Raw genomic sequence first — 55,846 nt, 5'->3', positions numbered from 1 at the left:
CGACGAACTCGCGCATCCAGCTCGATTCGCCCCAGAAGGGCAGGCTGGCGGCAAGGGCGACCAGCACCGCCGCCACCATCAGCGCGGCGCGGCTCGCGGCTGTACTGCGCACGACGTCGAACGCCGGGTTCGGGGTCAAGACCGGATTCCTGGTCATTGCATCAGCCTCGCGTTTTCGGAAAGAGCCCTTGCGGCCTGAGCACCAGCACCAGCAGGAAGACGATGTGTCCGACCCAGATGCCCCAGCCCGGGTCGAGTCGGAAGCCGATCTGCTGCGTGATGCCGAGGATCATTGCGCCCGCGAGCGTGCCCCAGAAGGAGCCCATGCCGCCGATGATCACGGCCTCGAAGGCGAACAGCAGCAACAGCGGCCCGTCCGAGGGTGACACCGTCGTGCGCATGCCCTGCAGCGCGCCGGCCACCGCGATCAGCACGAAGGCGATGGCGGTCGCGAAGGCGTAGACCTTCCTCGCGTTGAGGCCCATGAGTTCGGCGATCTCGCGGTCGTCCGACACCGCCCGGAACGAGCGGCCGAGCGCCGTGCGCGCGAAGAGCCATTGCAGCGCCGCCGTCGCGGCAACCGCGATGGCGAGCACCACCAGCGGCAGCACGCCCAGCGACAGCGACTCGCCGATGCGAAGCCCCAGCGTGTTGAGGCCGCCGGTCTCGATCGAGCGCGGATCGGCTGAGAACAGTTCCAAGAGCAGGTTCTGGATCACGATCGAGAGGCCGAAGGTCACGACCAGCGAGGGCAGCGGGTCCTTGCCCAGCGTGCCGTTGAGCACGTAGCGCTGCAGCGCATAGCCGAAGCCGAAGGCCAGCGGCAGCACCGCCAGCGCGACCAGGAAGGGCGCACCGCCCACGAGCGTGGTGCCGGCGATCACCGCGAAGGCGCCGAGGATGATGAAGTCGCCCTGCGCGGTGTTGGTGAGCCGCATGACACCGAACATCAGCGACTGGCCGAGCGCGAAGAGGGTGTAGAGACCGCCGAGCAGGATGCCTTGGAGCAGGGTTTCAAGCACGGCTCAGACTCCGAAGTACGCCGCCGAGATCTGGTCCCGCGTGAGCGCGTCCGATCGGCCCGCGAGCGACACGCGCCCCTCCTGCAGGCAATAGATGCGCTGCGACACGCGCTGCGCCATGCTCACGTCCTGCTCGACGATCACCACCGTCATGCCTTCGCGGGTGATGGCCGGCATGGCGGCGTAGATCTCGCGGATCACGATCGGCGCCAGGCCCAGCGAGAGCTCGTCGCACAAGAGCACCTCGGGGTTGCTCATCAGCGCACGGCCCAGCGCCACCATCTGCTGCTGGCCGCCCGAGAGCGAGGTGCCGGGTTCGTGCCGTTTCTCGGCGAGGATGGGGAACAGCGCGTAGAGGCGCTGCAGGTTCCACGGCCCTTTGCGGCCCGCGTGGCCGCCGATCAGCAGGTTCTCCTCCACGCTGAGGCTGGAGAACAGGCGCCGGCCCTCGGGCACCATCGCCAGCCCGCGCTTCACGATCTCGCCGGGCGCGAGGCCGCCGATGGCCTCGCCCTTGAAGTGCACCGCCTCGCGCGGCGCGCGCACCAGGCCCGTGAGGCACTTGAGCAGCGTGGACTTGCCCGCGCCGTTGGCACCGATGACCGCGACCAACTCGCCCTGCGCGAGCTCGAAGTCGATGCCGAAGAGCGCCTGGGCATCGCCATAGAAGGCCTTCAGGCCTCGGGCTTCGAGCAGCTTCGTCATGCCTCCATCCCCATATAAACCCGCCGCACCTCCGGATCGCCCATCACCACCCGCGGCTCGCCTTCCGCCAGCTTCTGACCGAAGTTGATGACGAACAACCGATCCGCCAGCGAGAGCAGTGCATGCACCACGTGCTCGATCCAGATCATGGTCACGCCGCGCGCCTTGATCTGCTTGAGCTCTTCCACCAGTTGCTTCGCCTCGGGCTCGGTCAGCCCGCCCGCGATCTCGTCGAGCAGAAGCAGCCTGGGCCGCGTCGCGAGCGCACGCGCAAGCTCGAGCCGCTTGCGGTCGAGCAGGGTCAGACCGCCGGCCGGCTTGTTGGCATGGGCCATGAGGCCGGTCTCGGCCAGCACCTCCTGCGCCGTCTGCCAGGCCTCGCGCTCGGTCTGGCCGGCGCCGAAGCAGGCGGCCGTGACCAGGTTCTCGAACACGCTCATGTGGCCGAAGGGCTGCGGCACCTGGTAGCTGCGGCCGATGCCGGCATGGCAGCGCTGGTGGGGCTTGAGCGTGGTGACGTCGCGCCCTTCGTACTCCACGCGCCCCGCGTCGACGCGCACGTCGCCCGAGATCAGGTTGAACAGCGTGGTCTTGCCCGCGCCGTTCGGCCCGAGGATGCCCAGCGTCTCGCCCTCGGCCACCGCGAGCGTGATGTCGTCGGTGACCTTGAGCGCGCCGTAGGACTTGCAGACGCCGTGCAGCGCGAGAAGCGTCATAGCGGCTTGAGGGTGCCGCCGGCCGGAATGCTCTTGGCCGCATCGTTGTTGACGATGGTCAGCTCGACCTTGTACTTCTGGCCCTTGTTCCACTGGCCCAGCACCAGCGGCGTCTTGCTCACGTTCTTGAACGGGCCCTGCCCGCCCCACTTCACCGGGCCGACCACCGTGTCGAGCGAGGTGGCGGCGACCGCGTCGCGCACGTCGGCCGCCTTGGGCGACTTGGCGCGCGAGAGCGCGTTGGACGCGACTTCGAACAGCGCGTGCGCGAAGCCGATGGGCTGCGTCCATTGCTTCTTCGCGCCCGCCTCGTAGGCCTCGGCCAGCGACTTGGCGCTCTGCTTCGTGAGGCTCGAGGTGAAGGGATGCCACGGGCTCCACCACACCTCGGTCGACAGGCCGTAGCCCAGATCGCCCAGCGCCTCGATCGCGCCCGGGAACAGGAGCGCCTTGCCCAGAGTGATGACCTTGGGCCTGAAGCCCTGCTGCCGCGCCTGCGTGAGGAAGGTCTTGGCATCGGGCGGGATCACCACGCCGGTCACGATCTCGACGTTGTCGCGCTTGAAGGCCGCGATCTGCGCGCTGAAGTCCTGCGTACCGTTCTGGAAGCGGCCCGGGTCGGTGAGCGTGAAGCCCATCTGCGCCAGCGGCTTCGGGAAGCCGAGTTCCTTGTCGCCCCAGGCATTGCCGTCGCCGTCGTTGGGGAACAGGCCGCCGACCTTCTTGTTGGTCTCGACGGTTTTCCAGCCGTTGGTGAAGTTGGCGATGACGTCCTCCAACCCCCAGAACAGGTGATAGGTCCAGTTGAAACCCTTGGCCGGATCGCCCTTGCGGCCGAAGAACCAGGGCTGCCACGGCACCACGCTGGAGACGCAGGGCACTTCGTTGAGCTCGCAGGCGTCGCTCACCGGATTCGCGGTCTCGGGCGTGCCGGCGGTCAGCACCAGCGCGACCTTGTCCTTGAGGATCAGATCGTTGGCGACCTCGCCCGCGCGGTTGGGATTGGACTGGCTGTCCTTCAGCACGATCTGCACCGCGTACTTCTTGCCGCCGACGCTGAGGCCGTCCTTGAAGGCCGTCTTCATCTGCTCGATGACCCACTTGTCGGCCTCGCCGAAGGGTGCGAGTGGCCCGGTCTGCGGCGACACGTAGCCGATCTTCAGCGTGTCGGCGGCGAACACCAGCGGCGCGGCGCCACTCGCGGCGAGCGCGGCCGCGGCCTGGGTGAACTGTCTGCGATTGAATGTCATGGTTGTCTCCTTCTTTTGCTTCTCTTCTTGCACAAGGGATTCAGGCCGGCTCGCCGTCGAAGGCGCGCTGCAGCAGCGCGCGGATCGCCTCGCGCTCGACCGGGCGCGGATTCCAGTACGGGTTGGCCGCCGCGATGTCCGCCGCGCGGTCGAGGTCGCTGTGCTTCATTCCGATGTCCTTGAGCGCGACCGGCGCGCCGTTGTCGCGCGCCAGCTCGAAGAGCCCTTGCGCCGCGTTCTCTCGGCCCAGGGCCCGCGCAATGCGCTCAATCGCGCGCGGCGCCGCGGCCGCGTTGTAGGCGATCGCATGCGGCAGCACCACCGTGTGCACCTCGGCATGCGGCAGGTTGAAGCTGCCGCCCAGCGTGTGGCACAGCTTGTGGTGCAGCGCCATGCCGACGTTGCCCAGCACGCTGCCGCACAGCCACGCGCCGTAGAGCGCATCGGAGCGTGCCTCGATGTCCTCGGGCTGGCGCCGGATCGCCGGCAGCGCACGCGCGATCGCGGCAATGCCTTCCTCGGCCATCAGGTCCATCACCGGGTTGCTGTCCTGCGCATAGAGCCCCTCGGCCGCATGCGCGATCGCATTGATGCCGCTGGTGACGCTCAAACCCACGGGCAGGCTGCGCGAGAGCTCGGGGTCGTAGATCACGGTGCGCGGCAGCACACGGGGATCCTTGCCGGTCTTCTTGAGGCCCGCTTCGGTCAGGCCGTAGATGGGCGTCATCTCGCTGCCCGCGTAGGTGGTGGGAATCGCCAGGATGGGCAGACCCGAATCCAATGCAATGGCCTTGCCCAGGCCGGTGGTGGAGCCGCCGCCGATGGCCACGGCGCAGTCGGCATCGAGCTCACGCGCGATCTCGCGAGCCTCGCGCGCGGTCTCGATCGGCACGTGCATCGCGGCGCGGTCGAAGATGCCGGCGGCCTGGGCGCCCAGCAACTCGGCCACGCGCTCGGCCTGGGCGCGCTGCTCGGGCGTGCACAGCACCAGCGCGCGGCGCGCGCCCAGCGCGTCGATCTCGCGCGCCAGGTGGGCGAGGCTGCCGGCGCCGAAGACCACGCGCTGCGGCTGGCTGGTGTAGACGATGTCGCGCATGGCCATGGCATCAGCGCTGGAAGTGCGGCGGGATCTGCGCATCGATGTTGACCCAGACGCTCTTGACCTGGGTGTACTCGCGCATCGCATCGAAGCCCATCTCGCGCCCATAGCCGCTCTGGCCGACGCCGCCGAAGGGCGAGCCCGGGTTGACGCGCTTGTAGCTGTTGATCCAGACCATGCCCGCATGCAGGTCGCGCGCGACCCGGTGCGCGCGCTGCAGGTTGCTGGTCCACAGGCCGCTGCCGAGGCCGTAGTCGGTGCCGTTGGCGATCTGCATCGCCTCGGCGTCGTCCTTGAAGGTGAGCACGGTGACGAAGGGGCCGAAAACCTCCTCCTGCGCCACGCGGTCGCGCCACGACTTTGCGCGCACCACCGTCGGCTCGACGTAGCAGCCTTTCGCGAGTTCGCCGCCGGGCGAGCTGCCGCCGGCGAGCAATTCTCCGCCCTCGCCTTTCGCCACTTCGACATAGCTCAGCACGCGTTCGCGGTGCTGCGCGCTCGTGAGCGGACCCATCTCGGTCGCATCGTCGAGCGGATTGCCGAGCCGGATGGACTTGGCGAGCGGAATGAACTGGTCGAGAAAGGCGTCGGCAATCTTCTCGTGCAGCATCAGGCGCGAGCCCGCGATGCAGGCCTGCCCCTGGTTGTGGAAGATGGCCCAGGCGCTGCCGTTGACGGCGGCGGGCAGGAAGGCGTCGTCGAACACGATGTTGGGCCCCTTGCCGCCGAGTTCCAACTGCACCTTCTTGAGGTTGCCGGCACTGGCCTGCACGATGCGCCGGCCGGTGGCGGTGCTGCCGGTGAACGCGATCTTCGCGATCTCGGGATGCTCGGCGATGTACTGGCCCGCGACGCTGCCCAGCCCCGGCAGCATGTTGACCACGCCGGCGGGCATGCCGGCCTCGGCCATGAGCTCGACGATCTTGAGCGAGCTGAGCGGCGTGATCTCGGCCGGCTTCATCACGATGCAGTTGCCGGCCGCGAGCGCGGGCGCCATCTTCCAGCTGGTGAACATGAGCGGGAAGTTCCACGGCACCACCTGGCCCACGATGCCGACCGGCTCGCGCAGCGTGTAGTTGAGGAAGCCCTCCTCCACCGGAATGGTCTCGCCCTGGAACTTGTCGGCCATGCCGCCGAAGTAGCGGAAGCAGGCCGCCGTGCGCGGCACGTCGAGCTTGCGCGAGTCGCGCACCGGATGGCCGGTGTCCAGCGATTCGAGGCGCGCGAGCTCTTCGGCGTTGGCCTCGATCAGGTCTGCAAGCTTGAGCAGAATGCGTCCTCGGTCGGCCGCGGCCATGCGGCTCCAGGCCGGGAAGGCGCGCTTCGCCGCGGCCACGGCACGGTCGACGTCGACCTTGCCGGCCAGCGCGACTTCCACGATGGTCGAGTTGTCGTGCGGATTGAGCGTGGCCAGCGTCTCGCCCGACTCGGCGTCGACGAATCGGCCGTCGATGAAGAGCTGGTGGCGGATGGGGGTCTTGAGGCCTGCGGCCTGCTGGATGTCTGCGAGCTTCATGTCTTCAACCAGGGGTAGCGGGCCGTGTCCTTGCCGGCGTAGTCGGGATCGAGGTAGATGAAGCAGCGCTGGATCAGCCAGTCGCGCACCTCGAACACGTCGCACCAGCGGCCCGCGCCCCACTCGGGCACGCCCGCGCGCCACGGCCCGTCGGCATGCTCGCCGTAGCTCGTGCCTTCGCAGGCGAACAGGTCGGTGCCCGAGAAGATCCAGTTGAAGCCGGCGTAGTCGTGGCGGATGGATTTGCCGCGGCTGCCGACTTCGCCGAAGAGCTTGCCGATCTCGTCCTTGCCGTTGGCCAGGCCCCATTTCGGAAAGTAGACCTGCGCGTCGCTCGCGAACAGGTCGAGGATCGAGCCGCCGGTGGAAGTGACGCCGCCGTTGTCGTAGGCCTTGAGGTATTCGAGCGCCACCGACTTGCGTTGCTCGTCGGTCATGGTTTGACGTGTGAGGGCCATGGTGTGTCTCCTTCTTTCACTTCTGCGATTGCATGTACTCGATGAGCGCGGCGCGCTTCTTCGGGTCGTCCTGGAAATAGACCATCGTGTTGCCCGGCGCGACCGCCTGGGTGTCGGTGAGCCACTTGTCGAGCAGCGCGCGATCCCAGGTCTTGCCCTTCATCGCGTCGACGTATTGCTTGGAGTAGGTGAAGCCGCCGTTGGCCGCCGCCGGCCTTCCGAGCAGGCCGAACAGGTTGGGCCCGACGCCGTGCGGCTCGCCCTTGCCGAAGCTGTGGCACTGGGTGCACGCGGTCTGCGCGAGGCGTTGGCCGGGCGATTGCGCGTGGGCCAGGTTCGCGGCGAGCGCCAGCACCGGGATGAGGAGCCAGGCCTTCATGCTGCGCTCCTGCCCTCGGCATGCGCCGCGTTCGCCGCGCGGTAGGCGAAGGCGATGATCGGCCCCAGCGTCGCGCCGCCGGCCCAGTAGGCACGGCCCGAGGCCGAGGCGACGCAATTGCCGACGCCGTAGAGGCCGGGGATCGGCCGGTCGCGGCCGTCGAGCACGCGGCCGTGCGTGTCGGTCTTCGGTCCGCCCTTGGTGTCGAGGGTGCCGGCGACGACCAGTGCCGCGTAGTACGGGCCGGCATCGGCCAGCGGCCACATCGTCGGGTTGGCGCGGCCCGGCTCGGCTTTCACGTCGCCGTTGAAGAGCTGCTCGACGATGCGCTCGCCGCGCTGGAAGTCGAGGTCCTTGCCGGTTTTCGCGAACTGGTTGAAGCGCGCGATGGCAGCCTGCAGGTTGGGCAGGAAGTCGGGCGCGAGCTTCGCGCCGCCGGTCGCGCCCGCGTACTTGGCCAGGCGCTCGTCGATGGCACGTGCCAGTTCCGCGAGCGTGGCGCCCTTGATCACATGGCGGTCGTCGGTGCCGGGCGGCACGATCAGCCGGCCGTATTCGGCGCTGGCCGAATGCTGCTGCGAGCGCTGGTCCCAGACCGCGATGCGCACCAGGTTCGGGTACTCGGCCTTGGCGCCGTCCCATTCGAAGAAGGTCTGGGCCAGCTCGTTGTACTGCAGCTTCTCGTTGACGTTGCGCCGGCCGTACTTGTTGACGAAGAGCATCGAGTCGCCGGCCACCGAGAACATGCCCGAGATCGAGCCGTCCTTGGCGATCGCCTTCTCCAGCGGGATCGGGCAGGTCCAGGCGTAGTTCATGTTGCGCAGCTGAGCGCCGAGCGGGCCGGCGATCTGCACGAAGTCGCCCTCGTTGCTGGGCGCCGCGCAGCCGCCGTAGATCGGGCCGTTCAAGAAGTTCTTGCGCAGCTCGACGTTGTGCGTGAAGCCGCCGGTGGCGAAGATCACCGCCTTCCTCGCGCGCAGCCGTACCGTGGCATCGAGCTCGTCCTTCGCTTCGACGCCGATCACGCGGCCGGACTTGTCCTGCAGCACCTTGGTCACGCGCATGCCGGTGCGGATCGGAATGCCCTCCTGCCGTGCCTTGGCCGACAGCGTGCGCACCGCCACCAGGCCGCCGTCGGACATGCTGGGGATCGCGTCCTTCGGCACCAGCACGCGGCCCTTGGGCGCCTTGTCTTCCGGCAGCTCGGCGAAGTAGTCGGGCACGTCGGCCACGTGGCGATAAGGCAGCGCGCCCTTGGCCGCCAGCAGCTCGGCCGCCGGCGAGGCGCTGTCGTAGAAAGCGGAGCACATGTCGTACTCCCATGGCGTGAGGCCCAGGCGGGGATGCGCCGGATCGTAGGTCTGCGGGCTCGACAGCCGCGCCACGTACTTCAGGAAGTCGGGCTTGGGGTCGGCGATGCCGGCCTTCTTCATCGCCTCGTTGTTCGGCACCCAGTACCAGAACGCGGCCTTGGCTGTGGTGCCGCCGATGCTGCCGGCTTTCTCGAGGATCACCGCGCTGTTGCCCTGCCAGCGCGCGAACAACGCCGAGGCCAGGCCGCCGCAGCCGCTGCCGCAGACCACGACGTCGTAGCTCGCGTCGAAAGTCGGTGCGGCTTCGGCTTCCTGCGTCGAAAGGCCCAGCGTCGCCGCAGCGACGGCCGCCGAGCCTGCGCCGGCCTGCTGGATGAATCGTCGGCGCGAAGCTGCGCCGGCATCGGACCGGATGCGGTCTGCCATCTCTTGTCTCCTAAACACAGAAGGACGCGCCGCTCCGCGGCGCGTTTTCCTCTAGAACGTTACGGGGATCTCGGGGCTCTCGCCCTTCTGGATCTCATAGACCAGGCTCGGCGAGCCGTTCTCCCACACCAGCAGCATCGAGCGCTTCGGGCTGAAGCCCTGGTGGCGGCAGTAGGCGGGCATGGCGGCCATGTCGCCGGCCTTCATGATCACGCGGGCCATGGGCTTGCCGGTGTTCTTGTCGCCGCAGTCCCAGTGGATCTCGTCGGTCATCTGGAAGAACCACTCGACCCGGTCGTTGCCGTGGATGATCGGCAGGATGTGCTCCTCGGTGGTCGGGCACATGAAGCTGTGCTTCACCACCGAGGTGAAGCTCGGGTTCCAGGTGACCTGCGAGCGGCTCAGGAAGCCGAAGAGATTGAAGGCATGCACCTCGTTCTCGAAGCCGGGTTCCGGATGCAGCTCGGGCTCCCCCTGCGGCACGTCGGCGAAGGCGCGGTTGACCGGCGCGCCGGTGTCGTCGCTGCGCAGTCGGAGGTCGTCCTTCAAGCCGACGCAGCGCTTGGCGAGCTCGCGCGCCCGGGTGATCTTGGCGGTGTTGTTGCCTTTCTTGCGACCGTAGGGCGAGCCGGTTTCCTGCGGTGCGCTGAAGGGGTCGAAGCTCTCGTTGGTCCAGTCGTCGAGCATGGCTTCGAAGGTGGCGCGGATCTGCGCGGTCGGGAAGTTCTCCAGCAAGTCGATGCCGGCTTCCTTCATCGTGCCGTTGAAGCTGCCGGCGTAGAGATCCACCGACTGGTAGTGGTTGACGGTGCCGACCACGTCGTCGAAATTGACCCAGCCGTAGAAGAAGCCCCAGGCCACGTCGCGCATCAACGCGCGCAGGTAGTTGCCGGCGTCCATGGTGTGGCTCATGGGCCGGCCGTCCTTGGTCTTCCAGGTGATGTGGACGAAATACTCGTCGCGCCGGAAGCCGAAGCTGCCGAGCGAGAAATCCTTGTAGCCAAGCGCGGCGTCGGGCTGCGACGCGATGACCTTGGCGAGTTCTGCGGGTGCGTTCATGTTGTATGACTCCTTTGTTTCGATGCTGGCTGCTGTCCCCTTCGGGGAACACCGCGGAGCCGGCTTGGCCGGGCCGCTGGTGTTGCCCCCGGTGAGGGGGTTGGCGTAGCGACACGAAGTGCGCGCAGCCTGGGGGTGGTCAATGTGTCTGGCAGATCTCGGCCCACTTCTCGACCGAGAGTTCGCCCTTGCAGGTCTGCAGCACGATCACGCCGGGCTCGCCGGGCGCGCGAAACTGGTAGGCCGTGTTCTTGGGCAACAGGCCCTGGTGGCCGCGCGTGAGCTTCATCCAGCCCATCTTCTGGCCCTTGGGTTCGCCCTTCACGAGCACGGCGCCGTTCTTCTCTTCGTCGGCGACGGTTTGGGAAGCGTCGAGCTTGGCCAGGTGGATCTCGACCTCGCCATCCATCACCAGCGCGAACTCGTCGTGCGCGCAGGTGTACCAGGATGAGGCGCCTTCGGCGCGCAGGGTCTCAAGCACGTAGATCTGGTTCTGGCCGAACACGACCTTCTCGTAGGGCTTGCTCTTGCTCGCGATCTCGAAACAATTCGAGAAGGCGTAGTGGCGCACGTCGTCGGCGATCGGCTCGACATGGCCTTTGTCGAAATGCTTGAGGGACCCGAAGCGGGTCTGGTAGCCGGTAGTGGTCATGAGGCTTGTCTCCTGGGTCGTCGAAGCAGCGGTGTGCTGCGATGGCTGAACTCTAGGAAACGAAAGCCCCCTCGGGTAGGGCCAAAATGCGGGCCGCATTGTTCGGCAGATCCGGTCAATCCGCAGGGTTAACCCGGGAGCGGAACGAACGGATAGCGTCCTACTCGCTGGGATGAGGAGGCGGCAGGCCGCTCATGGAAGCCTGATGAAGCGCTGAGCGGTCAAGGGCTCGAGCACGGGAATGTTGACGAAGGTGCTGACCGCGAACGCCAGTCCGAGCAGCAGCACCAGCAACACGAGGCCGCGCTCCTTGAAGAGCTTCTCCGGCTTCTGGGCCGCCGAGCCGGGCTGCATGGAGAGCGCGAGGTACTGCCCGAAAAGCGCCACCACGAGCGGCATCAGGATGAGGTATTCGATGCGGTACTTCAGCAGGAAGACCGCCAGGAAGAAGGCCGACAGCATCGCGTAGACGAAACACGAGACCGTGAGCGAGGTGTCCGTGTAGCCCGCGAAGCTGACGCGATAGCGCACGAGCAGTCCGCGGCCGTGCGAGGCCACGATCTCCCTGTACTCCGACAGTCGCTTCGCCGCCATGAGGAACGCGCCGCCCAGCCAGTAGGAGAGGATGACGGACCCGGGCGGCACGGTCGTCGGATCGATCATGGCCCAGCCGATCGTCAAGCGAAGGGGGTTGTTGACCGATTCCGAGATCACGTCGAGGTAGGCCTTGTCCTTGCTCCGCAGAGGCGGCACGTTGTAGACCAAGCCCTGCAGCGCGAACAGCACGGCGACCAGCAGCATCGTCCCGCTCGCCAGGTATGCACTGCCGATGCCCGGGGCCAGCCAGCAGAACCACTCCAGCAGCACCCAGCGGCCGAGCAACTGGCGCTGGACGGCCGAGCGCTGCGACTTGGTCGGGTGGTGCCTGTCGGATTCACGGTCCAGCCATTCGTTGATGACGTAGTTGGCGGACGCGATGCCGACGGCCGAGAGCAGGCCGAGCACGACCTGCTGCGCGACGTCGTCGGCATGAACCCCGCGCAGCAGGTACGCCAGGACCATGCCGGGAACGATGAGGATGTGCTTGGTGCTGTGGTCCAGGCGTGCGATGGCGAGGTAGTCGGCGGGCCGTCCGGCTTGCCGGGCGGCGGGGCGCGAATGCGAGGCGGGTGCGGAAGACATGGGCGTTGCTGTGTTCCATTGTTCGATGGGGCCGGGTATCAGCGATCGAGCACGTAGACATCGAAGCTCTCGTCGCTGCAGCAGGCGGGCGCAAAGCGCTCGATGCGACGCGTGGCCGCAAGGAACCGCTCCACCTGTTCGGGGCTGGTGGACAGCGTCCAGCTGTAGCCCTCGGTGATCGTCCGCGCGGGTGCCGAACGATCCAGCCGCTCCGCGAGAAGGATGACGACCGGCTGGCCGGTCGAGTCGCGCACGCGATGCGCATCGGCCAGGATGTCGTCCAGGGTGAGGGACTGGCGGGCGCGCCGCGTGAACACGACAACCTTTCCGAATCGCTGCTCGCGCATCAGGTAGGTGCGATTCGCAACGTAGTACGCGAGCGGCTCGACCAGGTAGTCGGGATCGCCCAGGATCGTCGCGTCGCGCAATTCAGGATGCCGCGCCATCAGCCGCCCGAAGTCACGGCTGCGGCTTTCCGGCGCATCGGCCTGGGCGAGTTGGGCCAGCTTGAAGAGTCCGCCCGGGACCTGGAGCAGAACGATGGCCACGAACAGCGCCGCGCCCATCTCGCCCACGCGCCGCCGCAGGGCGGAGCCGCCAGGCGACGGCGCGGCCTCGCGCCACACGATCCAGTACAGCGAAACGAGGAACATCAGCCAAAGCGCCTGATGCCGATAGCTTCCGGGATAAACAAACGCAAAGAAGACGCAGAAGCCGAAAAGCGCCACCCAGACGGCGACCAGCGCAGCGGGCCGGCGCACCAGCCCGAGCGCGCTTCCGACCATCAGCACCGAGGTCAGGAAGTAGAGCGCAAGGGTCCGGGGCTGATCCTCGCCGGACAGAGGCTCGAGCAGATCGCTGAAGAGCCGGTATCCGGACACTTCGCCGAACGAGGACGAGGGCAACAGCAAGGCCTTTGCCATCGCCGCAGCGGTGCCGCCTTCCGGCCGCGCGATCTGTGCAGCGTCGTTGAATGGCGGATAGATGGTCGCGACGCACAGCGCCGCGCCCAAGGCCGCGAGGGCCGCGTTCAGCGCGAAGTTGCGCCACGCGCGCGCTGGCGCGGGAGGCCGTTGCCAGGCCAGGTCGAGCATCCAGAAAAGCGCGAATGCGCCCGCCAGCAGCACGGCATGCGCGCTGGAGTTCGCGAGCACCAGCAGGAGCAAACCCAGCGCGATGCCGCGGTCCCGATATCGTCTATAGAGGGTGGCGAACGCGAACATCGCCAGCATGCCGATGCCGTAGTTGCGCGCCACCACCGCGTATTCGTACAGCCCGGCCTGGCCGAGCAGCACGCCGGCGATCAGCACCCATCCGAACGGCGAGTGCCGTGTCAGCAGGCAGGCGGACGCGAGTGCCACCAGGAAGGACACGGCAGGCAGGACCACCGGCGACGCCACGACGGTGTGCGCTGCGCGCAGCAGCAGGTACCAGATCACTGGATGGCCTTCGCCCTGCAGGCCGCGCAGCATCGCCAGCACGCCCTCGCCTTGCAAGGCCAGCGACAGCGCGCGCACCTCATCGCGCCAGAACACGTGGCGCGACATGAGCGCGAGCACGAGCAAGGTCCAGACCGCCACCGTGGCGACAGCGAAGCCCTTGCCTGCTCCCGAGCGTGCCGGCGAGAAGACCCAGCCGGAAGTGTTCATTGATGGTCCCTTTGAACAGCCTGCGCCGCTCTCCAGCGGCAAGGCGCGCGGTCAATGCGACGCGGCCTGCGAGTTGCCCGTTTCTGTGAAACGCCGGTGTGAGTTTGTGAAGAGATGTGGCGCGCTTTTCATACCATGCGCTCGTGCCCAGAGCACGGCTCGTCGGCACCACATCGAAACACCAGAGTGCGCCATTGAAGACCCGCCTTCTGTCAGCGAGATGTCAATGCTCTGTAGGAATTGCGCCAACGGCGGCGTTCAGGCGGCTCCGTATCTAAGCGTCTGCAATCAAATCGGCCGGCAGCAAGCCGCGCTCGATCATCGCGGCATCCCACGGCGGCACGCGCGAGAAGGCCGCGGTGATGTGCTCGATGAAGAGGCGCAGCTTGAAGGCGTTGCGCGAAGTGCCCGCATAGACCGCGCTGAGCGAGAACGAGGACAGCTGGTGTTCGGGCAGCACCACCTGCAGATCGCCGCCCAGGATCGCATCGCCCGCCACCAGCGTCGGCAGGCAGACGATGCCGGCATGTTCGAGCGCGTATTCGCGCAGCAGGTGCACGCTGTTGGTCAAGAGCGCGGCGCTCATGTAGATCGTCACCTGCTCGCCTTCGTGATGGAAGGTCCAGCGGTCGCGGGTCGGATAGCCGGAATAGAGGCCGAGCGTGTGCTTGTGCAGGTCGCGCGGACTCTGCGGCGCGCCGTGCGTGCGCAGGTACTCGGGCGTGGCGCAGAACACGCGGCGCACCGGGAAGAGCGGCCGCGAGACGAGTTCGGTGGAAGCGGCCGGAAAGATCTGCAGCGCACAGTCCACGCCGGTCTTGACCGGATCCACCACCGCGTCGCTCACGATCAGTTCGAGGTGGATGTCGGGGTAGCTGACCTGGAAGGCGCGCAGCAGCGATGCAAAGTGGCCGAGCACGAAGCCGGTCAGCGCGTGGATGCGCAGCGTGCCGGTCGGCCCGGCACGCGCGCCGCGCATCTGGTCCATGATGTCATTGGCCCGCCCGACCAGTTCGGTGCAGTCGCGCAGGAAGGCCTGCCCGACGTCGCTGAGCCGCACGACCCGCGTGCTGCGGTGGAAGAGCGGCGCGCCGACGTGGTCTTCGAGCTGCTTCACGCGGCTGGTGACCACCGACTTGGCCACCCGCATCTGCCTGGCGGCCTCGGCGAAGCTCTGGGTCTGCGCGACGCGGACGAATGTCTCTATGTTTTCGAGGCGGTCCATCGATTCAGCGCGACACCCATGCCGCCGGCGCGCCCGGCCTCTCTTCGCTCATTGCAGGGCGCGGGCAGCGCCGAGGATCACGTCTTCGGACGGGAGCTTGCCGATGCCGGCCATGCCCTCGGCGGCGCACTCGATGTCCATCCAGCGCACGATGCCGTCGCGATCGATCATGAACATCGCCTTCAGCTGCGGCCATTGCCGATCGATATCGGCCAGGTCGGCCGGCGTGTTGACGTAGCCGTCGAGTTCCTGCAGCACCCTGCCGGCCTCGGGGATCGGCAGCGGCTCGGGCAGTTCGCCGGTGGGGTTGATCCGGGTGGTCTCCATCTCCTGCATCATCGCCGGCGTCGGCTCGGGCTTCGGCACCCTGAACGCGCGGTGCGTCGTCAAATCGGGGTCGGACGCCAGCCGCAGCCGCGTCGGCCTGAACTTGAAATACAGCCGCGCGTTCTCCGGCGCCGTCGCCACCACGGCCAGGCTCTCGACGCCCAGCGCCTTGAGCTTGCCCTCGAGCGCGCCGAGCTGGACGATCTGTCGTCGGCAGAACGGACACCACAGGCCGAGCATCAGCGAGAGGAACAAGGGGCTGCGCCCGCGGTAATCGGCGAGCGAAACGGTCTCGGGCCCGGCCACTGCCGGCAGCGCGAAATCGGGGGCGGGTTCGCCCGGCATCACGGGTTGACTCATCGCGGATGTCATGTCGAGGCTCCTTCCGGCAGGTTCAACAAAGGAACGGAAGCACCATCAGGGCGTCGGGCTCGAGGCCGGCGCGTTCGCAAACCGCCTGCGCCTTCGCGAGATAGGCCTCGGCCTCGGCCGGGCGCCCAGTGTCGAGATACAACGTTGCCAAACCATCGTAGCAGGGAAAGAGCAGTTGAGGCTCGTCGACCTGCTCGGCCAATTGCAACGCCTCCCGGTACCACGCGAAGGCGCGCGCATGATCGCCATGGCACTGGTGGATCTGGGCCAGCACGATCAGCGGCACCGCGAGGTGATCGAGCAGTCCGAGCCGGCGGTCCAGGCTGGCCGCGGCGTGCGCCGCCGCGATGCCCTCGGCCTCGCACCGATTGGTCAGTGCGCAGTAGGCCACCGCCAGGTTGGCATACAGCCGCGACTGGAAGCCGAGGTCACCGACCTTCTTGGCGGTTTCGAGTCCGCGCAGGCAGGTCTCGATGCTGCGCTGCGGATCGAGCGACGCGTACAGCACGCCCAGGTTGGTGTAGCCGCGGCAGGCCGCCTGCAGAAGGTTGTTGGCTTCGGCCTCGGCGACGCTGCTTTCGATATGCCCCACCGCCTCGACCGGCCGCCCCAGGCGCGCCAGCGCGATGCCGAGCGTGTTGCATGCCTCGGCGCGCACGACGTTGGCCTCACGCGTGCGCCCGGCGGCATCGGCGGGCACCTCGGCCAGCGCGCGCTGCGCCAGCGTCAGGGCGGTGGCGTTGTCGCCGGCACGAAAGGCGAGCCGGCCCATCTCCTGGAACAAGTGCGCGCGTTCGATCGCATCGCCGTCTTCGCCCAGGCGAGCCAGGCCGGCGTTGAAGCAGGCACCCGCGCGCTCGCGCTCGCCGGCCTCCCAGTGCAGGCCGCCGATCTTGCGCAGCAGGCGCGCAGCCCGCACCGGATCGCGCTGCCCTTCGACCGCCCGCTGCACGAGCTCGTAGTGCGCCAGCGCCTCGGCGCGCCGGCCCTGCAGGCCGAACAGGTCGCCGAGCCGCTCGCGCGCGTCGAGCTCCGCGGCCTCGACCTCGGCCGCTGCGGCAGCCGTGTCCACCGATGCCTCGGCCAGAGTGCGCAGCGCGCGCTCGTAGTGGCGGATCGCGTCGTCGTTCGCATAGACCGCGCGCGCCCAGTCGCCGGCGGCCAGCAGGTAGTGCGCGCCACGCGCCTTGTCCGGCGACAGGCTCCAGTGGTGGCCCAGCGCCTCCAGCTCGGCCAGGCGGCGCGGGCCGCGGCCTTCGCCATCGGCCGGGGCCTGCGCATCCGCGCCGAGCTCGGCTTCCAGCGCGCGGCCCGCGCGCTGGTGCAGCTCGGTGCGACGCGCCAGCAGCAGGTTTTGATAGGCCACCTCGTGCAGCAAGGCGTGCGTGAAGCGCCAGCGTTGTTCGCTGGACCCGTCGGCGCGAATCAGGTCGGCCACGGCCAGCCGGTGCAGCGCCGCCTCGGTCGACCTCGGCTCGCTCGCGATGCGCTGCAACAGCGCGCGGTCGAACTCGGCCCCCAGCACGGCCGCTTCCTGCAGCGCCCGGCGGTCCTCGGCGGCCAGCCGGTCGATGCGCGACAGCAGCAGGCCATACAGCGTGGGCGGAACATCCGGCGCGTCGCAATCTGCCGCGCACACCCAGCGCCCTTGCTTGCGCACCAGCAGGCCACGGCCGGCCAGGCTGCGCACGACTTCCTCGACGAACAGCGGGTTGCCGCCGGCGCGGGCCGCGACGAAATCGCGCATCGGCGCCAGGCCGTCGTCGGCAGCAGGGGCTCCGAGCAGATGGTTCACCAGCGAGCGGGCGTCCTCGTCGCCGAGCGGGCCGAGCTCGACCGTCGAGTGCTCGGCGAGCAGGGTGCGCAGCGCGCGCCCATCGGGGCGCTGCGAGACCAGCAGCATCAGGGGCCGGTCCGCCAGCTGGTCGACGACCTCGCGCAGCAGGTCCACCGAGGCCGCGTCGGCCCATTGCAGGTCGTCGATGACGACCATGACCGGCTGCCGCGCCAACCGCCGCTCGAGCAGAGCGCGCGCCGCCAGCGTGATCTGGCGCTGCAGCTGTTCGGGTTCGATGTCGCGGGGGCGGGCCTCTTGAATGCCGAGCAGGTAGTTCAGCACCTGCGCCACCGCATCGGCCTCGTCCGCATCGGCACCCAGGGCCTGCAAACCCTGTTGCAGCTTGCGCCGGGCCGCCTCCAGCGTGTCGGCCTCCTCGACGCGGTAGGCCTCGCGGAACAGCGCGCCGAAGGTGCCGTAGGTCGGCTCTCCGAGCGACGAGCAGGTGGTGCGGCGCACGACCGTCGCGGCGAACCGGCCGTCGCTTTCGAGCCGCGCGAACAGCTCGGCAAGAAGGCGCGACTTGCCCGCGCCGGCCTCCCCGATCACGCTGACGAGCTGGGCCTGGCCGCGCTGCATGCGGTCGAATGCGGCCAGCAGGCACGCGATCGCCGCGTCGCGCCCGACCAGCGGCGCCGCCAGTCCGAGTTCGGCCAGGCCGCGCGCGGAGGCCAGATCCGTGCGCGCGCCGGCCAGGCGGTGAACCCGCATCGGCTGCACCTTGCCGCGCAGCGCCAGCTCGACGGCCGGCTCGAAGGCGAAGCGGTGCCGCACCATGGCCTGCGTCGCCTCCGACACCAGCACCGTGCCCGGCTCGGCGGCCGCGAGCAGCCGCGAGGCGGTGTTCACGGTATCGCCGGTGACCGCGTAGGCGCTGCCGGCGCCCTGCCCCAGGCTGCCGGCCACCACCGCGCCGGTGTGGACGCCGATATGCAGCGTCACGGGTCGCCCGAGGCGCGCCGCCCACTGCCGGCTCAGGCGGTCCACGCGTTGCATCATTTCCTGCGCGGCCTCGAGCGCACGCAGCGGGTCGTCCTCGTGCGCACGCGGCGCGCCGAACACCGCCATCACCGCATCGCCGACGAACTTCTCGACGAAGCCGTCGTAGTGCGCGATGGCCTGCGCCATCGTCTCGAACAGCGCGTTCTGGAAGCTGCGCAGCGTTTCGGGATCGAGCCCTTCGGCCAGCGAGGTGAAGCCCGTCAGATCGGCGAACAGCACGGTGACCTGGCGTCGGTCGCCCTCTTGCTCAGAGTTGTTCTGCGCCGGATGGCGCGCCGCGCCGCAGCGCGGACAGAAGGCGAAATCCGAGTCGCTGACGCAACCGCACGCCGGGCAAAGACAGGTCGTGGCCATTGGAGCCCGATGCTGCGCCACTTCGGGCCCTTGCGCCACTGGCAAGCATGCTTGCTGCTAACCTCGACCCATGTTCAATCCCTCCCAAGAGGAAGTGCGTCGTTTCTTCTGCGACGTCTTCGCCAAGAGCCGCCAGGGCCTGCCGATGGAAGCGCTGGAAGTCATCGCCAGCCGCTGGATCGACGAACACCCCGAGTACCACGCCGACCTGGCCGATGCCGATGCCGCGGTGGCGCGGGTCTACGACGGCAAGGACGGGCGCGAGAACCCGTTTCTCCATCTCTCGATGCACCTGTCGATCAGCGAGCAGTGCTCGATCGACCAGCCGCGCGGCATCCGCCAGGCGGTCGAGCTGCTGGCCGCGCGCCGCGACTCGCTGCTCGATGCGCACCACGAGGCGATGGAATGCCTGGGCCGGATGATGTGGGAGAGCCAGCGCGCCGGCCGGCCGCCCGACGGCGAGGCCTATGTGGCCTGCGTTCAGCGGCGCGCCACGCGCGACTGAGCCATACCGGCCTCGCGCAGCAGCGCGATCAGCGCCTGCCGCGCGGCCGAAGGCTCGGCATCGCTGCGCAACAGCAGACCGACCGGCTCTTCGGTGCCGGCGGTGTCGATCGCCAGCCGCACCAGCTGGCCGCTCGCGAGGTCGTCGCGCGCGGCGCCGATGGGCGTGAACCAGACGGCGTCGGAACGGATCAGCAACGCGCGCGCCACCGAGAGATCCAGCGTCTGCGTCACGTGCGCGGGCAGGCGCAGACCCAATCCGGAAAGAAAGCTCTCGGTGTGGTGGCGCGGGATGGTGCCTTCTCCGTAAATGACGAGCGGATGGCGCAGCACCTCCTGCACCGAAGGCGCGCCGCTCGCCAGTGGATGGCCGGCGCGCGCCACCAGCGCCAGCGGCTCCGTGTAGAGCAGCTCGAAGGTGAGCCCCGCCATCAGCTGCGGGTCGCTCATGCGGCCGGCCACCAGGTCCAGCTCGCCCGCGCGCAGGGCATCGAGCAACGGGCCGTTGGCGCCGGTCTGCACCTGCACCTGCAGCGTGGGCAGCCGCTCGCGCAGCGCCGCCAGCGCAGCGGGCAGCAAGGACGGGGCGACGCTCGGCAGCGCGCCGATGCGCAGGCGCTGCGGGCGCGTGCCCGACGCCGGCATCACGGCCTCGGCGCTGGCATCGAGCGCTTCCAGCACGCGCAGCGCATGCGCGAGCAATTGCTCCCCGGCCACAGTGAAGCCCTGGATGCCGCGCCGGCCGGCGCTGCCGCGTTCGACCAGCCGGGCGCCGGCCAGGGTTTCGAGCTCGGCCAGGGTCTTCGATACCGCCGGCTGGCTCAGCGCCAGGCGCTCGGCCGCCCGCGCCAGGTGGCGCTCCTGCGCCACCGCCACCAGGCAGCGCAGGTGCCGCAGCTGGACGCCACGGACGAAGGCTTCGGAACTGGCCGCCATCGAATTACTGTTGGTTATGAAAAATCGCCAAGACGTCAATTTACATCAGCAATGCGCATGAATAGAGTCGGGTTCATCCCCACGATCCCGGAGACAAGCCCATGACCACACTCACGCCGCGCGACTGGCCCAGCCATCCCTCCTACGTTTATTCCGGCTACAAGTCGACCGCGAAGCGCGGGCCGCTGCAGCCGCTGATTCCGCTCAAGGCCTCGCTCGGCGAACTGCGCCAGCCGGTCTACGGCCACAGCAGCATCGGCGAGCTCGACCACGACCTGACGCGCAACGCGCGCAAGAATGGCGAGCCGCTGGGCGAACGCATGATCCTCACCGGCCAGGTGCTCGACGAACGCCGCCGCCCGGTGCGCAACACGCTGGTCGAGCTGTGGCAGGCCAACGCGGCCGGCCGCTACGTGCACAAGGTCGACCAGCACGACGCGCCGTTGGACCCGAACTTCCTCGGCGCCGGCCGCTGCCTGACCGACAACGAGGGCCGCTACCGCTTCCTCACCATCAAGCCGGGCGCCTACCCCTGGGGCAACCATCCCAATGCATGGCGGCCGCAGCACATCCACCTGTCGCTGTTCGGCGAGCACTTCGCGAGTCGCCTCGTGACGCAGATGTACTTCCCCGGCGATCCGCTGATGCAGTACGACCCCATGATCACCGGCACGCCGGAGAAGGCGCGCAACCGACTGGTCTCGGACTTCAGCCTCGACGTCACGGAGGACGGCTATGCGCTCGGCTACGTGTTCGACATCGTGCTGCGCGGCGCCGACGAAACGCCCTTCGAAACCCGTTGAGCCAGGAGACACGCACCATGATGAGCGCACTCGAAACCAATTTCGGCCAGACCCCTTCGCAGACGGTCGGCCCCTACTTCGCCTACGGCCTCACGGCCACCCAGTACGGCTACGACTTCGACCAGCCTTTCGACGCAGTGCTCGCGCTCGATGGCGCGCGCGGCGAACGCATCCGGATCGAGGGCCGCGTGATCGACGGCGACGGCAAGCCCATCAACGACGCGCTGGTCGAGATCAGCCAGGTCGACGGCACCGGCGCCTATCCGAAGTCGGTCGAGGATGCGCAGGCCATCGGCTTCCGTGCCTTCGGCCGCGCCGGCACGGGCACCGATCCTCAGAACCGCTTCGTCTTCCACACCGTCAAGCCCGGCGCCGAGACGGCGGGCGAAGCGCCGCACATCAACGTGATCGTGCTGATGCGCGGCATGCTGCTGCACGCCTTCACACGCATCTATTTCAGCGATGAGGCGAAAGCCAATGGGGAGGACAAGGTGCTTGCGAGCGTACCGGCCGAGCGCAGGAAGACGCTCGTCGCCGAGCGCAGCGAGACGGGCGGGGCCGTGACCTATCGCTTCGACATCCACATGCAAGGCCCGCAAGAGACCGTCTTCTTCGATGTATGAACGACGGCTGACAACAAAAAGGCCCGAGAGGCTGGACAAAAACAAAGCCCGCTTGAAAGCGGGCTTTGTCCTTCTGTGGTGTGCGCTTCTTATTTGGCCCGGTGGATGCGCGATTCCGGCACCGTCTTCAATTCGCCCGGCAGCGAGCTGATGTAGCTGGCCAGTTCCTTGAGTTCGGCATTGCTGAACTTCTTGGCCTGGCCGCTCATGACGCCGTTGGAGCGGCCGATCTGCAGGTTCTTGTCGACCTTGTAGGACCTCAGCGCCACGTAGAGGTAGTCGGCATGCTGACCCGCCAGCTTGGCCACCGTGCCGTCATTCGGGGTGTTGAAGTTGACGCCGTGGCACTTGGTGCAGGCGTTGTCCTTGTCGCGCGAGATGAGGGCCTGCACGCGTTCGCTCGGCTGCTTGACGGCGGTGGCCGGCGGCGCGTCGCCTTCCTGCACGCCGAGCTGGCTGTAATAGGCGGCGAGGTCGGCGATGTCCTGCTCGCTCAGCGTGTCGGCGATGGCGCGCATGGTCGGGTGCTTGCGGTCGCCGCCCTTGTAGGCTGTGAGCGCCGAGGCGATGTAGGTGGCGCTCTGGCCCGCGATCATCGGAACCTTGTGGATCTCAGGGAAGCTGGCCTGGTAGCCGATGATGCCGTGGCAGCCCACGCACATCGCCACTTTCTTCGAGCCGTTTTCGGCATTGCCCGTGATCTTCTGAGCTTGGGCCGAGACCGTCACGCAAGCGACAGCGAAGGCAAACATCGTGGTCAACAACTTGTTCATTTTGCGCGCACAATCTCGTGGAGATACAGATTTCAGATCAACTTTTGATTATATGCGGGGGCCCTCTGCGGTCCCATGCGTGAAGCACCGGGCGTTGCGCGTCGCAGTTGAATGATGTGTCATTTCATCCACCCTGCTCCACGCCACTCATGAAATTCAAGGGTTCCGACAACTACGTCGCCACACAAGATCTGATGCTCGCGGTCAACGCCGCCATCACGCTCAAGCGCCCGCTGCTCGTCAAGGGCGAACCCGGTACCGGCAAGACGATGCTCGCGGAAGAAGTGGCGCAGGCACTCGACCTGCCGCTGCTCCAGTGGCACATCAAGTCGACCACCAAGGCCCAGCAGGGCCTCTACGAATACGACGCGGTGAGCCGGCTGCGCGATTCGCAGCTCGGCGACGCACGCGTGAAGGATATCCACAACTACATCGTCAAGGGTGTGCTGTGGCAGGCCTTCACCTCCGACGAGCCAGTGGCGCTGCTGATCGACGAGATCGACAAGGCCGACATCGAATTCCCGAACGACCTGCTGCGCGAGATCGACCGCATGGAGTTCTACTGCTACGAGACGCGCGAGCTGATCCGCGCCAAGCACCGGCCGGTGGTCTTCATCACCTCCAACAACGAGAAGGAGCTGCCCGACGCCTTCCTGCGCCGCTGCTTCTTCCACTACATCAAGTTCCCCGATGCCGACACGATGAAGAGCATCGTCGCGGTGCATTTCCCCGGCCTCAAGCAGGAGTTGCTGGCCTCGGCCATGAAGACCTTCTACGACGTGCGCAACCTGCCGGGCCTGAAGAAGAAGCCTTCGACCTCCGAGCTGCTCGACTGGCTCAAGCTGCTGGTGGCCGAAGACATTCCGCTCGAGGCGCTGCAGAGCAAGGACGACAAGGTCGCGGTGCCGCCGTTGGTGGGCGCGCTGCTCAAGAACGAGCAGGACGTGACGCTGTTCGAGAAGCTCGTCTTCATGCAACGCCACAACCGATGAGCGAAGGCCGCCAACCCACCCGCCAGTTGCTGCTGCTTGGCGTGGCACAGGCGGTCATGTTCGTCGTTGGCGCGCTCCTGGGCCGCTGGCTCGGCCTCGCGCTCGGCTTCGACGCCCTGGGCAACGGCGGCTACAGCAACAGCGCCATTGCCGGCATCCTGCTGATCGGCCTCGGCGGCGGTGGCGGCGTGCAGATCGCGCGCGCCTGGTACATGCGCAAATACGGCTCTCCGAGGAGTTGACGATGGGGTTTGTCGAGCCAGTCACGCTCAGCTCGCGCGGCATCGCGCTGGTGCCGCTCGCGCTGGCGCACGAAGAAGGCCTGCGCGCCGCAGCGGCCGACGGCGAGCTGTGGAACATCCGCGTCACCTCGGTGCCCGAGCCGCAGGACACGCGCGGCTACATCGAGAGCGCACTGCAGATGCGCGAGGCCGGCAACCGTTTCGCCTTCGCGGTGACCGACGAAGCGAGCGGCACCGTGCTCGGCTCGACGAGCTATCACGACATCCTGCCCGCGGTGAAGCGCGTCGAGATCGGGTACACGTGGTACGCCAAGCGCTGCCAGCGCACGCACGTCAACACCACCTGCAAGCTGCTGATGATGGCGCACGCCTTCGATACCCTCGGCTGCCACGTGGTCGGCTGGCGCACGGACAATTTCAATCACGCGTCGCAGCGCGCCATCGAACGCCTCGGCGCCAGGAAGGACGGCGTGATCCGCGGCCATGCCCTACGCCGCGACGGCACGATCCGCGATACGGTGATGTACAGCCTGCGATCGGGCGAGTGGCCCGAGGTGCGCGCCCAGTTGCTCTATCTGCTGGACAAGCCGCGTCCCGAACCCAAGGAGTGATGCGCCATGCTGATCGACTTCTTCTACACCCTGCGCTCGGCCAAGCTGCCGGTCTCGGTCAAGGAATACCTGACGCTGCTCGAAGCGCTGCAGGCCGACGTGGTGGGCCCGAACTCCGACGATGCCTTCGGCCTCGACGACTTCTACTACCTCTCGCGCACCGCGCTGGTGAAGGACGAGAAGCACTACGACAAGTTCGACCGCGCCTTCGCCGCCTACTTCAAGGGCGTGGAGATCGTGACCGACTTCACCAAGGAAGTGCCGCTCGACTGGCTGCGCAAGACGCTGGAGCGCGAATTCACGGCCGAGGAGAAAGCCAAGATCGAGAAGATGGGCTGGGACGAGCTCATGGAAACGCTCAAGAAGCGCTTCGAGGAGCAGAAGGAACGCCACGAAGGCGGCAGCAAGTGGATCGGCACCGGCGGCACCTCGCCCTTCGGCCACGGCGGCTACAACCCGCAGGGCGTCCGCATCGGCGGCGCGGGCAAGAACAAGAGCGCGGTCAAGGTGTGGGACCAGCGCGCCTACAAGGACTACGACGACAGCCAGGAACTCGGCACGCGCAACATCAAGATCGCGCTCAGGCGGCTGCGCAAGTTCGCGCGCGAGGGCCACGAGGACGAGCTGGACCTCGACGACACGATCCGCTCGACGGCGGCCAACGCCGGCTACCTCGACATCAAGATGCGGCCCGAGCGCCACAACAACGTCAAGGTGCTGTTGCTGATGGACGTGGGCGGCACGATGGACGAGCACATCCAGCGCGTCGAAGAGCTGTTCTCGGCCGTCAAGACCGAGTTCAAGCACCTCGAGTTCTATTACTTCCACAACTGCGTCTACGACTTCATGTGGAAGAACAACCGGCGCCGCTTCTCCGAGAAGTTCGCGACCTGGGACATCATTCGCAAGTACAACAAGGACTACAAGCTGGTCTTCGTCGGCGACGCCACCATGAGCCCCTACGAGATCCTGCAGCCGGGCGGCAGCGTCGAATACAACAACGAGGAAGCCGGCGCCGAGTGGATCCAGCGCCTGACCCACGCCTTCCCGAAGTTCGCATGGATCAACCCGGAGCCGCAGGGCGTGTGGCAATACCGGCAAAGCATTGCCGTGATGCAACAACTCGTGTCGCATCGCATGTATCCGCTTACTCTCAAGGGCCTCGAAGAGGCCATGCGGCTGCTGTCAAAATAGCCCCCGCATGCAGCAAGCACGCGGCGGGATAGGCCATCCGTAGAGCCGCAAACGCGTAAAAAAGTTGTCACAACGTTGAGACCTCAGGTTACAGTTAACACCTAAGGATTCAAATAAGGCGTTTTGTTGACGCTGCGTCCGCAGGAGGTGTGCCATGTCTGCCGTGCTTTCTTTTCCGCTGGACTCCCCGGTACTCGAGCAGCCTTTGGCCGGCGCATTGCTGGAAGCGCGATTCCAGCCACCGGCCGATTTCATCAGCATCCGCGGCATGCGCCTGCCACGTGCCGAGCTCGTCGACCGCTCCCTTTTTGCACCCGAGCAGCGCGAACGCCTGCACCAGAAGTTGCTGGCCGCCTCGCCGTTCCCGCACCTGGTTCTCGAGAACATCTTCCACCCGACCCTGCTGGAGCTCGTGGCCGAAGAGTTCGACATGCTTCCCGACGGCGGCTGGGCCGACATCAAGACCCAGTACGAATCGACGCGCCGCTCGGTGCTCGGCGTGGCGCTGGGCCCGGCCTCGCAGCTGTACTTCGACATCATCAATTCAGGCTGGTTCATCGACTGGCTGTCGTCGCTCAGCGGCGTCGACTACCTGCTGCCCGATCCCAAGCTGTTCGGCGGCGGGCTGCACGAAAGCAGGACCGGCGCAACCTTCGCCGTGCACCGCGACTTCAACCGTCACCGGCATCTGGGGCTGAAGAACGAGATGGTCTTCATCACCTACCTCAACAAGGGATGGGACCCGGCCTGGGGTTCCGGGCTCGAACTCTGGGACAAGAAGCAGGACCGCTGCGTGACCACCGTGCAGCCCGAGTTCGGCCGCACCATCGTGCTGCCGCACGGCCCCGCGAGCTACCACGGCCACACCAAGCCGCTGCAGGCGCCGGACGGACGGCCGCGCCGTTCGGTCGCCGCCTACTACTACACCAGCCCGCTCGCCGGCAAGCAGCACGGGGACGAATCGGCCTCGGTCTTCATGAAGACGCACCGCGTCGACCGCGTCAAGGCGCTGGCCCGCATGCTGACGCCGCCTGTGGTCTGGCTGCTGGCGCGAAAGGTCAGCGGGCGCGCCTGAAAAAGGAGCCCCGCGCTCCCCCGCCCGTCGAGGGCGCCCTCTGCGCATGCTGTCAAAATGGCTGCATGCTCAGGGTGGTTCGCTCTCTCGCGCCGGCGTGGATGCCGGCGTTCTTTTGTGCAGGCACCCTTCTGTTGCAAGGGTGCAGCCTGCTGCCGAAGAGCGAGCCGGCGGAAACGCAAACTGCCGCGAGCCCGGTAACCAGCAGCGACAGGCCGGCATCGCAGCGCGACGCGTTCACGGTGGAGGTGAAGGCGCCCGACACGGTGCGCGACTACCTCGTGCGCAATCTCGAAATCCAGCGCTACCGCCAGCTCGACGATCTCGGCGCGGCCGAACTCTCGCGCCTGATGGTGGCCGCCGAAGGAAACGCACGCGAGCTGCTCGGCACCCTCGGCTACTTCACGCCCACGCTCACGCTGGAACTGCGCGAGACGCCTGAAGCCAAGGCGCCGCGCGAGGTGACGATCACGGTCGAGCCCGGCGAACTCACGCGCGTCGCCAACGTGCAGATCGGCTTCGGCGGGCCGATCGAGAGCGACGCCGCGGCCGAGACCCAGCGCGACACGATCCGCACCGACTGGCCGCTGCGCGCCGGCCAACCCTTCACCCAGCTGGCCTGGGACAACGCCAAGGCCGCCACGCTGCGCAGTCTGACGGCCAAGCGTTTCCCCACCGGCAGCATCAGCGCGAGCCGCGCCGAAATCGACGCCGACCGCAGCGAGGCCAAGCTCAGCCTCAACTACCAGTCCGGCCCGGCCTACCGCTTCGGCCCGCTGGACGTGCGCGGCAGCGAGCGCTACGACGCCGACGGCACGCGCCGGATCGCGCGCATACCCACCGGCAGCGACTACGACCAGCAGAAGCTGCTCGATGCGCAGCAGCGCCTCGCGAGCAGCGGCTACTACGACTCCGTCTTCCTGACCCTCGACACCGACGGCACCAACCCGCTGTGGGCGCCGGTCATCGCCCAATTGCGCGAAGCGCCGCTGCAGAAGGTGGTGCTGGGCGTCGGCTTCACCACCGACAGCGGGCCGCGGCTTTCGATCGACCACATCCACAACCGCATGCCGCTGCTCGGCTGGCGCGCCGTCTCCAAGCTCTCGGTGGACCGCGAAACCAAGTCGCTGGGCACCGAGTGGAACGCGATCCCCGACGACAAGGGGTGGCGCTTGTTCGGCTCGGGTCTGCTGAAGAACGAAACCTCCGGCAGCTACAAGGTCGACAGCGGCCGGCTGCGCGGCGGACGCAGCAAAGCCGGCGACCACATCGACTTCAACTACTTCCTGCAGTACGACTACACGCAGAACCGCGGCATCGCCGCACCGCCGTCGGCCTCGGCGCTGAGCGTCAACTGGGGCTGGACCGGCCGCTACTTCGACAACGCGGGCGCACCGACGCGCGGCCACGGCCTGGCGCTGGAGCTCGGCCTCGGCTACACGCTGACCGGCGAGCACCTGCCCTTCACGCGCGTCTACGGGCGCTGGCTCGGCATCGTGCCGCTCGGCACCGTGAAGAGCGACGACGGGACTCAGGCCCGCAGCGGCCGCATCCAGCTGCGCGCCGAGGCCGGCGCCCTGGTGGCCCAGGATCGCGCGCAGATCCCCTCCACGCTGATGTACCTGACCGGCGGCGACACCACGGTGCGCGGCTACAGCTACCGCCAGATCGGCACCGTGCGCAGCGACGGCCAGATCGTCGCCGGCCGCTACCTCGGGGTCGCCAGCGTCGAATGGCAGCGCCCCTTCGTCTATCGCGGAAAGATGACCGAATGGGAGAGCACGGTGTTCGTCGATGCCGGTGCCGTGGCCGACAAGCCCGGCGAACTCAAGGCCAAGGTCGGCGTCGGCGTGGGCGCGCGCTGGCGCAGCCCGGTGGGACCGGTGCAGGCCGACCTGGCCTACGGCGTGGACACGAAGAGATTCAGGCTGCACCTGCGGCTGGGCTTCACCTTCTGAAATGCAGGAACAGACGCAGTCCCCCGCCCCGTCGCCGAAGCGCTCGCTCGGCCGCCGTGCGCTGCGCGCACTGGCCTGGAGCCTCCTCGGCCTGGTCGTGCTGGTGGCGGGGCTCACGGCCGGCGCCTGGTGGTGGCTGGGCTCGAACGAATCGCTGGCCTTCGCACTCGCGCGCGCCGCGCGCTACCTGCCCGCGGGCCAGACACTGGAAAGCCGCGAAGTCACGGGCTCGCTGCGCGCGGGCGGGCGCATCGGCTGGCTGCGCTGGCAGAGCGAAGCGCTGGCGGTAGAAGTGCACGAGGCGAAGATCGGCTGGCAGTTGGCGCCGCTGCTGAAGCGCAAGGTGCAGCTCGGCGAAGTGCATGCGGCGCAGCTGCTCATCGAGCGTCGCGGCCCGGTCGACGACAAGCCGCTCGAGCCCCTGGAGCAGATCGTGCTGCCGGTCGAGGTCGAGCTGCCCTTCCGCATCGACGAACTGCGCTGGGTCGGCCCGCCCGCGCTGCAGGCCACCCAGCTGGCCGGCAGCTACCGCTATGCCGGCGCCGAGCATCAACTCGAGGTGAGCGGCGTGGACATCGCCGACGGCCACTACAGCGCGCGCGTCAAGCTGCAGGGTCCGGCGCCGATGGCAATCGATGCCGCGCTCGACGGCCGGGTGCGCGCCCCGCTGGCCGAGGACCGCGGCATCGACGTGCTGGCCCAGGCGACGGTGAAAGGCACGCTCGCCGGCGCCGATGCGCGGCTCGCGGTGGCGGCGCAACTGGAGCCGGCCGAAGACAGCACGGCGGCGCCGATGCAGGCGCAGCTCGACGCCCACATCGCGCCCTGGCTGCCGCAGCCCGTGATCGACGCCAAGGCCGATCTGCAGAACGTCGACTTGGCCCGCCTGTGGCCCGAGGCGCCGGCCACGCTGCTGAGCGGCAAGGTCGAGGCCGGCCCCGACGCGGGCAGCACAGGCGCCGCCACGATCTGGCAGGCCAGCGCCGACATCCGCAACGCCGAGCCCGGCCCCTGGGACACCGGCAAGCTGCCCGTCGAGCGGATCGAGGCGCGCGCCAGCTTCGACGGCACGACCTGGACCCTGCCCCAGGCGACCGTGCGCGCCGGCGGCGGCCGCATCGAGGCCGAGGGCCGCTGGAGCCCCGCACCCGCGCCGTGGCAAGCGCGCGCGAAGGTGCGCAGCGTGCGTCCCGGCGCGCTGCATACCGAGCTTGCCGGCGCACCGGTGAGCGGCAGCATCAATGCCGAGCAGCGCGGCGAAGCGCTGATATTCGACGTGGCGCTGCAGGCCGAGGGCGGCGCCGGCAGCAAGGCGATGGAAGGCCTGCGCCTCGACCGCGCGCTGGCGCGCGGCCAGTGGCAGGCGCAGGCGCAGGTGCTGGAGCTGCGCACGCTGCGCATCGAGGCATCGAACGCCAGCGTCGAAGGCAAGCTGCAGGTGCGCGTCGCAGACCAGGCCGCGAGCGGCGACTTGAAGCTTGCGATGCCGGGCGGCGGCGCCCAGGTGCAAGGCCGCATCGCGCCGGCCAGCGGCGGCGGCGAGATCAAGGCCCAGGTCGACGATGCGGCCGCGCTGCAGGCCTGGGTCGAGCGCCTGCCCGGGCTCTCGGCCGTGTTCGCAGGCATGACGGCGCAAGGCAGCGCGCGGCTCGATGCCAGTTGGCAAGGCGGCTGGCAAGCCGTGCAGCGGCGCCTGCAGAACGCCAGCGAACCGGCGCCGCGCGGCTCGGCCGAGCCCACGCTGAAAGCCAACCTGTCCGTGCCGCGCCTGGACCTGCGTCTGGCGCCGCCCGCCAACGGGCCCGCGGCCACCGTGCTGCTGCGCGAGCTGCGCGCCGAACTCGCCGGCAGCCTGGCGCAGGCCACGCTGGACTTGAAGGGCGAGGCCCGCAGCGGCACGCAGAAGTTCACGCTCGACACGCGCGCCAGCGGCGGCCTGGAGCGGGCGAAGCAGTGGCGCGTCGCGGTCGCCAGCTTGCGCGCGCAGATGCAGGACAGCGCCGCCGCCAGCACCGGCCCCTGGACCGTGGAGCTGAGCCGCACCGTCAGCGCCACCCTGCGCAGCGGCACGGCCGACCGCCTCGACGTGGAGGCCTCCGCCGCGGCCGCCACGCTGCGCGGACCGGCGCCCGGCACCGTGCGCATCGAGTGGGAACCCCAGCGCTACAGCCACCGCGGCGGCGCCTCCAACCGCGCCTTCCGCCTGCAATCGAAGGGCCGCCTGCAGGGCCTGCCGATGGCCTGGGCCGAGGCGCTGGGCGGTGGCGCCGCGCTGGCCGAGGTCGGCATCAGCGGCGACCTGCTGTTCAACGGCGACTGGGACATCGATGCCGGCGATGCGCTGCGCGCGCGCGCCCGGCTCAGGCGCGAAAGCGGCGACATCCGCGTGCAGGCCGGCGAGGCCGCGCTGGTCACGCGCATCACGAGCCGCGGCACCGGCAGCGCGAGCGAACGCAGCATGAACGCGGCCGGCGACGGCCCGAGCACGCCGGCCGGCCTGCGCCAGGCCGAGCTGCGGCTCGATGCCGAGGGCGATACCGTGCGCGCCGGCCTGGCCTGGGACAGCGAGCGCGCCGGCCAGATCAACGCCGAAGCCAGCACGCGCGTGCAGCAGCGCGCGGGCGGCTGGCAATGGGCGGCCGATGCGCCGCTGGCCGGCCGCGTGACGGCGCGCCTGCCCAATCTCGGCGTCTGGTCGATGCTGGCGCCGCCGGGCTGGCGCGTGGCCGGCACGCTGGAGGCCGACGCCGCACTCTCTGGCAATCGCGCGCTGCCGCGCTGGAACGGCACGCTCGGCGCCGACAAGCTCGCGCTGCGCGCGCTGGTCGAGGGGCTGGACCTGCGCGACGGGCGCCTGCGCGCGACGCTCACCGGCGAGCGCATCGAGATCACCGAGTTCACGCTCAAGGGCGGCACCGGCAGCAGCGCGCGCATCCCGGGCCAGAGCGGCAACCTCAGCACTGCGGCCAGCGAGGCCGCGAGCGATGGCGGCACGCTCTCGGCGCGCGGCGAGCTCAGCTGGGGCGCGGCGCCGGCCGCCGGCACCGGCATCCGCATGGCCATGCAGGCCCAGCTGCGCGCGCTGCGCATGCTGGTGCGCAGCGACCGCCAGGTCACGCTCTCGGGCGACCTGCAAGCGCGGCTCGACGGCGGCCAGTTCAGCGTGCGCGGCAACCTCAAGACCGACCGCGCCGTCGTCATCCTGCCCGACGAGACCGCGCCCGGCCTCGGCAGCGACGTGGTGGTGCGCTCGGCCGCCAAGGACCGCGAGGCCGCCGAAGCCACCCGGCGCCAGGCGGTGCGCGACGATGCGCAGGTGGCCAAGGCGCAGACCGCGAAGCCGCCCGACATCGCGGTCAACTTCGATCTCGGCAATGATTTCGCGGTGCAGGGGCGCGGCCTCACCACGCGGCTGGAGGGCAAGCTCGACATCCGCAGCACCGCGTTGAACGCGCCGCCGCGCATCACGGGCGAGGTCAGGACCGTCAAGGGCCAGTACCGCGCCTACGGCCAGCGGCTGGACGTGGAAACCGGCGTGGCGCGCTTCAACGGCCCCTTCGACAATCCGGCACTCGACATCCTCGCGATCCGGCCCAACATCTCGCAGCGCGCCGGCGTCCAGATCAGCGGCACCGCACAGACGCCACGCGTGCGGCTGTATTCCGAGCCCACGCTGTCGGACGCGGAGACGCTGTCGTGGGTGGTGCTGGGCCGCGCCTCGGCCACCAGCGGCGGCGAATCGGTGCTGCTGCAGCAGGCCGCGCTGGCCTTGCTGGGCGGGCTCGGCAAGGGCGGCACCGGCGGCGGGCTCGCGAGCCGCTTCGGCCTCGACGAAATCGGCTTCAAGGGCCCGGGCAGCGGCGGCGACCTGCGCGAATCGGCCGTCACGGTGGGCAAGCGCATCTCCCAGGATTTCTACGTCACCTACGAGCGCAGCCTCTCGGGCACCCTCGGCTCGCTGTTCATCTTCTACGACCTGACCCGCCGCCTGACCCTGCGCGGCCAGGCCGGCCAGCAGAGCGGGATCGACCTGATCTACACGGTGAAGTACGACTGAACTGGTAAAGTCGCCATCGCCTTCGTCCTCGTAGTTCAATGGATAGAACGGGGTCCTCCTAAGACTCAGATACAGGTTCGATTCCTGTCGAGGGCACCAGTAAGTTGTTGATTTGATTGATATCGTTTGACGGCCGGGACAAGCGCGGGGCGACGCCCCGCGTGCAAGTGAAGCTGAGTCGCTTGGTCTGATGCCCTCGCAGTTCGGGGCCACGCAAGCCTACGAAGCGTGCGCATTCGGGTGGCCGACTTTTTATGCCCGCGCGTTGGAATTCGCGACAGCCGCCGGCATCGAGGAACCGCCCGTCAAGGGCGGGCGCCGAAGCAACCTCTACCAGCGCCGACTGACTGTCAGTTCCAAGCGTAGGGCGGCAAACTTAAGCCGGGCTTAGGAAGCCGCCTACCAATTCTCCAAGGGCGCGTCGAGCCACTGGGGAGCACGTGAACTTCCTTTTTAAGGTCATTCACCTGTGGAAGCCATCGCGGCTGCGACCTAATATTCGATCATGGAACCAAATCGAGACCCCGCCGAGGTTTTCGAAGAGCTGGCTGTGATGGCTGGCCTCCTGAAGGCTGGTGAACCGGTCCCGCCCGCTGTGCGGACCTTTGCTGAATGTGTAGTCACCGAGTGCGCTGCGCTCGGCGATGGCTATGGCACCGAAGATGGGACCGCAGGGGACCAGATACGGGCCAGCTTTCTTGAGTAGCGACCCTCGTCTGTAAGAGGCTGTGGGGCGCCTTCACCAAGCTTCAGGACGGCCTTGAGCGGTCCTGACGGCCGGGGGAAACTGGCACGCCGGATCGGCCAGGCGCTCGCCGCTGAGGTCTACTCAGTGCTGCGCCCACAGGGGCCGGGGGAGATATGCCATGTCCCTTTTCTTTGCAGCCGCCGAAGCCTTGATCGCCGACTATCTGAACGGACGCACCTTGCCGGAGGCCGTGCACAAGGCTGTAGTGCTTGCGGCCCGAACACGACTGCTCCACGGGGAGGAGCCCGTCCTTGACGAGGCGCTGTGCAGTGACATTGACCGCGAGGCGAATGAACCGATTCCGTCATCGGCTAAGAGAATCCGAGCGGGTCTCTAACCGGCCCGAAGCCTGTCGAGGGGCACTTGCCGACTAGGCAGAGCGGTGGTGGCGAATGTCCAGCCAATCCAGCAGCGTCGTGATCGTCAGGCCGGCGAATGACGCAACTTCCAAGACCAGCGCCACAACGACAGCCAGCAGCTGCGGGTCGGGCAGATCGAACTCGAGGAGATCCAAGAGTGAACGCTCTGGCGGAGGGGCTATGGGCGGAGGTGGAAAGACAATCTCAACCCCGACCAAGCTGGACAGCGAGATCGTCGCCAGCAGGAACATCCAGGCAAACAACCGTTGAAGTCTCTTGCACATCTCTGCTGGTGACCCCATGTCGCTTTGTCCTTTCCAACCCCAGTTCGGCCGTATCGCCTCATCCGACAAGGGCGCGCTGGCTATTGCATCTGAGAGTACGCCTTAAGTATTCATGGCTCCATAGGCGCTTTGTCATGACGCACATGGCTGCAATGCACCGGGGCACCGCGGAGGCGACAGCAACGGCTGCCAGAATTCGCCCATGACCGCCCCCCCCGCAGCACACGACCTCGCCGTCCTCATCGGCCGCTTCCAGCCCTTCCACAACGCCCACCAGGCCCTGCTGAAGAAGGCGCTCGAAGCGGCACCACGCGTGGCGGTGGTGATCGGCTCCGCCTTCCAGGCGCGTTCGCCGAAGAACCCCTTCAGCTGGCAGGAGCGCGCGGAGATGATCCGCCTTGCACTGCCGGGGGCCGACCGCGAGCGCGTGCTCTTCGTGCCGATGCGTGACCACTTCGACGACGAGCGCTGGTTCGCCGAGGTGCGGCAGGAGATCGATGCGGCGCTCTCCGCGCAAGGTGCATCCCTGCCCTCGTCGACCGTGCTGATCGGCCACGTCAAGGACGCCACGCGCGACTACCTCCACGGCTTCGAAGGCTGGACGCTGCAAGCGGTGGAGCGCGTTCACACCGCGAGTGCGAACGCGGTGCGCGCCGCGATCTTCGGCAACGCGAAGGACGCGCCGCAAACGCTGGCCCGCGCCGTGCCGGCGAGCACTCTCGCCTTCCTGCGCGCATGGATGGCCGCGCCGCTGTTCGGCCAGCTTGCGCAGGAGTGGGAGATCCTCCGACAGCACGACGAGTCATGGGCCGCATCGCCTTACCCGGTGGTGCTGGTCACGGTCGATTGCGTCGTGAAATGCCGCGACCACGCGCTGCTGATCCGCCGCGGCCATGCGCCGGGCAAGGGCCTGGCCGCGGTGCCGGGCGGCTTTCTCGAACAGCGCGAGACCACGCTGCAGTCCGCGCTGCGCGAACTCGAGGAAGAAACGCACCTCGATCTTCCGGCCGCCACGCTGCTCGCCTGCCTGGCCAGCACCGAGGTCTTCGACCGCCCCGATCGCAGCCAGCGCGGCCGCACCATCACCCACGGGCATTTCTTCGATCTGGGCGATCGCGAGCTGCCGGCGGTGCGCGCGGACGACGACGCCGAGGCCGTCGAGTGGGTGCCGATCGGCGAACTGTGCGCGCGCGAAGAGCAGTTCCTGGACGACCACTTCCAGATGCTCGATCACTTCCTCGGGCTGCTGCCCCGGCCGGCCGCGCTGGCCTGAGCCTTCTTCGCTTCAGGCGAGCGCTTCGGCCGCGAGCGGCGCGCTCGCGCGCCCGCGCTGCAGGGCTTCGATCTGCTCGGCCAGGTAGAGTGCATCGCGCGCCACGCCGGAGAAACGACCCGAGCCCCAGGTGTGCAGCCACGGCAGTCCGAGGAAATAGAGCCCGGCCTGCTGCGTCACGCCGCGCAGGTGCATCGGCTCGCCGCGCCCGTTGAACACCGGCGCATCGACCCAGGCGAAGTCGGGCAGGAAGCCGATGCACCACAGCACGCTCGTGATGCCCGACGCGCGCAGGCTCAGCGTGGCCCGTTCCTCGGCGGGCTCCCACACCGGCACGTAAGGAACGCCCGGCGGCGCATCGATGCCGTTGCCGGCGATGAACTTGTCGATCGACGCATTGATGCTGTTGAAGACCTGGTCCGCATGATCCAGGTGCTCGCGCAGGTTGGGCTGGAACTGCAGCAGGTCGCCGTCGAGCCCGGTCAACAGGCCGTAGAGCTCCATGCCCTCCAGCGCGAAGCGGCGCAGGTCGATGTCACGCCCGCCGTCGCGGCCGGTCACGTAGTGGTTGGTGTTGTCGCGCACGCCTTCGCGCAGCGGATGCTCGGTGACCGGCATGTCGTAGTAGTTCATGTCGGCCAGCCAGTCGACCACGTCCTTGCCGCGGTAGAAGCGCGCGCAGCGCGGCGCATTGCCGGTGGCCAGGAACACCTTGCGGCCGGCGAGGTGCAGGTCTTCGGCGATCTGCGCGCCCGACTGCCCGCAACCCACCACCAGCACCGCGCCCTCGGGCAGCTGCGCCGGATTGCGGTACTGCGCCGAGTGGTACTGCACCACCGACGAGGGCAGGCGCTCGGCCATGCGCGGCACCACCGGCTTGTGGTACCCGCCGGAGGCCACCACCACCTGGTCGGCGGTGAAGCGGCCGGCGCTGGTCTCGACCGTGAAGCGATCCGCCTCGCCGGCGCGCGAGACCTTGTTGACGCTCACGCCTTCGAGCGCGGGCGCCTGCACCTGCTCGACGAAGCCGGCCAGCCAGGCATTGAGCTCGTCCTTGACCATGAAGCCGTGCGGATCGCTGCCGGTGTAGGACCAGCCGGGCAGATTGCACTGCCAGTTGGGCGTGACCAGGCAGAAGGAATCCCAGCGCTGCGTGCGCCAGGTGTGGACCAGGCTGCGCTTCTCGATCACCAGGTGGTCGATGGCGCGCTGCTGCAGGCAGTGACTCATCGCGAGGCCGGCCTGGCCGCCGCCGACGATGATGATGCTGTAGTGGGTGCTTGAAGTGGTGGGCATGTGGGGCATCTCGAAAAGGAGGCGAAGAGAGGTCAATCGAAGGCGATCACGGTGACCTGCGCATCGGGCTCGCCGCCGAAGCGCAGGGCGATGGCCTCGATCTCGGCCAGCTGGTCCATCGCCTGCGAACAGGCGAAGCCGTACTTGGCGCGCACCCGCTCGGAAGCGATGACCAGCGCCTCGCGCACGCGGGCCACGAAATCGCCGAGCGCGTAGCGCTGGCCGGGGATCAGGTAGTCCTGCACCACGAGCGAAGGCGAATAGCAGCGCGTCTCGCTCTGGTCGGGCCAGCGCACGTTGAAATGCATGACGGGCATGGTGTTTCTCCCTTCAACGGCGTCGGTAGAGCGCGACATGGCGCTCGGCGCTCGTGGCCCAACTGAAACGGCGGGCAAGACGTTCCGAGGACCGGGCAATCCGATCGGGTGATGCACTGTCCAATGCGGCCGCGATCGCGCGGGCGATGGATTCCGGGTCGAGGGGATCGGCCCAGCTGCAGTCCTCCGCGTCCAGATACTCGGTGAAGGGCGCGATGCGCGAGACCACGACCGGCACGCCGCTGGCCAGCGCCTCGAGCACGACCAGGCCGAAGCCTTCGCGCACCGAGGGCATCGCCACCGCGTCGGCCAGCCGGTAGAGGCCGGGCATCTCGGCATCGGCCAGCGGGCCGGTGATCAGGAGCGGCTGAAGAGGGCCGGTCGGCAGCTCGGCGGCCCGCACCAGCGCGGCGAAGTCGTGCGCGTACTTCGCGTGGTCCAGCAGGCTCGCGCCGCCGGCCACCACGAGCTGGAGATCGGGCCGCGTGGCGCGCAGCCGGATGAAGGCCTGCAGCAGGCGCAGCGTGTTCTTGCGTTTCTCGACGCCGCCCACGGCGAGCAGCACCGGCGCATCCGTGCGAATGCCGAGCCTGCGCGCCAGCGCTGCATCGCCCGCTTCGGGCACGGGCGTGAAGCGCCGGGTGTCGATGCCGTTCCATACCTCCGATGCGTCGATGCCGTGCTGCTTCGCCAGCACCTCGTGCCACTGGCGGCTCAGGCAGAACACCTGGCTGGCTTCGGTGACCGAGCGCTGCTGCCAGCGCATCAGCTGCGCGTCAGCGAAATCGTCGAGATGGTGGACGGTGCGCACGAAGCCGTCGATCAGTCCGCGTTCGCGCAGGGTGGCCAGCGCGTTGCCGCCGATGCCGTCGTGGCAGTGCAGCACGTCGAAGCGGGTGTGCTGCAGCAAGGCCGAGAGGTGCGAGACATAGGCCTCGATGCGCTGGCCGACCATCTCCACCATGTTGCGCGACGCGCCGGCGACCGGCACCAGTTCGGTGGCGCAACGCACGGGCCGGAAGAAGTTCTGGCCCGGTGCGGCCGGCGCCATCACCGTGACCTGGTGGCCGGCATCGTGCAGGGCATGGGCGAGCTCGATCGTGTGCACCACGCCGCCGCGCGGGTTGACCGAATGCGTGAGCAGGCCGATCTTCAGCGGCGCCTGCGTGCGGCCTTCGTCACGCATGGAGCACCTGCGCATCGGCAGCCTCGCAGATGAAGGCGTCGCGGTTCAGGTCCCAGAACAGTTCGCGCTCGGCGCCCTGCTTGAGCACCAGCGTGCGCGTGTCGTTGACGTCGCCCACCACGGCACAGGCGAGGTCGCGCGCGGCAAAGCGGGCCAGCACGCCGGCAAGCTTCTCGGGGCGCACGCTGAGGATGAAGCCGTAGCTGGGGAAGGAGCTCAGCCAGCGCAGCAGGGGCACGCCGGCGGGACGCGGCATAGCGTCCAGGTCGATCACTGCGCCGGCCTGCGAGCATTCGAGCAGCATCAGCGCCGTGCCCACGGCACCGGCCATGCTGATGTCCTTGGCGGCATCGCAAAGGCCCGCTTCCGCCAGCTGCGGCAGCAGCTCCAGATCGCCGCGCAGCCGCGCGGCCGGGGCGCGGGTCGATGCGTTCCAGTAGGGGAAGGGCTCCTCGTAGGCGCCGCGCAGATCGACGGCCATCACGAGCTGGTCGCCGGGGCGCGCGGAGAAGCTGGTCAGCAGCTTCCGCGCGCGGCCCAGGATCGCCACCGCCAATTGCGGGCGCGTGCTGCGATTGTTGCTGTGGCCGCCGACGATCGGCACCGCGTATTTCGCCGAGGCCTCGGCCATGCCCTTGAGCATCTGGTCCGCCGGGTCCATGCCGGCGCTCCAGAGCGCATCGACGACAGCCGTCGGCCGGCCGCCCATCGCGTAGATGTCGCTCACGTTGACCATCACCGCGCAGTAGCCCGCGAACCAGGGCATGCGTTCGATGAAGTCCTCGACCAGGCCTTCGATGGCGAAGAGCAGATAGCCGCCCTGGCCGTCGGGAATGGCCGCGCAGTCGTCGCCCAGCGGCACCACCTGCGACAGGTCGGCAGCGCCGCCCGGCAGCGCCTGGCCGAGCGCCGACACGATATCGGAGATATCGCGCTTGTGCGCGAAGCCGCGGCTCGCGCGCAGCTCGGCAACGATCTCGGCCAGGCTTGTCATGCGGTGCCCTTGCGACGCGACACGAAACCGCTCACGGCATCGTGGCAAGGCGGATAGAAGTCCAGCTCCGCCTGCATCTCGGTGTGCGGCCGTCCGTGGATGGCCAGTTCGCCGAGCGAGCGCCAGTGCAGCTTGTGGAAGAGCGCCACGTTCTGCGACTGCACATGCGCAAGAAAAGTCTCGCAGCCCTGCGCATGCGCGCGCGACACGGCCAGCCGGATCAGCGTCGCGCCCAGGTGCCCCTGGCTGCGGAACGAGGGATGCACCGCCAGCCGCGAGCCCCACCAGAGGCCCGGCGCCGCTTCGTGGATGCGCACCGTGCCCACCACCTGGTCGGGCATGCCGCCGAGGCAGGACATGGCCACCAGCAGCTGGGCCTGCGCATCGATCGCATCGCGGTCGTCGCCGGCGAAGATGCCTTGCTCGATGCAGAAGACGGCGCGGCGCAAGGCATGCGCCTCGTCGCGCTCCCAGGCCTGCGCGGCCTCGCGCACGAGGAACTCGACCGGCGCGTACTGCAAGGCCGGTTCGACGACGTCATCGAGGATGCAGGGCATGTTCAGCTTTCGTAGACCGACAGCGACGAGCAGGCGCCGCACTTGCCGCAGCCGGCCTTGATGTCGCTGGACCGGAGATTGGCTTCGCCCAAGCTGCGGCCGAGCGGTTGCAGGATCGATTTCATGAACTCCGGCGAGGGCGCAGGATGGTCTTCCAGCGGCGTCCCGCTGATCGGCACGAAGGGCACCACGAAGGGATAGACGCCGAGCACCAGCAGGCGGTCGCAGATCTCCAGGATCGCTTCGCGCGTGTCGCCCAGCCCGGCCAGGATGTAGGTGCTGACCTGCCCCCGGCCGAACACGCCGACCGCCGCCTCGAAGGCGCTCATGTAGCGCGCGACCGGCACGCTGGCCTTGCCAGGCATCACGCGCTCGCGCACTTCGGGCGTCACCACTTCGAGGTGCATGCCCAGCGAGTCGATGCCCGCGGCCTTCATGCGATGGAACCACTGGTCGTCGTCGGGCGGCTCGCACTGGCCCTGGATCGGAATGTCCACCGCCGCCTTGATCGCGAAGGCGCTCTCGCAGAGGATCTGCGCGCCGCGGTCGGTGGCGTTCGGCGTTCCGGTGGTCAGCACCATGTGCTTGACGCCATCGAGCAGCACCGCGGCGCGCGCGACCTCGGCCAGCTGTTCGGGCGTCTTGCGCGCGATGGTCCGTCCCGCCGCGAGCGACTGGCCGATCGCACAGAACTTGCAGCTCTTCTTCCGGCTCTCGTAGCGGATGCAGGTCTGCAGCACGGTGGTGGCCAGCACGTCCGAGCCGTGCAGCGTCGCGATGTGCGAGTACGGCACGCCGTCGAAGGTCTGCATGGCATAGAAGCGCGGCTGCTTCGGAAAGCTGATGCGCGCGATCGGGATGCTACCGCGCGTGAGGGTGCTGCGGCCTTCCGCATCCGGCGCCTGCGCCGTGAACGGCGAGTTCCACGCGCTCGAGGTGTGGACCGGCACCATGATCGTGTGGCCGTCGACTGTGATGGCCTTGTGGTCCGACGGCCCCGCGCCGCCGCGGCGGCTGGCCGCGCCGGCGCCCGGATCAGCCAGCCGCAAGCCGAAGGACTGCAGCTCGGTCATCAGTTGCCGGCTCGATGGGGTTTCGCTCGTGGTCATGGCGGGTGCTCCCGGTGTCGTTGGATGAAGTGCCCGATGCGGGCGTGCCGTGCATGGGCTGCGTGGTCGTGGCGGGGCGGTCGTTCAGCGCCAGGCTAAGGAGCTCGGGCCGCGCGTAGTGGCCGACCGAATCCATCATTCGCTTGCGCTTGGCAATCAAGGCCATGTCGAGGTCGGCGATCACCATGCCCTCGCCCTCGGTGAGCGGCGGCGCCAGGTGCTTGCCTTCGGGCGAGACAATGGCCGTGTGGCAGCCGCCGCGCAGCGCCTTCTGCAGGCCTTCGTCGGGCGTGACGGCGCGGATCTGTTCGTCGGCCAACCAGCCCGTGGCATTGACCACGAAGCAGCCCGACTCCAGGGCGTGATGGCGGATCGTGACCTCCATCTGCTCCGCGAAGATCGGCCCGACCAGCGAGCCGGGGAACTGCGCGCAGTGGATCTCTTCGTGCTGCGCCATCAGGCTGTAGCGCGCCAGCGGGTTGTAGTGCTCCCAGCAGGCCAGCGCGCCGACGCGGCCGACCCGCGTGTCGACCACCTTGAGCCCGGCGCCGTCGCCCTGGCCCCAGATCATGCGTTCGTGGTACGTCGGCGTGATCTTGCGGCGCTTGAGCGCAAGGCGGCCGTCGGCGTCGAAGACGAGCTGCGTGTTGTAGAGGCTGCCGTGGTCGCGCTCGTTCACGCCCAGCACCACGACCACGCCGCGCGCCCTGGCCCGTTCGGCCACCGCGTCCGTCACCGGGCCCGGCACCACGACCGCCCGCTCCATCAGCCGCAGATGGGCCGGGCCCTGCTGTACCGGCGGCTGCACGAAGGAGAAGTACGGGTAGTAGGGCACGAAGGTCTCGGGGAAGACCGCGAGCTGCGCGCCTTTGGCCGCGGCTTCGTCGATGGCCTCGCAGACCTTGTTGACTGTGCCGTCGGGGTTCTCGAAATCGGGCGCGATCTGAATCGCAGCGGCCCGGACGATGCGTGGTGTCGACATGGCAGCGCCCCGGTTCACAGCGTCCAGGTGTCCAAAATAAAGGCGTTGGCCTTGCGATGCAGCAGGATGATGTCGAGCACGTCGAGCGGATTGATCGGCGTGATGCCCGGGATCAGCGCGCCTTCGCCATGGCCGTACAGCGCCTGCAGCGCGAAGCGGCAGGCGTAGACCTTGCCGCCCTCTTCCATGAACTTGGTGATCTGCTTGTTGAAGTTCTGGTGGCCCGGAAAAGCTTCGTCGCCGAGCGTCGGAAAGCCGCGCTGCACGCCCAGCGTGACGCCGGGGCCGTACAGCAGGATGGAAGTCTCGAAGCCCTTGCGCTTGAGGCGCGTGGCCTGCAGCAGGTTGACGAAGCCGATCGAGCCTTCGAAGGCGACCGTGTGGAAGGTGACGAGCGCTTTCTCGCCCGCTTCTGCCTTCACGTCTTCGAAGACTTTTTCTTCGTAGTCGACGAGGTGTTCGCCGGCGGCGTTCGCGGGTTTGAGGACTTTGGGCATGAGGTACTCCGGTAGAGGAAAAGACGTTGATCGGTGGGTTGCGCGCCCTTCGATTTCGCACGCTCTGTGCCACTGGCCGGCGGCCTGTTTGCGATCAAGTCGCGATCAACGAGAAGCGGTGCGGCCTGGGGCCCGGCAAAAAAATTCCTAGGCCCGCCAAAGGGCCGCCGAACGAGTTTCAGGTGGCCGCTTTTGCACTCGATTGAGGCACCCGCCATGCAATCAATGCACCCGATCAATGGACCTGCATGCACGCGATCAATGCATCCGGGCCAGAGAAGCCCGGCACGCTTCATGCGTCGAATGTGCTGCGCCCATGCAATCAACCCATGCGATCAACCACCCCATGAGCAAGACCACCCAGCAATGGCAAAAGCGCCTGGAGAGCAGCAACAAGCCGGCCTACCTGCTGCTGGCCGACCTGATCGCCGACGACATCCGCACCGGCCGCCTGATCGCGCGCGACAAGCTGCCCACGCTGCGCGACCTGGCGGCCGATCTGCATCTCAACTACACGACCGTTGCACGCGGCTATGCAGAGGCGCGCAAGCGCGGGCTGATCGATTCGCGCTCGGGCACCGGCACCTTCATCCGCGGCGGCAGCCCGAGCCTTCCACTGCGCGGCGGTGGCGGCGCCGAAATGACGATGAACCTGCCGCCCGAGCCGCAGGATGCGGCGCTGTTGGAACGAATGAGCGAGAGCGCCGGCCGCGTCATGGCCGAAGCCGGCATGTACGAACTGCTGCGCTATCAGGACTTCGGCGGCACGGCGCGCGACCGCGAAGCCGGCATGCAGTGGATCCGGCCCCGCGTTCCCGATTGCCGGCTGGACCAGATCCTCGTGTGCCCCGGCATCCACAGCGTGCTCACCGCGCTGTTCTCGCAGCTCGCGCGACCGGGCGAGCTGATCTGCGTGGAAGCGCTGACCTACCCCGGCGTGAAGGCGATCGCGACCCAGCTCGGCATCCAGCTGCATGCCCTGCCGCTCGACGAGGAGGGGCCGATGGGCGAGTCCTTCGAGCATGCCTGCAAGACGCTGCGACCGAAGGCGCTGTACTGCAACCCCACGCTCAACAACCCGACCACGGCCACCATGTCGCGCGCACGCCGCGAGGCGCTGGCCGACATCGCGCTGCGCTACGCCATTCCGATCATCGAGGACGACGCCTACGCGATGCTGCCGCGGCAGGTGCCGCCCGCCATCGCCACCCTGGCGCCGGAACTGACCTACTACATCACCGGCTTCTCGAAGACCCTGGGCGCGGGCCTGCGCAGCGCCTACGTGCGCTCCCCCGGCGCGCGGCAGTCGCAGCGGCTGGCCGGCGCGATGCGCGCGACCACCGTGATGTCATCGCCCATCACGAACGCGCTGACCACGCTGTGGGTGGAAGACGGCACGGCCGACGCCATGCTGCAGGCCATCCGCGCCGAGTCCACCGTCCGGCAGGCCCTGGCCAGCCGGCACCTGGGCGCGCACGGCATCGCCGCGCAGAGCGAGGGCTTCCATCTGTGGCTGCCGCTTTCCTCCGCCTGGAGCCCGGTCGAGTTCGCTTCCTACCTGCGCACGCAGAACGTCGGCGTGGTCGCCAGCGCAGCCTTCTCCACCGACGGCACCCCGCCGGAGGCGGTGCGCATCTGCCTCGGCGGGCCGATGTCGCGGGAGGCGTGCGACCACGCGCTGCGCCTGATCGCCGACACGCTGGCCCATCCGCTGCATCCGCACGCCACGGTGATGTAGCGCCCTGTAGGCCAACGCCCACGTGCGCGCATTGCCTTCTCCGGCAGGGCGGGAGGGGAGCGACGGCTAACCTGCTTGCACATTCAGTTCCTCCTCCCGGCGCTACGGCGCCGTTGCACAGCGCCCAACGGGGCGCTGTTTTTTTGCTGGCTGCTCAGTGCGTCTGGCGGCGCAGCGCCTGCACGTCGGCATGCAGCGAAAGCGCCCAGGCGCGGCGATCGCGGCCCCAGGCAGGCTGGGGCTCGCCGAAGCGCACGATCGCCAGCAGCGGCGGCGCCTTCAGCACCTGCCACAGCGAGCTGGCCAGGTTGTCGTCGTCGATGTAGCGCGGCGCCTGGCTGGTTTCGCCGGTGGCGGCATCGGCAAAACGCAGCGCGATGGGCTGCACCGGCGCGCCCGAGGAGATGGCGGCCTGCAGCAGGTTAGCGTGGAAGGGCAGCACGCTGCTGCCGTCGCTGGTAGTGCCCTCGGGGAACACCGCGATCAGGTCGCCGTTCTTCAGCGCCTCGGTCATGTGGTGCACCACGCGCAGCGCATCGCGGCGGCGTTCGCGCTCGATATACAGAGAGCCGGCACCGTTCGACAGCGTGCCGATCAGCGGCCAGTACTGCACGTTCGCCTTGGAGACGAAACGCACGTGGCGCGCCGCGTGGATGGCGAGGATGTCGAGCCACGAGAGGTGGTTGCTCACCATCAGCACCGGCCCGTGGGTCGGCGGCGTGCCCTGCACCACGAGGCGGATGCCCATCAGGGTCAGCATGCGCTCGGCCCACTGCTGCACGCGCTGCTCGCGCTCCGCGGGCGAGAGCTTGTGGAATTGGCTGCGGATGGTCCACCAGCCGACATGCGCGTGAGCCAGGGCGCGCACCAGCTTCAAGAAGGCGGACAGGGCCTGCATCGCGCGGTGTTCCCCCGGTCAGCCGTGGACCAGCCGTCCGCCCACCAGCGTGAAGCGCGCCTGCCCGCGCAGCGCGTAGCCGCCGAAGGGCGTGTGCTTGCCCTGGCTGCGCAGCGCCTCGGGCCGTACCTGCCATTCGAGCGCGGGATCGACGACGCAGAGGTCGGCGGCCAGGCCCGGCGACAGCCGGCCCGCTTCCTCGACGCCGATCAGCTTTGCCGGCGCCGCGCTCACGACCTCGATCGCGCGCGCCAGTCCGGCGCCGCTCTGCTCGCCCCATTGCAAGGCCAGCGGCAGCAGCAGTTCGAGCCCCGTCGCGCCCGGCTCGCTTTCGGCGAAAGGCAAGGTCTTGGCATCGGCCTCCACCGGCGTGTGATCGGACACCAGCGCGTCGATGGTGCCGTCGGCCAGCCCGGCGGAAAGTGCATCGCGGTCGCGCTGCTGGCGCAGCGGCGGGTTGAGCCGCGCGCGGCTGTCGAAGTAGCCGATGTCGGTGTCGGCCAGGTGCAGCGAGTTGATGCTGACGTCGCAGCTGAGCGGCAGGCCTTCGGCCTTGGCGGCGCGCACCAGGGCCACGCCGGCCGCGCTCGACAGGCGGCACAGGTGCACGCGCGCGCCGGTGCTGCGCATGAGTTCGACGATAGTGAAGATCGCGATCGTTTCGGCCGCGACCGGCACGCCGGCCAAGCCGAGCCGCGTGGCGAGCGGGCCGCTGGCGGCCACGCCCTTGCCCAGGTCGCGGTCCTGCGGGCGCAGCCACACGGTGTAGCCGAAGGTGCTGGCGTAGAGCAACGCGCGCTGCAGCACCTGCGTGTTGCCCAGCGGGATGTCGGCCTGGCCGAAGCCGATGCAACCGGCCTCGGTGAGCTCGGCCATTTCGGTGAGCACTTCACCGGCGAGGCCGCGCGTGAGCGCGCCGAGCGGGAACAGGCGCGCGCTCTGCATCTTCTCGGCGCGGAACTTGAGCATCTCGACCAGGCCGGGCTCGTCGAGCACGGGGTCGGTGTCGGGCGGGCAGACCAGGCTGGTGACGCCGCCGGCCACCGCCGCGGCCATCTCGCTTTCGAGCATGCCTTCGTGCTCGTAGCCGGGTTCGCGCAGCCGCGCGGCCAGGTCGACCAGGCCGGGCACGACGAGGCAGCCCTGGGCATCGAGCGTGCGGTCGGCGCGGAAGTCGGCGGGTGTGCTGCCGATGGCGAGCACCTTGCCGTCGGCGATGGCCACGTCGGCCTGGCGGTCGATGCCCGACGCAGGATCGATGACGCGCCCATTGGTGATCAGGATTTTCATGCTTCGTTTCCGGCGACGATGCTCATCACGGCCATGCGCACCGCGATGCCGAATGTGACCTGCGGCAGGATCACGCTCTGCCGGCCGTCGACCACGGCCGAGTCGATCTCGACGCCGCGGTTGATCGGCCCCGGATGCATCACGATCGCATCGGGCTTGGCGAGCTGCAGCTTCTCGGGCGTGAGGCCGTAGGTCTTGAAGAATTCCTGCGACGAAGGCAGCAGCGCGCCGCTCATGCGCTCGTTCTGCAGCCGCAGCATGATGATCACGTCGCAGTCCTTGATGCCTTCCTCGAGCGTGTGGCACACGCGCACGCCCATCTGCGCCATGTCGCCCGGCACCAGCGTCTTGGGGCCGACCACGCGCACCTCGGCGCAGCCCAGCGTGGTGAGGCCGTGGATGTCGGAGCGCGCCACCCGCGAGTGCAGCACGTCACCGACGATCGCCACCGTGAGGTTGGAAAAGTCCTTCTTGTAGTGGCGGATCGTGTACATGTCGAGCAGCCCCTGCGTCGGGTGCGCGTGGCGGCCGTCGCCGGCATTCACCACGTGCACGTGCGGGGCGACATGTTGCGCGATCAGGTAGGGCGCACCCGATTCGCTGTGGCGCACCACGAACAGGTCGGCCGCCATCGCGCTCAGGTTGGCGATGGTGTCGAGCAGCGATTCGCCCTTGGTCGCCGACGAGCGCGCGATGTCGAGGTTGATGACGTCGGCCGACAGCCGCTTGGCCGCGATCTCGAAGGTAGTGCGGGTGCGGGTCGAGTTCTCGAAGAAGAGGTTGAACACGCTCTTGCCGCGCAGTAGCGGCACCTTCTTCACCTCGCGGTCGCTCACGCTGGTGAAGTTGGCGGCGGTGTCGAGGATGTGGGTGACGATGTCCTTCGGCAGACCCTCGATCGAGAGCAGGTGGATCAGCTCACCGTTCTTGTTGAGTTGGGGGTTGCGTTTATAGAGCATCAGGCTTTTTCCACTTTGAAGCTGAATACGCCTTTGTCGTCATGCGCGAGGGCGAGCGATTGCTCGGCGGGTAGCTCGAGCTTGGCCGCGGCGAAGTCGGCCGCCACCGGCAGCTCGCGCCCGCCGCGGTCGACCAGCACCGCCAGCCGCACGCAGGCTGGCCGGCCGAAGTCGAACAGCTCGTTGAGCACCGCGCGCAGGGTGCGGCCGGTGTAGAGCACGTCGTCGAGCAGCAGCACGTCGGCTCCATTGACGTCGAAGGGCAGATGGGTCTGCGCGCTCGCGGCCAGGCCCCGGCGCGCGAAGTCGTCGCGGTGCATGGCCGAGGAGATGGTGCCGGGCGCGCCCGGCAGCCCCAAGTCCTTCTGCAGCCGCTCGACCAGCCAGGCACCGCCGGAGGTGATGCCGACCGGGCGGGTGTCGGGCCGCATCAGGGATTTCACGCCGCGCAGCAGCTCGAGGTAGAGCGCTTCGGCGTCGGGAATGGAGTTCACGGAAGGCTCCTCAGGAACTGTTCAAGAATGATGCAGGCCGACGCGGCATCGGCATCGCGCGCACCCGAGGCCAGCGCCTCGGTTGTGCTGTAGCGCTCGTCGACCTCGTAGACGGGCAGCCCGAAGCGGCCTCTCAGCTGGCGGGCGAAGCGCTGGGCGGCCCGGGTGTTGTCGTGCGGCGCGCCGTCGGGGTGGTAGGGAACGCCGACTACCAGAGCGTCGGGCTGCCACTCGCGGATGCGGGCTTCGACCTGGGCAAAGCGTGCGTCGCCCTCGGCCTTGATGGTGGCTTGCGGCGTGGCGCTCTTCAACAGCCGGCTGCCGCTCGCAACACCGGTGCGCTTCTGCCCGAAGTCGAAGGCCAGGAAGCTTTGGAAATGGGAGGGAACGGAAGCAGGAGGGGCAGCGCTGTCAGGCATCGCCAAAACCCTCACGCATGCCCCGCGTCGGGCGACAGCGTCCAGGCCTCGAGGCCCAGCAGCGACAGGGCCCGGTCGTAGCGCTGCTCGATCGGCGTGTCGAAGATCACCGCCGGGTCGGCAACCACCGTGAGCCAGCTGTTCTCGGCCAGTTCGGATTCGAGCTGGCCCTCGCCCCAGGCCGCGTAGCCGAGCGAGACCAGCACCTTGCGCGGGCCGGCGCCGGTGGCCAGGGCCTCCAGCACGTCCTTGGAAGTGGTCATCTCCAGCCCGCCGGGAATGGTCATGGTCGAGGCGTAGACGGATTCGTTGGGCCTCTCGGCATCGGAGAACACCGGCTCATGCAGCACGAAGCCGCGCTCGGTCTGCACCGGGCCGCCCTGGAACACGGGCGCGCTGCCGAGCTCGGGGCGCGAGAGGTGGAGCTCGATCTTCTCGAACAGCACCTTGAGATTGATGTCGCTGGGCTTGTTGATCACCAGGCCGAGCGCGCCGCGCTCGCTGTGTTCGCAGAGGTAGACCACGCTGCGGCTGAAGGCCTTGTCTTCCAGCCCCGGCATCGCAATCAGGAAGTGATGCGTGAGGTTCATCGGGGCAGAATCGGAGGCCATGCCGCCGATTTTACTGGCCGTCGACAAAAGCTATCCCAAGGGCCTGATGTGGTTCCGCCGCGACCTCCGGGTGGACGACAACGCGGCGCTCTACCACGCGCTGCGCAATTGCCGGCAAGTGGTCTGCGTGTTTGTCTTCGACCGCGCGATCCTCGATGCGCTGCCGCGCGTGGACCGGCGCGTGGAATTCATCCGCGAATCGCTGGTCGAGCTCGATGCCGAGCTGCGCGCGCTGGGCGGCGGGCTGATCGTGCGCCACGCGGTGGCCGAGGACGAAATCGCGCCGCTGGCGCGCGCGCTGGATGTGCAGGCCGTGTTCGCGAACCGCGACGACGAGCCCGACGCCCTCGCGCGCGACGCCAAGGTTTTCGGCGCGCTCGCCAATGCCGGCATCGCCTTCCACACCCACAAGGACCAGGCCGTCTTCGAACGCGACGAGCTGCTGACCCAGACCGGCCAGCCTTACACGGTATTCACGCCCTACAGGCGCGCCTGGCTGGCCAAGGTCGATGCCTTCTATCTGAAGCCCTACCCCGTGCGCGGCTACGCCGATGCGCTCGCGCCCGCGCCGGAGAAATTCAGCGCGCCGGTGCCGACACTGGCGGAGATCGGCTTCGAGCCCAGCAATCTGGCCGAGCTCGACATCCCGACCGGCAGCCAGGGCGCCGCCGCACTGGTGGGCGACTTCTTCCAGCGCATCGACCGCTACGACACGGCGCGCGACTACCCCGCGGTGCGCGGCCCCAGCTACCTGGGCGTCCACCTGCGCTTCGGCACGGTCTCGATCCGGCAGCTCGCGGGCATGGCGCACCAGCTCTCGCAGCAGGGCGGCGCGGGCGCCGCGACCTGGCTCGGCGAGCTGATCTGGCGCGACTTCTATTTTCAGATCCTGGCCCACCATCCGCATGTGGCCGAGGGCGGCGAGTCGCGCAGCTTCAGGCCGGAGTACGACAAGATCCAGTGGCATCACGGCAAGCACGCCGACCTGCTGTTCGACGCCTGGTGCCAGGGCCAGACCGGCTACCCGCTGGTCGACGCCGCGATGGCGCAAATCAACCAGAGCGGCTACATGCACAACCGGGTGCGCATGGTGGCGGCCAGCTTTCTGTGCAAGGACCTCGGGCTGGACTGGCGGCGCGGCGAGCGCTACTTCGCGCTGCACCTCAACGACTTCGAGCTGTCGTCGAACAACGGCGGCTGGCAGTGGGCGAGCTCCAGCGGCTGCGATGCGCAGCCCTACTTCCGGATCTTCAATCCCGTGGCGCAAAGCGAGCGCTTCGACCCCGAAGGCAAGTTCATCCGCCGCTACCTGCCGCAGCTCGCGAAGCTGCCCAACGCGGCGATCCACGCGCCATGGACCGCCAAGCCGCTGGAGCTGGAAGCGGCCGGGGTGAAGCTGGGCGAGAACTATCCGAAGCCGATCGTCGACCACGCCGAAGCGCGGGAGCGGACGCTGCAGCGCTATGGGGTGGTGCGCCAGGCGCTCGACAAGAGAAAGGGCAGCGCCTGAGGGCCCTGCCCATCCGGCTCAAGCCGCCATCGCCACCGGCACCTCGGCGCTGGTGTAGCTGCGCACCAGCCGCAGCAGCTCTTCTTCGGAGTAGGGCTTGCCGAGGTAGTGGTTGACGCCCAGCGCACGCGCGTGATCGCGGTGCTTCTCGGCGATGCGCGAGGTGATCATGATGATCGGCAGGCCGGCCAGCGACTCGTCGGCGCGGATGTTGCGCGCGAGGTCGAAGCCGTCCATGCGCGGCATCTCGATGTCGGACAGCACCACGGCCGGCCGTTCCTGCTGCAGGCGTTCGAGCGCCTGCAGGCCGTCGGCCGCCAGCGACACGCGGTAGCCTTCGCGCTGCAGCAAGCGCTGCGTGACGCGCCGCACCGTGATCGAGTCGTCGACCACCAGCACCAGCGGAATCTGCGGCGCCGGCTGGGGCAGCGCGGGTTCTGCGCTGCGCACGCCCTGCGACGACGACGCCGCCGCTGCGCCCTTGGCCTGAAGCTGGCGCGCTTTCTCGCCATGCACCGCGGCCAGCGCGACGGGGTTGTAGATCATCGCCACCGCACCGGAAGCCAGCACCGAGATGCCAGCCATGCCCGGCAGCCGCGAGAGCTGCGGCCCGAGGTTCTTGACCACGACTTCCTGGTTGCCCAGCACTTCGTCCACGTGCAGCGCCACGCGCTGCTGCGCGCTGCGCACCATGACGATGGTGTTGGTCTTGCCGATTGCGCGGTCGCTGCGCGCCGAGGACTGCAGCAATGCGCCGGCCCAGAAGAAAGGCACCTGCTCGCCGGCGAAGGCATAGCGCTGGTTGAGGTATGCGGTTTCGAGTTCGGAGCCGCTGGCGCGCTGAACCAGTTCCACCAGGTTGGACGGCACGCCGATCGAGGTGGCGCCGGTGCGCAGCATGACCACGTGGGTCACGGCGGTGGTCAGCGGCAGCACGAGCTTGAAGCTGGTGCCCTCGCCCGCCTTGCTCTGGGTTTCGATGCGGCCGCCGAGCGCCGCGATCTGCGCGCGCACCACGTCCATGCCGATACCACGGCCGGCCAGCTCCGACACCTGCTCGGCTGTCGAGAAGCCGGGCTGGAAGATCAGTTCGGCGGCCTCGTCTTCGCTGAGCTTCTGGCCTTGGGCGATCAGACCCAGGGACTGCGCGCGCTCGACGATGCGCTTGTGGTTGAGGCCCGCGCCGTCGTCGCGGAAGCTCACCGAGACGTCGTTGCCCTCGTGGTGCAGTTCGATGACGATCAGGCCGCTGGCATCCTTGCCGGCCTTCTCGCGCGCCGCCACGTCCTCGATGCCGTGCGCGACGCAGTTGCGCAGCAGATGCTCGAAGGCGGGCGTCATGCGGTCCAGCACGCCCCGGTCCATCTCGATCGAGCCGCCGACGATGTCCAGGCGCACCTGCTTGCCGGTGTCCTTGGAGGCCTGCCGCACCACGCGATAGAGACGCTCGGAAATGCCTTCGAACTCCACCATGCGCGTGCGCAGCAGCCCGCGCTGGAGTTCGCGCGTCTGGCGCGCCTGCGCGCTGAGGTCGTCTTCAGTCGCCTGCACGGTCTTCTGGAGCGTGCGCTGGACGGTCGCCACGTCGTTGACCGACTCGGCCATCATGCGCGTGAGTTCCTGCACGCGCGTGAAGCGGTCGAACTCGAGCGGGTCGAAGCCCTGCTGCGAGTCCTTGGCCTGCGCCAGGCGCGATTGCATCTGGCTTTCGGCCTGGACCTCGATGTCGCGCAGCTGCTGGCGCAGGCGGTCCAGGTTGCCGGTGAGGTCGCCCAGCGAGCTGCGCAACTGGCCCAGTTCGGCCTCGAGCCGCGAGCGCGTGATGATGACCTCGCCGGCCTGTGCCACCAGGCGGTCGAGCAGGTGGGTGCGAATGCGCACTGCCTGGCTCGAGATGTTGCGCAGCGGCGTGAGCGCGGACGGCGAGGGCAGCGCCACCGCGCGGCGCGCTGTATCGGCCTCGGCGACGGGTGCCGGCTCGGGCGTGCCTGCCTTCGGCTCGGCCGTGCCGGCTCGCGCTTCTGCTGCGGCCGATACGGCGGGCGCTGCCGGAGCGGCAGCGACCACCCGCTGCACCAGCTCGGTCTGGATGGCGTCGTCGGCGGCACGCAGCCCGTCGAAGGTGGCCTGCAGCGTGTCGAAGCGGGTCAGCAAGTGCTCGATCGCCTGGCGGTCCGCACCCTCGGCGCTGATCGCCTCGATCTCGGATTCCATGCGGTGGGCACGTTCGCCCAGTCGCATGGCGCCGGCCAGCCGGGCACTGCCCTTGAGCGTGTGCAAGGTGCGCAGCGTGGAGGCGCGGGGCGCCGGATCGTCGGGATGCTGCGACCACTCGCGCAATGCCGTGCCGAGCTGAGGCAGCAGTTCGGCCGCCTCTTCCTCGAAGATCGGGAACAGGTCGACGTCGATCACGTCGGTGACGTCGATCGCGTCCTCGGAATCGTCGAGCGCCACATCGGCCACGGCGAAGCGCAACGAGGCTGCGGACCCGATCGCCGCTTCGCCCATGTCGAGCGGCATCGGCGAGGCGGCGACATCGCGCAGCGCGCGCATGGTTTCTTGGGCGGGCTCGTGCAGGAAGCCGGCGGCGAACTGGTGCAGCAGGCGCCGCAACTCTTCGGCCGCCGTCACCAGCACGGCGCCCTGCGCCGGCGTGCCGCGGCCCTGCATGTGCAGATGCTGCAGCGCCGCCTCGATCGAGCGCGCCATGTCCGACAGGCCCTGGAAGCCCACGGTCGCGGAACTGCCGGCGAGCGAATGGGCGAGCCCGATGGTCGAGTCCGACACGCGTTCGTGCGATTCGAGCGCCCACTCGCCGACCTCGATGGCCAGCTGGCGCGACCATTCGTCGGCTTCGTTGAGATAGACGTTGTAGAGCGCGATGCCGATGCGAAGCGGGCCGATCACCTTGACCTGGTCGTCGGCGCTCGGTGCGGCCGGACGCTCGGGCTCGGCTTCGGGCTCTGCGCTTGCCGCAACCGCCTCGGGTTCTGCTTGCAGCGCTTGCGGCAGTTCTTCCAGCGCCTCCTCGGCGAGCGCCGGGGCTTCGGGCTCCGGCATGGCTTCAGGCTCGACGTGCAGCGCCTGTGCCGGCTCCGGCGTCGGCTCGGGTTCCGCCACGGGGGCCGGGATCGAGGCAGGAGCCTCGAAGACGGGCTCGGCCGGCAGCGCCAGCGCCGGCTCGATCGAGACGTGCACGGTTTCGAGGAAGTCGATTTCTTCGAGCTCGGCCGGCGGCACGGGCTCTTCCAGCGCAGGGGCCGGCTTGACTTCGAAATCGAGGAAATCGGTCGAGGCGAAGTCGTCGGCGGAGGCGGTGGCGGAAGGAGGCATCGGCTCCGGTGCGGCCTCGCTCGGCGCCTCGAAAGCCATCGGCGCCATGTCGAGTTCGAGCTCGGGCAGTTCCGGCAGGGGCAGCGGTTCGGGCTGCGCGTCGGGCGCAGCCTTGGCCTCGGCCATCGTTTCTTCGGCCGCGATGTGGCGCGCCGCTGCCACCAGGGCTTCGGCATCGGCCACGCGCGCCGGCGGCGCGATCGGCTCACCCGTGCGCAAGGCTTCCGCCACGCTGCGGAAGGGTGCGGATTGCCAGCCGTGCGGCTCGTTGGCAGCGATGGCTTCGACCCACTTGGCGAAGTCCGTCAGTGCGCGCTTGGTGCCGGCAAGCAATTCGGGCGTAGCCGGACGCTGGTCGGCCAGCCAGGTGTTGAGCACCTGCTCGAAGGACCAGGCAGCCTCGCCGAAATCCATCAGCCCGACCATGCGCGAGCTGCCCTTGAGGGTGTGGAAGGCGCGCCGCAGCACGGTCAGCTCGCCGTTGTCGTCCGGCTGCGCGCCGAGCGCCGACACGGCAGCCAGGCCGTTGTGCAACACCTCGCGGGCCTCGTCGAGGAAGATGTTCTGGAGATCGTCTTCCTCGAGCTCCGTCACTTCGGTGTCGGGCAGGGCCTCCAGCGGTGCGGGGCCGGTGATCTTGGCGGTCCAGCTCGCGGTGGCCTTGCTGAATTCCTCGATCGGCGAAGGCGCCTTGCGGGTCGGGCCGGCCAGCGCGGCGAGCTTGGCCGCGATCTGCGCATCGACTTCCTCGACGCTCAGCACGGTGTCAGTGACCGAGACCGGTCCCGATGCGGAGGCAAAGGAAACCGGCGCCGTCGCTTCGGGCTCGGCGGTGTCGTTGGCCTGGCGGCCCATCAGCGGCTTGAGCTCGCCGGCTTCGCTGTCGAACACGAACAGGCGCTTGGCCAGCGCCGGCTGGTAGCCGAGCATGTCGATCAGGAAGCCCAGCGCGCCGAGGTTGTTGCCGAGCGCATCGAAATCGCTGGCTTCGGTGGCGGCGGCTTCCTCGGCCAGCAGTTGGTCGACGTTCTCGCGCATGCGCTGCACGGTCTGCGCGGCCTGGTCGAGGCCGAGCACCGAGAACACGCCGCGCATCTGCAGCAGCTGGGTCGGTACCGTACGCAGCACGCTCTTGTCGGCCGGGCGGCGGAAGAACTGGTCGAGCGACTTCTCGAGTTCGCTCAGGTGGGCGCGCAGTTCGCCGACCACCGTGCCCATGGTCTGGCGGTCGCTCACGCGGCGATAGAGCTCCTCCATCCACGGCTCGAGCGGTTCCGAACGGCCGCCTTCGCGCACGCGTTCGATGCGGCCGGCCAGTTGCACCGTGCGGGCCGTCAATTGCCGGTCGTGCGGATCGAGATCTTCGAAGGCGGCTTCGAGATAGAGGACCGAGGTCGCGACTTCCATCGCCAGCTCGGTGGCCGGCGGCTTGCCCGAACGCAGCGAGGCGTCGACCGCATTGTTCAGGGCCTGCACCATCGGCAGGCTCGGCGGATGCAGCTTCTGCAGCGATTCGCCGAGCTGGGCGAAGGTGTCGGCCACCTGCCGCGTGCGCGAAACGTCGCCGCCCGAGAGCGCCGACCACATTTCCTTGGCGGCCTCGATGCGCTTGCGTGCCTGCGCGAGTACCAGCGGGTCGAAGCGGCCGAATTGTTCGATCGCGTAGTCGACCTTCTGCTCGTTGGCCACGCCCCAGGCGACGCGCACCGCGCGCAGCGTGGCGGCTTCGTCGCGCGGGCCGGGCACGGCTTGCGCGCAGAAGAACAGCAGGTCCTGGCCGAGGCGGTCCGACACCGTGTTGTCGCCGCGCGCCAGGGTGGCGTACTGCAGCAGCACGCGCGAGGCCGCGCGCTTCACATGGGCATCGGTCGGAATCAGCGACAGCGCCAGGGCTTCGAAGAAGCCGGCCGCGAGGGTCCAGAAACTGGCGACGCGCGGCACCGAGGCGCCGCGCCCCAGGCCCAGGCACAAGGCCTGAAGGCGCCGCGCGGCATGGTCGTCGCCGCTCTTGACGATCTTGAGCACTTCGCGGTCGAGCTTGGAGCGGACCGCCGGGTCGTACACCAGCGCGGTCTGCGTCGGCGCCGGCTTGATCTCGACCCAGCGCCAGCTCATGCTCCACAGGTCGGCCGGGTGGACGCGTTCGTTGCCGACCAGTTCCAGCACGTCGCGGTACTGGGGGAACAGCGCGACCGAGGACACGGTCTTGCCCGCCAGCAGCGCATTGAGGAAATCGGTGGCGGCGAAGCCCGCGCGGTCGATCTTGTGGACGGCGGCTTCGGTGCAGCGCGCCGGCTCCGTGATGAAGCTCTGGACCGCGAACTCCATCGCGCCCAGCACCAGCGCCGGCGCCGTATGGCCCACCATCTGCAGCGCACCGACGGCTTGGTGCAGCTGCTGCCGCGCCAAGCGCAGCGGCGTGGTGTCGGTCTCCGGGGCGCTGCCGGCCTCGCGGGCAAAGCGCCGCAGCGTCTTGCTGACGTTGTCGAGCGACTTCTGGATTTCTCCGAGCACCCAGGCCAGCGGCCCGAGATCTTCGGTGGCTGGCGCGTTGCCAGCTACTGGGGCGGTGGCAGGGCTTTGAATCGACACGTTCTGCGCTCGGCGTTCAGACAATCTTGAAACGTGACACCGACTGGCGCAGTTCCTCGGCCATGTGCGAGAGCTCGCGGACCTGCTGC

The 55,846-nt window shown here is 68.6% G+C and carries 50 protein-coding genes and 1 tRNA gene (2 of these 51 only partly in view); 15 read left to right on the top strand and 36 right to left on the bottom strand.

Annotated elements, in window-relative coordinates:
- The 17 genes from ACSQ89_RS05470 to ACSQ89_RS05390 form a co-directional block, all read right to left on the bottom strand.
- Positions 1–139, bottom strand: the 5' end (the start) of a protein-coding gene (locus ACSQ89_RS05470) for a branched-chain amino acid ABC transporter permease (protein WP_436293735.1). Its footprint begins 893 nt before the window's first position; 139 of the gene's 1,032 nt are visible here — the first part of the coding sequence; the start codon lies at positions 137–139; its stop codon lies off the left edge, out of view.
- A 22-nt stretch (positions 140–161) separates the two neighbouring features.
- The gene (locus ACSQ89_RS05465; RefSeq protein ID WP_436293736.1) at positions 162–1,022 is read right to left on the bottom strand and encodes a branched-chain amino acid ABC transporter permease; all 861 of its coding nucleotides are present in this window, start codon (positions 1,020–1,022) and stop codon (positions 162–164) included.
- A gap of 3 nt (positions 1,023–1,025) precedes the next feature.
- Positions 1,026–1,727: an ABC transporter ATP-binding protein gene (locus ACSQ89_RS05460; RefSeq protein ID WP_093111622.1), complete on the bottom strand. Its 702-nt coding sequence runs from the start codon at positions 1,725–1,727 to the stop codon at positions 1,026–1,028.
- Positions 1,724–2,443 carry an ABC transporter ATP-binding protein gene (locus ACSQ89_RS05455; protein WP_093111624.1) on the bottom strand — a complete coding sequence of 240 codons (720 nt, stop codon included), beginning with the start codon at positions 2,441–2,443 and terminating at the stop codon, positions 1,724–1,726. Before ACSQ89_RS05455 ends, ACSQ89_RS05460 begins: the two co-directional genes overlap by 4 nt.
- Positions 2,440–3,693, bottom strand: a complete 1,254-nt coding sequence (locus ACSQ89_RS05450; protein WP_093111626.1) for an ABC transporter substrate-binding protein — start codon at positions 3,691–3,693, stop codon at positions 2,440–2,442. The genes ACSQ89_RS05455 and ACSQ89_RS05450 overlap by 4 nt, the downstream gene beginning before the upstream one ends.
- 40 nt (positions 3,694–3,733) lie before the next feature.
- Positions 3,734–4,789 carry a maleylacetate reductase gene (locus tag ACSQ89_RS05445; RefSeq protein ID WP_436293825.1) on the bottom strand — a complete coding sequence of 352 codons (1,056 nt, stop codon included), beginning with the start codon at positions 4,787–4,789 and terminating at the stop codon, positions 3,734–3,736.
- 10 nt (positions 4,790–4,799) lie between these two features.
- Positions 4,800–6,263 carry an aldehyde dehydrogenase family protein gene (locus tag ACSQ89_RS05440; RefSeq protein WP_436293826.1) on the bottom strand — a complete coding sequence of 488 codons (1,464 nt, stop codon included), beginning with the start codon at positions 6,261–6,263 and terminating at the stop codon, positions 4,800–4,802.
- Positions 6,264–6,304: 41 nt separating this feature from the next.
- Positions 6,305–6,766: a nuclear transport factor 2 family protein gene (locus ACSQ89_RS05435; protein WP_093109598.1), complete on the bottom strand. Its 462-nt coding sequence runs from the start codon at positions 6,764–6,766 to the stop codon at positions 6,305–6,307.
- A 16-nt stretch (positions 6,767–6,782) separates the two neighbouring features.
- Positions 6,783–7,145, bottom strand: a complete 363-nt coding sequence (locus tag ACSQ89_RS05430; RefSeq protein WP_093109597.1) for a c-type cytochrome — start codon at positions 7,143–7,145, stop codon at positions 6,783–6,785.
- On the bottom strand, positions 7,142–8,884 hold the full coding sequence (locus ACSQ89_RS05425) for an FAD-dependent oxidoreductase (RefSeq protein WP_093109596.1): 1,743 nt from the start codon (positions 8,882–8,884) through the stop codon (positions 7,142–7,144). Before ACSQ89_RS05425 ends, ACSQ89_RS05430 begins: the two co-directional genes overlap by 4 nt.
- Positions 8,885–8,935: 51 nt before the next feature.
- Positions 8,936–9,943 carry a hydroxyquinol 1,2-dioxygenase gene (locus ACSQ89_RS05420; RefSeq protein WP_093109595.1) on the bottom strand — a complete coding sequence of 336 codons (1,008 nt, stop codon included), beginning with the start codon at positions 9,941–9,943 and terminating at the stop codon, positions 8,936–8,938.
- A 139-nt stretch (positions 9,944–10,082) separates the two neighbouring features.
- Complete coding sequence (locus tag ACSQ89_RS05415; RefSeq protein WP_093109594.1) at positions 10,083–10,595, bottom strand: hydroxyquinol 1,2-dioxygenase; 513 nt, start codon at positions 10,593–10,595, stop codon at positions 10,083–10,085.
- Positions 10,596–10,787: 192 nt separating this feature from the next.
- Positions 10,788–11,777 (bottom strand): UbiA family prenyltransferase, encoded by a 990-nt coding sequence (locus tag ACSQ89_RS05410; RefSeq protein WP_436293737.1) that lies wholly within the window; start codon positions 11,775–11,777, stop codon positions 10,788–10,790.
- Between the two features lie 38 nt (positions 11,778–11,815).
- Entirely contained in the window at positions 11,816–13,426 is a 1,611-nt protein-coding gene (locus ACSQ89_RS05405) for a hypothetical protein (RefSeq protein WP_436293738.1), read from the bottom strand.
- Positions 13,427–13,700: 274 nt separating this feature from the next.
- The gene (locus tag ACSQ89_RS05400) at positions 13,701–14,651 is read right to left on the bottom strand and encodes a LysR family transcriptional regulator (protein WP_093109591.1); all 951 of its coding nucleotides are present in this window, start codon (positions 14,649–14,651) and stop codon (positions 13,701–13,703) included.
- A 48-nt stretch (positions 14,652–14,699) separates the two neighbouring features.
- Positions 14,700–15,350: a peroxiredoxin family protein gene (locus tag ACSQ89_RS05395; protein ID WP_093109590.1), complete on the bottom strand. Its 651-nt coding sequence runs from the start codon at positions 15,348–15,350 to the stop codon at positions 14,700–14,702.
- Positions 15,351–15,372: 22 nt separating this feature from the next.
- On the bottom strand, positions 15,373–18,543 hold the full coding sequence (locus ACSQ89_RS05390) for an adenylate/guanylate cyclase domain-containing protein (RefSeq protein WP_436293739.1): 3,171 nt from the start codon (positions 18,541–18,543) through the stop codon (positions 15,373–15,375).
- 70 nt (positions 18,544–18,613) lie between these two features.
- Between ACSQ89_RS05390 and ACSQ89_RS05385 the strand changes: the two genes are divergently transcribed.
- The gene (locus tag ACSQ89_RS05385; RefSeq protein WP_093109588.1) at positions 18,614–19,048 is read left to right on the top strand and encodes a DUF1841 family protein; all 435 of its coding nucleotides are present in this window, start codon (positions 18,614–18,616) and stop codon (positions 19,046–19,048) included.
- Here the strand turns inward: ACSQ89_RS05385 and ACSQ89_RS05380 are convergent.
- Positions 19,024–19,983 (bottom strand): LysR substrate-binding domain-containing protein, encoded by a 960-nt coding sequence (locus ACSQ89_RS05380; RefSeq protein ID WP_093109587.1) that lies wholly within the window; start codon positions 19,981–19,983, stop codon positions 19,024–19,026. The two genes, ACSQ89_RS05385 and ACSQ89_RS05380, sit on opposite strands and share 25 nt — an antisense overlap.
- 101 nt (positions 19,984–20,084) lie before the next feature.
- Here ACSQ89_RS05380 and pcaH point away from each other — a divergent pair, with 101 nt between their 5' ends.
- Both pcaH and pcaG read left to right on the top strand, forming a co-directional pair.
- Entirely contained in the window at positions 20,085–20,786 is a 702-nt protein-coding gene (gene pcaH / locus ACSQ89_RS05375) for a protocatechuate 3,4-dioxygenase subunit beta (protein ID WP_093109586.1), read from the top strand.
- 17 nt (positions 20,787–20,803) lie between these two features.
- Positions 20,804–21,409 (top strand): protocatechuate 3,4-dioxygenase subunit alpha, encoded by a 606-nt coding sequence (gene pcaG / locus ACSQ89_RS05370; protein ID WP_093109585.1) that lies wholly within the window; start codon positions 20,804–20,806, stop codon positions 21,407–21,409.
- Between the two features lie 89 nt (positions 21,410–21,498).
- On the opposite strand, the gene ACSQ89_RS05365 is transcribed toward pcaG, so the two are convergent.
- Entirely contained in the window at positions 21,499–22,182 is a 684-nt protein-coding gene (locus tag ACSQ89_RS05365; RefSeq protein WP_436293740.1) for a c-type cytochrome, read from the bottom strand.
- Between the two features lie 149 nt (positions 22,183–22,331).
- On the opposite strand from ACSQ89_RS05365, the gene ACSQ89_RS05360 reads away from it, so the two are divergent.
- From ACSQ89_RS05360 to ACSQ89_RS05320, 9 genes are all read left to right on the top strand, one after another.
- The gene (locus tag ACSQ89_RS05360) at positions 22,332–23,174 is read left to right on the top strand and encodes an AAA family ATPase (RefSeq protein ID WP_093109583.1); all 843 of its coding nucleotides are present in this window, start codon (positions 22,332–22,334) and stop codon (positions 23,172–23,174) included.
- A complete protein-coding gene (locus ACSQ89_RS05355) occupies positions 23,171–23,416 on the top strand; it encodes a hypothetical protein (RefSeq protein WP_093109582.1) in 246 nt (81 codons plus the stop codon). Before ACSQ89_RS05360 ends, ACSQ89_RS05355 begins: the two co-directional genes overlap by 4 nt.
- A 2-nt stretch (positions 23,417–23,418) precedes the next feature.
- Positions 23,419–24,027, top strand: coding sequence for a GNAT family N-acetyltransferase (locus tag ACSQ89_RS05350; RefSeq protein ID WP_436293741.1), 609 nt, complete (start codon positions 23,419–23,421; stop codon positions 24,025–24,027).
- A gap of 6 nt (positions 24,028–24,033) precedes the next feature.
- Positions 24,034–25,221 carry a vWA domain-containing protein gene (locus ACSQ89_RS05345; protein ID WP_093109580.1) on the top strand — a complete coding sequence of 396 codons (1,188 nt, stop codon included), beginning with the start codon at positions 24,034–24,036 and terminating at the stop codon, positions 25,219–25,221.
- A 154-nt stretch (positions 25,222–25,375) separates the two neighbouring features.
- Positions 25,376–26,296, top strand: coding sequence for a 2OG-Fe(II) oxygenase (locus tag ACSQ89_RS05340; RefSeq protein WP_093109579.1), 921 nt, complete (start codon positions 25,376–25,378; stop codon positions 26,294–26,296).
- 65 nt (positions 26,297–26,361) lie between these two features.
- Positions 26,362–28,254: an autotransporter assembly complex protein TamA gene (locus tag ACSQ89_RS05335; RefSeq protein WP_093109578.1), complete on the top strand. Its 1,893-nt coding sequence runs from the start codon at positions 26,362–26,364 to the stop codon at positions 28,252–28,254.
- Between the two features lies 1 nt (position 28,255).
- Positions 28,256–32,311: a translocation/assembly module TamB domain-containing protein gene (locus ACSQ89_RS05330; RefSeq protein WP_436293742.1), complete on the top strand. Its 4,056-nt coding sequence runs from the start codon at positions 28,256–28,258 to the stop codon at positions 32,309–32,311.
- Between the two features lie 24 nt (positions 32,312–32,335).
- Positions 32,336–32,410: transfer RNA gene (locus ACSQ89_RS05325), tRNA-Arg, on the top strand.
- Between the two features lie 767 nt (positions 32,411–33,177).
- The gene (locus ACSQ89_RS05320; protein WP_436293743.1) at positions 33,178–33,396 is read left to right on the top strand and encodes a hypothetical protein; all 219 of its coding nucleotides are present in this window, start codon (positions 33,178–33,180) and stop codon (positions 33,394–33,396) included.
- Between the two features lie 33 nt (positions 33,397–33,429).
- On the opposite strand, the gene ACSQ89_RS05315 is transcribed toward ACSQ89_RS05320, so the two are convergent.
- Positions 33,430–33,573 (bottom strand): hypothetical protein, encoded by a 144-nt coding sequence (locus ACSQ89_RS05315; RefSeq protein WP_436293744.1) that lies wholly within the window; start codon positions 33,571–33,573, stop codon positions 33,430–33,432.
- Between the two features lie 331 nt (positions 33,574–33,904).
- On the opposite strand from ACSQ89_RS05315, the gene ACSQ89_RS05310 reads away from it, so the two are divergent.
- The gene (locus ACSQ89_RS05310; RefSeq protein WP_436293745.1) at positions 33,905–34,975 is read left to right on the top strand and encodes an NUDIX domain-containing protein; all 1,071 of its coding nucleotides are present in this window, start codon (positions 33,905–33,907) and stop codon (positions 34,973–34,975) included.
- A gap of 12 nt (positions 34,976–34,987) precedes the next feature.
- On the opposite strand, the gene ACSQ89_RS05305 is transcribed toward ACSQ89_RS05310, so the two are convergent.
- Genes ACSQ89_RS05305 through ACSQ89_RS05270 form a run of 8 tightly spaced genes read right to left on the bottom strand, consistent with a single transcriptional unit; the run spans position 34,988 to position 41,913 of the window.
- Positions 34,988–36,271 carry an MSMEG_0569 family flavin-dependent oxidoreductase gene (locus ACSQ89_RS05305; RefSeq protein WP_436293746.1) on the bottom strand — a complete coding sequence of 428 codons (1,284 nt, stop codon included), beginning with the start codon at positions 36,269–36,271 and terminating at the stop codon, positions 34,988–34,990.
- Positions 36,272–36,303: 32 nt separating this feature from the next.
- Positions 36,304–36,588, bottom strand: a complete 285-nt coding sequence (locus ACSQ89_RS05300; protein WP_436293747.1) for an MSMEG_0570 family nitrogen starvation response protein — start codon at positions 36,586–36,588, stop codon at positions 36,304–36,306.
- 13 nt (positions 36,589–36,601) lie between these two features.
- Complete coding sequence (locus ACSQ89_RS05295) at positions 36,602–37,774, bottom strand: MSMEG_0565 family glycosyltransferase (RefSeq protein WP_436293748.1); 1,173 nt, start codon at positions 37,772–37,774, stop codon at positions 36,602–36,604.
- The gene (locus ACSQ89_RS05290) at positions 37,767–38,768 is read right to left on the bottom strand and encodes a sll0787 family AIR synthase-like protein (protein ID WP_436293749.1); all 1,002 of its coding nucleotides are present in this window, start codon (positions 38,766–38,768) and stop codon (positions 37,767–37,769) included. Before ACSQ89_RS05290 ends, ACSQ89_RS05295 begins: the two co-directional genes overlap by 8 nt.
- Positions 38,765–39,325, bottom strand: coding sequence for an MSMEG_0567/Sll0786 family nitrogen starvation N-acetyltransferase (locus ACSQ89_RS05285; RefSeq protein ID WP_093109569.1), 561 nt, complete (start codon positions 39,323–39,325; stop codon positions 38,765–38,767). Before ACSQ89_RS05285 ends, ACSQ89_RS05290 begins: the two co-directional genes overlap by 4 nt.
- A gap of 2 nt (positions 39,326–39,327) precedes the next feature.
- The gene (locus ACSQ89_RS05280; protein WP_436293827.1) at positions 39,328–40,398 is read right to left on the bottom strand and encodes an MSMEG_0568 family radical SAM protein; all 1,071 of its coding nucleotides are present in this window, start codon (positions 40,396–40,398) and stop codon (positions 39,328–39,330) included.
- Positions 40,361–41,416 carry a Nit6803 family nitrilase gene (locus ACSQ89_RS05275; RefSeq protein ID WP_436293750.1) on the bottom strand — a complete coding sequence of 352 codons (1,056 nt, stop codon included), beginning with the start codon at positions 41,414–41,416 and terminating at the stop codon, positions 40,361–40,363. Before ACSQ89_RS05275 ends, ACSQ89_RS05280 begins: the two co-directional genes overlap by 38 nt.
- Before the next feature lie 14 nt (positions 41,417–41,430).
- Positions 41,431–41,913, bottom strand: coding sequence for an MSMEG_0572/Sll0783 family nitrogen starvation response protein (locus ACSQ89_RS05270; RefSeq protein ID WP_436293751.1), 483 nt, complete (start codon positions 41,911–41,913; stop codon positions 41,431–41,433).
- Positions 41,914–42,259: 346 nt separating this feature from the next.
- Here ACSQ89_RS05270 and ACSQ89_RS05265 point away from each other — a divergent pair, with 346 nt between their 5' ends.
- Positions 42,260–43,651 carry a PLP-dependent aminotransferase family protein gene (locus tag ACSQ89_RS05265; RefSeq protein ID WP_093109565.1) on the top strand — a complete coding sequence of 464 codons (1,392 nt, stop codon included), beginning with the start codon at positions 42,260–42,262 and terminating at the stop codon, positions 43,649–43,651.
- A gap of 154 nt (positions 43,652–43,805) precedes the next feature.
- On the opposite strand, the gene ACSQ89_RS05260 is transcribed toward ACSQ89_RS05265, so the two are convergent.
- From ACSQ89_RS05260 to ACSQ89_RS05235, 6 genes are read right to left on the bottom strand one after another with little or no spacing between them, the layout of a single operon-like run.
- Positions 43,806–44,549 (bottom strand): lysophospholipid acyltransferase family protein, encoded by a 744-nt coding sequence (locus ACSQ89_RS05260; RefSeq protein WP_093109564.1) that lies wholly within the window; start codon positions 44,547–44,549, stop codon positions 43,806–43,808.
- 18 nt (positions 44,550–44,567) lie between these two features.
- Positions 44,568–45,839: a dihydroorotase gene (locus ACSQ89_RS05255; RefSeq protein ID WP_436293752.1), complete on the bottom strand. Its 1,272-nt coding sequence runs from the start codon at positions 45,837–45,839 to the stop codon at positions 44,568–44,570.
- Positions 45,836–46,798, bottom strand: coding sequence for an aspartate carbamoyltransferase catalytic subunit (locus tag ACSQ89_RS05250; RefSeq protein WP_093109562.1), 963 nt, complete (start codon positions 46,796–46,798; stop codon positions 45,836–45,838). Before ACSQ89_RS05250 ends, ACSQ89_RS05255 begins: the two co-directional genes overlap by 4 nt.
- Positions 46,798–47,292: a bifunctional pyr operon transcriptional regulator/uracil phosphoribosyltransferase PyrR gene (pyrR, locus tag ACSQ89_RS05245; RefSeq protein ID WP_093109561.1), complete on the bottom strand. Its 495-nt coding sequence runs from the start codon at positions 47,290–47,292 to the stop codon at positions 46,798–46,800. The genes ACSQ89_RS05250 and pyrR overlap by 1 nt, the downstream gene beginning before the upstream one ends.
- Positions 47,289–47,711, bottom strand: coding sequence for a Holliday junction resolvase RuvX (gene ruvX, locus ACSQ89_RS05240; protein ID WP_436296135.1), 423 nt, complete (start codon positions 47,709–47,711; stop codon positions 47,289–47,291). The genes pyrR and ruvX overlap by 4 nt, the downstream gene beginning before the upstream one ends.
- Positions 47,712–47,722: 11 nt before the next feature.
- The gene (locus ACSQ89_RS05235) at positions 47,723–48,322 is read right to left on the bottom strand and encodes a YqgE/AlgH family protein (protein ID WP_093109560.1); all 600 of its coding nucleotides are present in this window, start codon (positions 48,320–48,322) and stop codon (positions 47,723–47,725) included.
- On the opposite strand from ACSQ89_RS05235, the gene ACSQ89_RS05230 reads away from it, so the two are divergent.
- Complete coding sequence (locus ACSQ89_RS05230) at positions 48,321–49,832, top strand: cryptochrome/photolyase family protein (protein ID WP_436293754.1); 1,512 nt, start codon at positions 48,321–48,323, stop codon at positions 49,830–49,832. The genes ACSQ89_RS05235 and ACSQ89_RS05230 overlap by 2 nt on opposite strands.
- Positions 49,833–49,850: 18 nt before the next feature.
- On the opposite strand, the gene ACSQ89_RS05225 is transcribed toward ACSQ89_RS05230, so the two are convergent.
- Together ACSQ89_RS05225 and ACSQ89_RS05220 are read right to left on the bottom strand one after the other, a co-directional pair.
- Positions 49,851–55,757, bottom strand: coding sequence for an Hpt domain-containing protein (locus ACSQ89_RS05225; protein ID WP_436293755.1), 5,907 nt, complete (start codon positions 55,755–55,757; stop codon positions 49,851–49,853).
- Between the two features lie 16 nt (positions 55,758–55,773).
- Positions 55,774–55,846 carry the 3' end of a methyl-accepting chemotaxis protein gene (locus ACSQ89_RS05220; RefSeq protein WP_436293828.1) on the bottom strand. It continues 2,129 nt past the right edge of the window, so only the last 73 of its 2,202 coding nucleotides appear in the window; the start codon falls outside the window, past its right edge — the gene reads right to left on this strand; its stop codon occupies positions 55,774–55,776.

The sequence above is a fragment of the Variovorax sp. LjRoot175 genome (genome assembly GCF_964253805.1).
Taxonomy (GTDB): Bacteria; Pseudomonadota; Gammaproteobacteria; order Burkholderiales; family Burkholderiaceae_C; genus Variovorax.
The sequence above is the reverse complement of the archived record's forward strand: the minus strand, read 5'-3'. Positions and strand labels throughout refer to the sequence as shown.

Excerpts from the sequence above, each read along its gene's own strand:
- ACSQ89_RS05300 (WP_436293747.1), bottom strand. The coding sequence starts at position 36,588 with ATGCCCGTCATGCATTTCAACGTGCGCTGGCCCGACCAGAGCGAGACG.
- ACSQ89_RS05350 (WP_436293741.1), top strand. The coding sequence starts at position 23,419 with ATGGGGTTTGTCGAGCCAGTCACGCTCAGCTCGCGCGGCATCGCGCTG.
- ACSQ89_RS05270 (WP_436293751.1), bottom strand. The coding sequence starts at position 41,913 with ATGCCCAAAGTCCTCAAACCCGCGAACGCCGCCGGCGAACACCTCGTC.
- ACSQ89_RS05265 (WP_093109565.1), top strand. The coding sequence starts at position 42,260 with ATGAGCAAGACCACCCAGCAATGGCAAAAGCGCCTGGAGAGCAGCAAC.
- ACSQ89_RS05305 (WP_436293746.1), bottom strand. The coding sequence starts at position 36,271 with ATGCCCACCACTTCAAGCACCCACTACAGCATCATCATCGTCGGCGGC.
- ACSQ89_RS05255 (WP_436293752.1), bottom strand. The coding sequence starts at position 45,839 with ATGAAAATCCTGATCACCAATGGGCGCGTCATCGATCCTGCGTCGGGC.
- ACSQ89_RS05320 (WP_436293743.1), top strand. The coding sequence starts at position 33,178 with ATGTCCCTTTTCTTTGCAGCCGCCGAAGCCTTGATCGCCGACTATCTG.
- ruvX (WP_436296135.1), bottom strand. The coding sequence starts at position 47,711 with ATGCCTGACAGCGCTGCCCCTCCTGCTTCCGTTCCCTCCCATTTCCAA.
- ACSQ89_RS05435 (WP_093109598.1), bottom strand. The coding sequence starts at position 6,766 with ATGGCCCTCACACGTCAAACCATGACCGACGAGCAACGCAAGTCGGTG.
- ACSQ89_RS05415 (WP_093109594.1), bottom strand. The coding sequence starts at position 10,595 with ATGACCACTACCGGCTACCAGACCCGCTTCGGGTCCCTCAAGCATTTC.
- ACSQ89_RS05445 (WP_436293825.1), bottom strand. The coding sequence starts at position 4,789 with ATGCGCGACATCGTCTACACCAGCCAGCCGCAGCGCGTGGTCTTCGGC.
- ACSQ89_RS05310 (WP_436293745.1), top strand. The coding sequence starts at position 33,905 with ATGACCGCCCCCCCCGCAGCACACGACCTCGCCGTCCTCATCGGCCGC.
- ACSQ89_RS05260 (WP_093109564.1), bottom strand. The coding sequence starts at position 44,549 with ATGCAGGCCCTGTCCGCCTTCTTGAAGCTGGTGCGCGCCCTGGCTCAC.
- ACSQ89_RS05450 (WP_093111626.1), bottom strand. The coding sequence starts at position 3,693 with ATGACATTCAATCGCAGACAGTTCACCCAGGCCGCGGCCGCGCTCGCC.
- ACSQ89_RS05360 (WP_093109583.1), top strand. The coding sequence starts at position 22,332 with ATGAAATTCAAGGGTTCCGACAACTACGTCGCCACACAAGATCTGATG.
- ACSQ89_RS05385 (WP_093109588.1), top strand. The coding sequence starts at position 18,614 with ATGTTCAATCCCTCCCAAGAGGAAGTGCGTCGTTTCTTCTGCGACGTC.
- ACSQ89_RS05275 (WP_436293750.1), bottom strand. The coding sequence starts at position 41,416 with ATGTCGACACCACGCATCGTCCGGGCCGCTGCGATTCAGATCGCGCCC.
- ACSQ89_RS05430 (WP_093109597.1), bottom strand. The coding sequence starts at position 7,145 with ATGAAGGCCTGGCTCCTCATCCCGGTGCTGGCGCTCGCCGCGAACCTG.
- ACSQ89_RS05280 (WP_436293827.1), bottom strand. The coding sequence starts at position 40,398 with ATGACCGAGCTGCAGTCCTTCGGCTTGCGGCTGGCTGATCCGGGCGCC.
- ACSQ89_RS05405 (WP_436293738.1), bottom strand. The coding sequence starts at position 13,426 with ATGAACACTTCCGGCTGGGTCTTCTCGCCGGCACGCTCGGGAGCAGGC.
- ACSQ89_RS05365 (WP_436293740.1), bottom strand. The coding sequence starts at position 22,182 with ATGAACAAGTTGTTGACCACGATGTTTGCCTTCGCTGTCGCTTGCGTG.
- ACSQ89_RS05390 (WP_436293739.1), bottom strand. The coding sequence starts at position 18,543 with ATGGCCACGACCTGTCTTTGCCCGGCGTGCGGTTGCGTCAGCGACTCG.
- ACSQ89_RS05395 (WP_093109590.1), bottom strand. The coding sequence starts at position 15,350 with ATGACATCCGCGATGAGTCAACCCGTGATGCCGGGCGAACCCGCCCCC.
- ACSQ89_RS05460 (WP_093111622.1), bottom strand. The coding sequence starts at position 1,727 with ATGACGAAGCTGCTCGAAGCCCGAGGCCTGAAGGCCTTCTATGGCGAT.
- ACSQ89_RS05410 (WP_436293737.1), bottom strand. The coding sequence starts at position 11,777 with ATGTCTTCCGCACCCGCCTCGCATTCGCGCCCCGCCGCCCGGCAAGCC.
- ACSQ89_RS05230 (WP_436293754.1), top strand. The coding sequence starts at position 48,321 with ATGCCGCCGATTTTACTGGCCGTCGACAAAAGCTATCCCAAGGGCCTG.
- ACSQ89_RS05290 (WP_436293749.1), bottom strand. The coding sequence starts at position 38,768 with ATGACAAGCCTGGCCGAGATCGTTGCCGAGCTGCGCGCGAGCCGCGGC.
- ACSQ89_RS05340 (WP_093109579.1), top strand. The coding sequence starts at position 25,376 with ATGTCTGCCGTGCTTTCTTTTCCGCTGGACTCCCCGGTACTCGAGCAG.
- ACSQ89_RS05285 (WP_093109569.1), bottom strand. The coding sequence starts at position 39,325 with ATGCCCTGCATCCTCGATGACGTCGTCGAACCGGCCTTGCAGTACGCG.
- ACSQ89_RS05335 (WP_093109578.1), top strand. The coding sequence starts at position 26,362 with ATGCTCAGGGTGGTTCGCTCTCTCGCGCCGGCGTGGATGCCGGCGTTC.
- ACSQ89_RS05295 (WP_436293748.1), bottom strand. The coding sequence starts at position 37,774 with ATGCGTGACGAAGGCCGCACGCAGGCGCCGCTGAAGATCGGCCTGCTC.
- pcaH (WP_093109586.1), top strand. The coding sequence starts at position 20,085 with ATGACCACACTCACGCCGCGCGACTGGCCCAGCCATCCCTCCTACGTT.
- ACSQ89_RS05425 (WP_093109596.1), bottom strand. The coding sequence starts at position 8,884 with ATGGCAGACCGCATCCGGTCCGATGCCGGCGCAGCTTCGCGCCGACGA.
- ACSQ89_RS05250 (WP_093109562.1), bottom strand. The coding sequence starts at position 46,798 with ATGCTCTATAAACGCAACCCCCAACTCAACAAGAACGGTGAGCTGATC.
- ACSQ89_RS05380 (WP_093109587.1), bottom strand. The coding sequence starts at position 19,983 with ATGGCGGCCAGTTCCGAAGCCTTCGTCCGTGGCGTCCAGCTGCGGCAC.
- ACSQ89_RS05355 (WP_093109582.1), top strand. The coding sequence starts at position 23,171 with ATGAGCGAAGGCCGCCAACCCACCCGCCAGTTGCTGCTGCTTGGCGTG.
- ACSQ89_RS05400 (WP_093109591.1), bottom strand. The coding sequence starts at position 14,651 with ATGGACCGCCTCGAAAACATAGAGACATTCGTCCGCGTCGCGCAGACC.
- ACSQ89_RS05330 (WP_436293742.1), top strand. The coding sequence starts at position 28,256 with ATGCAGGAACAGACGCAGTCCCCCGCCCCGTCGCCGAAGCGCTCGCTC.
- ACSQ89_RS05420 (WP_093109595.1), bottom strand. The coding sequence starts at position 9,943 with ATGAACGCACCCGCAGAACTCGCCAAGGTCATCGCGTCGCAGCCCGAC.
- ACSQ89_RS05455 (WP_093111624.1), bottom strand. The coding sequence starts at position 2,443 with ATGACGCTTCTCGCGCTGCACGGCGTCTGCAAGTCCTACGGCGCGCTC.
- pcaG (WP_093109585.1), top strand. The coding sequence starts at position 20,804 with ATGATGAGCGCACTCGAAACCAATTTCGGCCAGACCCCTTCGCAGACG.
- ACSQ89_RS05235 (WP_093109560.1), bottom strand. The coding sequence starts at position 48,322 with ATGGCCTCCGATTCTGCCCCGATGAACCTCACGCATCACTTCCTGATT.
- ACSQ89_RS05345 (WP_093109580.1), top strand. The coding sequence starts at position 24,034 with ATGCTGATCGACTTCTTCTACACCCTGCGCTCGGCCAAGCTGCCGGTC.